This is a genomic window from Skermanella stibiiresistens SB22, assembly GCF_000576635.1.
Taxonomy (GTDB): domain Bacteria; phylum Pseudomonadota; class Alphaproteobacteria; order Azospirillales; family Azospirillaceae; genus Skermanella; species Skermanella stibiiresistens.
The window spans coordinates 115,344-173,014 of record NZ_AVFL01000004.1 but is presented as its reverse complement, the minus strand read 5'-3'; the positions used below and the strand labels follow the sequence as shown (position 1 = coordinate 173,014).

Genomic DNA, 57,671 nt, shown 5'->3' with positions numbered 1-57,671 from the left:
ACCGGGCGCCGCGGCGGGTTCGCCACCTATCACGGGACGCGCAACCTGATCTGGATGTTCGTCAAGAACATGCCCACTCCCTTGCTGGCGCTGCTGACGCCGGTACATCTGGCGCTCAACGCGGTGCTGCTGGCACGGGCCCTCGTCCTGGGACAGGCGGCCCCCGCTCTGCGCGGCTCGTGGGACGCCATCCGTCATATCGGGCCAGTGCTCGCCAGCCGGAAAGCCATCCAGGCGCGGCGGCGCCTGTCCACCATCGGCGTCGCCCGGGCGCTCGACTGGTCCATCGCCGGGATCATCCGCCGGCGGGCCCGGTCGCTGCCAATCCCGCGATCCCTGTCCTTTCCCCCGCCGCTCGGCGGTTCCGACCCGATCGCCTCCGACATGCCCAAGTGAACGCCGCCGGAATTATCCGGCTTTCAGCAACGCATTGGACGACAAGGTCATATTTGAATGAGCAAGGTCATTTACCTCGATTCGAAGCGCCGGCGGCAGCCTCCCGTGCCGGCGGATCCGCCCGGCGCCCCGCCCGAGATCGAAACGCCCAGTCCGGCACGGCCCAGCCGGCCCCTCGTCACCGTAGTCATGGTGAGCTACCATACCGGGCCGGTGCTGGAGGACGCGATCGCAGCCGTGCTCGCGCAGGACATCGCAATCGAACTGATCCTGGTCGACAACGGAAATCCCGCTCCGGTGACCGCTGGCTTGGTGGCTCGCTGCGCCGAGGATCCCCGGATCAAACTGGCGACCGGTCACGGCAACATCGGCTTCGCGGCCGCTTGCAATCTTGGCGCCAAGGACGCCCAGGGCGATTTCCTGTTGCTCCTGAATCCCGATTGCGTCCTCGATCATGGCGCCTTGGCCGATCTGATCCGGCTGATACCGAAGACGGCCCACCCGTGGGTCGCGGGGTGCAGGATCGTCAATCCGGACGGAACCGACCAGCGGGGCTCGCGGCGCGAGTTGCCGACCCCTTGGCTGACATTGGTGGAGGCGTTGCGGCTCGACCGGCTGGCGCCGAACCATCCCTATTTCCGGCGGCTGAACCAGCACGACCAGCCGATACCCGAGGCGGTGACCCAGGTTCCCGCCGTCAGCGGCGCCTGCATGCTGATGCCGGTGGACGATTACCGGATGCTTGGCGGCATGGACGAGGGCTATTTCCTGCATGTCGAGGATCTCGACCTGTGCTTCGCCATGACGAGGATGGGCGGCTCCGTCCTGTTCGTTCCGCAGGTCAGCCTGATCCATTATCGGAGCACGAGCGACGCGTCGATCGCCAAGGTCGAATGGTTCAAGGCCAAGGGCTTCACCCGCTATTTCCGGAAGAACTTCACCGGGCTGTACCCGAGCCTGTTTCTGACCGCCGTCAATTGCCTGGTCTGGCTTTACTTCCTAATGCGCCTGTCCAGCCTCGCCCGAACGGCGGTCACCGACCGGCTGAGCCGGATGTTCCGCCGCGCCAAGGGGGATCAGGCGGCGGACCCATCCGACGTCGAGGCTCGAAAACGAGGGCGGAAGGGCTGGGCGGCATAGCCCAGCAGCCGGACGGCGTCGCCACCGTCGAAGGCGAGATCCTGGTTCATCCGGGCGAACAGCGCCGGGCTGTAGGCGACGCCCGTGACCCGCCGCGCGAGGCCGATGCCCTGGGCCAGCAGTCCGGCGGGCAGCGGCAGGATCCGCACCGGCCGGTCGAGCGCCAGGAAGATGCGCCGCACCATCTCGCGGTAGGTCAGGGTCTCGCCACCGGGCAGATCGATCAGACGCCCGGACGCGAGCGGATTGTCCAGTGCCGCCACGATGGCCCCGGCGACATCGTCGGCGTGGATCGGCTGGCGCAGGCCGGAGGCCGGCATGCCCACGGGAAAGAAGCCGAACCGCTCGATGAAGCGGGCGATCGCCGTGACATTCGCGTCGCGGTGTCCGTCGTGGATCAGGGTCGGCCGCAGGATGGTCCAGGGGATCGAGGCTTCGGCGCAGAACGACGCGATCGCCGACTCGGCGTCGCCCAACCGCCGCGCGACCGCGCGTTCCTCCGGATCGGCGCTGTCGGACTTGGCCAGCACGCTGGTCGATCCGAGCGCCACGATGCCTGCGGCACCCCTAAGGCACGGCAGCAGCCTGGGCAGAAGCCAGAGGGGCAACAAAGACAGCACGGCGGCTCCCGGTTCGACCGTCCATCCACCCGGATCGGTGGCGTCGAGTTGGAGCCATCCGAAACCATCCTGGGCGCCGCTTGGTGGCGGGTTCCGTCCGGTGCGGATCCCGCGGCACCCCAAGCCGTTCAAGCGATCGACCAGGAAGGGGCCGACCAAACTACCGCCGCCAAGGACGACGACCGGTTTCGGTGATGTCCTGGGTGTTTCCATGGGCACGGTTCCTCAGCGCGGACGGCAGATGAAGGCGGCTTCGTTGTTCAATGCCAGTGGCAGATGGCGGAACGGGACGCCGAATCGTTCCTCAACCCTGAAGCGCCGCGCCAGTTCCTCCCCCAGCCGCCGATGATCGAAGCCGATATGGGAGTAGATGTAGCGCCCTTCCGGTGTTTCGCTGACCAACCGCGGCGGCGCGCGTCCGCGAAGCACCGATCGGATGGTTCGGGTCGAGACCGATTCGGACCCCGCCATCCAGCGGAAGAGACACTTGACCGCGCCGGCCAATCCCAGTTCGACCGGCACGGCGACGATGATCCGGGTGTCCGCGCCGGCCAGTTCGGTGATCCGGTCCAGCGCCACGGCCAAGTCGGCGTCGTCCAGGTGCTCCAGGACCTCCATGCAGAAGATGTGGGAGAACCGTCTTGGCGTCGTCCCATCGACGGCCAGCCGATCCAAGCCCTCGGTGTCGCCGATCAGGTTCGGCCGGTCCGGGCCGGTTTCGAACTGCGCCGCCATGGAGCCGAAAGGCTCGTATCCAATCAATCGATCCGGGGCGATGCCGAGGCTCTGGAGCAGGCGCAGGAAAAAGCCATCGCCACACCCATAATCGAGCACCGAAACGTCGGATCCGTCCGACACCAGCCGAAGCATCGCCTGATAGCGATGCCGCTGGACCAGCCGCTTCAAGCGGTTATGGGAATGATAGGTCAATTCGGCGTAAGTCATGAAATTCCACGTCAAGAGACCGGTGGCCGTTCGATTCCGTTCGAAAAATCATATTGAGTGTCAATCGTTCTGGATTTAGACCATCCGCCAATGCTTCATGCAAGCGCTTCTCTGTTTGTGACCGAGCCGTTAATTTCTTATTTGGATGCGACATACTCCGATATGAGAACACCGGGATATCTTTCACCAAAACCAGGATGGTACCCATACCCGGTCGCCGTGATGCTGGTAGCACTGTATGTCAACACGTTCGAGATCTGGGGTCTGCTGGTCGCCGCGACCGGCGCCCGGAACGCGGCGCTGGTCCCCTTCGCGGTACTGGGCGTGGCCGTGACCGTGGCGATCATGCTGGGATGGCGGATCAGGCGGAGCGGCACCGCAGGGATCGACCTCGGGGCCCTCGCGGGGGCGCTCGCCCTGATCGCGCTGGGCTTGCTGATCACCGACCCGGCGTACCCGGCCAAACGGATCCATGTGCCGCAGTACCTGCTGCTCTCGCTGGTGCTGCGGCGCGCCTTGTCAGATCACGTGGGCGGATGGGCCCTGACCGTCGCCACCGCCTTGCTGACCGCGCTGTTCGGCATCCATGACGAACTGCTCCAGGGACTTCATCCCCATCGGACCTATGGGCTCCGCGATATCCTGGTCAATGGCGTGTCGGCGGCGGCTGGCGCGGCGCTCGCCCGCGGCATCGGGCTGTGGCCCGGCCCAGACCGGCCGTTCGCCGTCGACGCCAAGCTCGTGACGGCGGGCGTGGCGCTGGCGCTGGCGGTGGCCTTTCCCATGGTGACCCTGGTGGCCTATCGCAACGCGATGCCGCCCCCGTGGCTGGGCGTCCCGGTCCTGGCAGTTTCCGTTCTCCTCCTGATCGGATGGGGAATCCCCCGTCCCGCCGATCCAGCGTCCCGACGCCTCGCCGCCGTCTTCGCCTGGACGGCCCTTCCCCTCGCCCTCTATCCGGTGATCCCCCATGTCACGCCGCTGGTTTTCAATTAGCCTCGTCCTGGCGCTCGGAGCGCTCGGCGCCGGAGGATACCTCACCTGGAGCCGGCTGGCGCGGCCGGAGCGGCTCAACGTCATCGTGCTGACGGTGGAAAGCTTCCGCGCGGACTTCATCCGACCCGACATCACGCCCAATCTGCTGGCCGCCGCCCGGTCGGGATCGCGTTTCACCAACCACCACACCCTCTCGGCCTGGACGGCGCCGGGCGTGATCTCCGTGCTGACCGGCACGGGACCATTCGAGCAAGGGGTCCAGGCCCAGCGCCAGACGGTGCCCCTGGACTGGAAAACGCCGCTGGAGACCCTGTCCGACGCCGGCTGGCGGGTCGCCGGCCTGCAAAGCTTCATGCAGATCGACACCTTCCGCGGCCTCGGCCTGACCGTCGAACCGGGAGAGGAGCCGGTTCCCTGGCTGGGGAGGCAGGTCGGCGCGACGTCGCCCTTCGTGCTGTGGCATCACTATCTCGGCACCCACCTGCCCTATCAGCCGTCGCCGGCCCACATGCCCGATCTCGACGCGCTGCTGCCGCCGGGCGACTCGGCGGCTCGGGAACGGATGGAGGCGGTGAGGACTCGGCCGACGGTCCGCCACGGCACCGTCGCCTTCCAGCCGACCGACGCCCCGGCGGTGGCCGCCCTCCACGCGGCGACCTATCGCGAGTTCGACGACTGGTTCGGCGCTTTTTGGGCCTTCTTCCGCGCCAGCGAACTGGATCGCGACACCATCCTGGTGGTGACGGCCGACCATGGCGACGAGCATTTGGAACGCGGCCATGTCGGCCACGCCTCCACCACCCATGCCGGACACCTGTACGAGGAACTGGTCCACATCCCCTTGTTCATCTGGACGCCCCCGCCGGACGGCAGGCGAAGGGACAGCGATCGGGGTGAAGACCGGGGGGAAGGCCGGGTGCTAGACGCGCGGACCGATCATCGGGACATCATGACCACGGTGATGCGGCGGCTGGGCGTGAAGCCGGAACTGCCGCTGGCCGGGCGCGACCTGCTGGCCGACCCGATCGGCCCGGGCCAACCCTGGATGGCGCTGACCAGCAAGGCGGGCTTCCAGGAGGAGGACCCGGAGGCCATCAGCGAGTACAGGACCGCGATCGCGGAGGGTCCCTGGAAACTGCACCTGGACCATCGTGACGGCGCCGTGGCCGCGCGCCGGCTGTTCGACCTCTCGGCGGATCCAGGCGAACTCCGCGATCTGGCGGCGCTCCATCCCGAAATCGTGGACCGCCTCTCGGCGCCGCTGGAGGCGGCCTTCGCCACCCGCCGCGTCATCGGCCCGGGGGCTCGAAGCGGTGGCGGCGACGGTGAGGCGCCGGTCTGGCGGACACCGGCTGGCAGCGCCACCGTTCCGTTCGAGGCGGTCGCACAGGGTTTCCGGATGGAATGGACCGGGGCGGAGGCCGGCGACCATGTCATCCAGTACGAGGCCGGCGAAGGGCTGCTGAGCCTGAAGGGCGAGTTGGACGTGCGGGGAACGGCGCGGGAATTCGGCCCGATCGATCAAGCCTATTGGAAGACCTTCATCCTGCCCTATGGCAAGGTCCGACTCCGCGTTGGACTGGCGGGGCGGAGCGACCGGTGGAGCGAGTGGGTGGTCATGACGCCGGTGCCCTAACCGGACGCCACGCCATCTCGTTCACGCCACGGGCACGGTCATGGCGACCGGGGGGACAACGTCGCGCGGAGGACGGGATCGGACAGGAAACGCGGCAATGCCTGGACCTGATCGGTGAAGCGCGCGGTCAGCGCCGGATCGCCGATCCGATCGAGAAGCCGCACCGCCGCGGCCGTGAGCCGCAGGCAGGGGTCGGCGAGAGCCTTGCCGATCAACGCCGCCAGCCAGTCGGGAGCGGTCACCTCCACGGGCTTTCCCGCCTCACTCTCCAGAATGGCGAGTTCCAGCGCGCCAACGCGGGCGGAACAGGCCGGGTGCGCCGCCAGAAGCTCGACACCGATCCTGGACGATTGGCCATCCACGGCCGGGTCGCCCAGGGCCAGCAAGCGGGCGTGAAGCCAGGGTTGGCCCACGGGTTGGCGCGCCGCGAGGTCGCTCGCCACGCCGTCCCTTATCGCCCGCCGGAAGCCAGCGTCCGACGTCAACGCCCGGCAACGGACGACCTGGAGGAGCGAGAAGCCGGTCGCGAAATCCCGGTCGGGCACAGCCCTGAGCAGCGCCGGCAGACGATCCGGCAGCCAACGCCCCAGGGAACGCCAGGCGGCCAACGCGACCTCGCCAGCGCCATGCATCGGAGCGGCGCGCTGGAGCAGGGATGCCGGATCATCCTCGCCATGCATCTCGTTCGCCAGCGTTTCCGGCGGGGGCGGAGGACAGGCGTAGTCGCTGGAGGCGTCGCGCCGGTAGGGGGCACCGCCGGCGGGTCCTTCGGGCCGATCGAGATCGACGGCGATGGACTCGCCAGCGCGGATGAAGCGGTCTTCCGGATCGGCGCCGAGCAGGAAACCCGGTCCCGGCAAGCCACGCGCGACATGGTCCTGTCCCCACCCATCGGCGCCAAGCGAGAAACGGTCGGAACCACCGCCATCGAGCAGGAAACCGATGCCGTTCGCGGTGCCCGCTCCCTGCGCCAGGTCGCCGGCCTCGTAAGCGTCGTCGCCGCCATCATCCACGAGCGCGCCCAAGCCCAAGTCGAGCCCCATGCCCTGTCCGACACCCTGCCGGGCGACATGGCCGTCGTTACCTCCCGCATCGGTCAGGAGCCCGATGGCGCCATGGACGCCGGCGCCCTGGACGTACCGGGTACCCTGGTATCGATCGTCGCCGGCACCGTCCAGCAGCACGCCGATGCCGTGGAAGTATCCCGCCCCCTGCCCGAACATCTCGACGGCATAGGTGTCGTCGCCCGAATCGTCGCGCAGGATCCCGATCCCGCCGCCATGGGTCGACCGCAAGCCTGCCGCCATTCCCTGAGCCAGACTGATGCCGCCGTCACGGCCGATGGTATCCTGAGGTCCCGACGCGACATAGCCGTCGGCGCCGGCGAGATCCCACAGCACCGCCAGCCCTCCGACCTGACCGAACCCCTGCCCCCGGTCGCCGATATCGTAAAGGTCGTCCCCGGTGCCGTCGATCAGGACGGCGACGCCCTCGGCGGCGGCCGCTTGGGCGAAGCGGGTGGCGAGATAGCGGTCGTGACCTGTCCGATCGATCAGCAGGGCAACCCCGCCCAAAGCGGCGGCCTGGGCTCCCACGCCCCCTTGGTGGATGTCGTCACCGTCGAGATCGATCACCGCCGTGAAGGACCGGACCGCCAGAGCCCCACCGGCATAGTGGTCGGCACCCGCGAGATCGATGATGGTCAATTGGCCGTTCACCACCGGCCCGGTGAATTCGTAGGTGTCGTCGCCACCGGGATCCAGGATCAGGATCACGTCCGGACCGATCCGGTGGTGGTCGTGACCCAATGTCCCAATGATCATCTTTCCCCCCGGAGCCTCCCAAATCCTGGCACCACCGAAATCGATGGCGGCCCGACCCCGGAGATCATCGATCAGGGTGATCGCCGTCCGGATCAGCGACGGAGCCAATGACCGCATGGCGTCCCCAGTGGCAGCACCACCGACCGCCTTCAAGGTCGCCGCGGTGGGGCCACCGGACGCGAGGTCGTCAAGCAGGGCTGAAATGTCGCGGGGGGACGGAGCGGCGGGAACCCCCGCCAGAAGGGCGCCGACCCCCGCGGCATAGGCTGTCAGCGTGGCATCCAGCGTGCGCTGCGCCGAATCGGAGGTTCTGGAGCGTCCCCACTCCCACATCTTGTCCGCGATTTCGTCAAGCCGGAGCCTCGCCGACACCCGGTCGACGAACGCAGCCCCGCTGGTGACGGTTTCGATCGGGTTTGCCAACCCCGCCGCGAGATCGGCCGTTATCTCCTCGGCCTCCTCGAAGGCCTCGGCCTTGAACAGGTTGTTCGGCACCGACAGCGCCTCGATGCCGAAAGCCTTGGCCGATGCCGCGCGTGTCAGGCGGACGCGCCAGTCCGGTTCGACCGCCCAAGCCGGAGTTGGGCTTCCAACGACTGCCAGGAAGATGGCGAGAACCAAGGCGGCGGACAGCGGGCGCGAGAGTGTCGAAGGTCTCAAGCAGAGATCCTTGCCAGGAGGAACGTGACCCTAGAAACGAGCAAGGACCCCATCCCGAAGGATGGAGCCCCTGTCCGGCTTGAATTCCGGTCCTCAACGCTCCAGCCGAAGCTGAAGCGGTCGAGATCAGAACTTGTAGCGGAGACGAACGTAGCCGACGTGACCGTCGCTGGAGTCCGTACCCTGGTAGTCGTAGTTGCCAGAGATCGAAAGCTTGTCGTTCGACAGGAAGGTCAAACCCAGACCAACGTTGTAGATGTTCTGGCTCGGCTTGGCCCCGGTGATGGTCGAGCTCAGCTCCGGCAGGTTGACGAGGCTGAACCCGGTGCTGGGAGCGTCGTCGTTGAATTCCCGCGTGAAGCCAACGCGCAGTTCCGGGATCAGGCGACCGCCGTCGATGGCCACCGGGTAAGCGATGCGCAGGCCGATGCCGCCCTGGACCGAGGTGGTGTCCGAGGAGTTCATCGCGGCACCGTTCGAACCGGTCTCCTTGTAGCTGTCCGTCTCGGAGTAGGCATACTGCAAGAACAAGCTCGGGGTCAGTTCGACACCGCTGAAGGTCTTGGTCATGCCACCGGTGATACGGGCGCGGTAGGAGGACGAGTCGTAGTCGGCCGTGAGGTTCTCGATCGAGCTGAAGCCGCTCGACGGCTGGGTGACACTGAACCGGCGGGTCTGGTCGTTGTTGCTGAAGCCGTAGCCCAGTTGGGCGTCCACGTAGAAGGGAGCCGGGTTGTAGCTGGCGTACAAGGTCGCCTGATAGCTGTCGACTTCCGACTTGTCGCCGACCGATTGGTTCTTGCCATCGATGTCGGTGGTGGCGTAGCCGAGGGCCAAACCGACACGGAGGTTGTCGGCGACCACCGTATCGGCGCCGACCGTCAAGCCGCGGGTGTCGGCCTTGTAGCCGGACACGCCGTCCTTCAGATCCTGCGTGAAGGTCGAGAGGTAGGGCAGCGCCCACATTTCGATGCCACGACCCACCATGTCACCGGCGGCCATACCCGTCTGGCTGTCCTGCGAGCGGAGGGAGGCCACGCGGTTGCTGACCGTCGTCGAGGACGACGCGCCGATGGCGTTGGAAACGCCAGCGCTGGTCGAGCTGATGCTGAAGTCGGGCGTCAATTCCGTGACGTACTGCGAGACGATGTCACTGACTTGGGCCGGGGTGAGCGTGACCGTCTGGCCGCCGATGACGACCGTGGGGTTCTGCAAGACCGACAGGATACTGCCCATCGGCGTGGTGGCGCCAACCCTGGTGATGCTGCCCTGAAGGCCAGTCGATGAATTCACGATCGTGGTCAGAGCGGTGGAGAGCGCCGCCGACGTCGCGGCAACCGAAGGACTGCCCACGGTCACGATGGTGCCGTTGGTGATGCCGTCCAGCGTCTTCTTGACCGTCGAGTCCGGAGCGAGACCCGATTCACGAACGAGTTTCAGCAGGTTGCCGCTCTGCGAGAGGGCGAACTTCTCAAGCGTGTTCGTGCCGTCCACGCTGGTGCTCGAGGCCACCGTGAGGGCGCCCGTCGATTCGAGGACCGTGAACGAGGCGCCCGGAGCGATCGAAAGCGTCCGCGACGCCTTGGTGTCCGGCGCGACCTTGCCAGCGACGTTGGCCGTGCCCGAGACGGACAAGGAACCCGACGCGGCGTCGGTGATCGTGAGCGCCAAGGTGCCGGTCTGAACGTAATTGCCGGTGATCGTCTGCTTCGACGCGCCGACGTTGAGGGTGCCGGCGTTGGTCACCGTCGCGGCGGCGATGGCGGCCTGCTGCTTGACCGTGGCGCCGGAGCTGATGTTGAAGGCGGTGGCACCGGTGACGGCCTGCGCCAGCGTCGTCGTGCCGGTCTTCGCGTTGAGCGTGCCGATGCCGGAGAACGTGCCGCCGGTGGTGAACGATCCGGTGCCCAGATCGAAATTGACCGTGTCCTTGCCGTCGCCGCTGACATTGCCGGTGATGCTGCCACCGGTGATGTTCAGGACGTCGGTGCCCGAGCCGAACAGGATCTGGCCGACGATCTTGCCGGAATTGTTGATCGTCAGGTTCGCCTTGCTGAGCGAGGCGTCGATCGCCTTGCCCGAGCCATCGCTGGCGCCGCCCTGGATCGTCCCGGAGTTGGTGATCCCATCGGTGATGGCGCCGTCCGCGCCCAGATAGATCGCCGTGCCGGTTTCGGAAATGATCGTTCCGCTGTTGGTGATGCTGCGCATCGCCCCATACACGGAGATCGCGTTGCCGCTGTCGCTGGAGATCGTGCCCGCGTTGGTGATCGTCGTGCCGGCCGTGTCGATGCCGGCCACGTTGGTCGCCACGATGATGCCGTCGGCGCCGCCGGTGCCCTTGATGACGCCCTTGGCGTTGTTGATGATCTCGGCCCGGCTGGCGACGTAGATCGCCGCGATGTCGCGCGCCGTGTTGCCGACGTTCCGGCTGGCCTCGATCGTGCCGTCGTTCTCGATCCGCGTACCCGCCGAGGCGACGCCGGTGACGACGATGGCCGAGGCGTTCACGCCGCGGATCGTGCCTTCGTTCTTGATCGAGCCGCCACTGACCAGCTCCAGCGCGACGGGAGCGTTGTCGGTGCCGACAATGGTCCTGTTCGCCGCGACGGTCGTCGCCGTGGTGACCGTCGCCACGGCCGTGACCTGTCTGACCTCCGCGTAAGCGCTGCTCACGCCGGAGAATACGGCGCTGAAGGCGAATACGGATGTGGTTGCAAGCAAGACCGCCTGCTGCCTATGACGTCGGTTAATCAACATTAATGAGCCCCCTGCGGCGAATGCGGCAACGTTCTACAAATTTCGAACTGCGTACCTAACCACTAAACAATCAGGAGGAAACTAGCAAGCTCTGATAATCGTGATGAGTGCATAGCTGCACAACTAACCGGATTTGTGTCATGCGAGCCACATCCCAAGGGTGATTATCGGAATATGATGAAAAGTTTGAAACACTAAGGATGCGCCAACCAAGGCTCGATGCCTAAAAACAGCGTTAATGTAAAGTTTAGTTCTCGTCACGATAGTAGCCAACGCGCCGCCCGATATAGAGGGCGTGTGCCGATTGGACGACCGGCGCAATCCGATCAGGCGGGTGCCGGGAAGGATGCCGCCCCGGAAGCCTCGGCTTGGCGGCGTCCGCGCCACCGCAATGTTGAGTGCCCCCGCGGGCCGCCGAGAGGATCACCTGGTGTCAGCGAGAACGCACATGCCGAAAAGCGCCCCACCGTCCCCAGACGAGGATCGCGCCCCGGGTGTCCCCCATGTTTCCGGGGTGGACGACGCCGTGCCTCAAACCCCGTGGAATTGGTTGTCCCCCGCGGCCGGCCTGATCGTGTCCCTGTCGTTCCTCATCTTCATCCCGGCGTTGAAGCCCTTCGCCTTCGGCGTCTGGTACCAGTCCGAACCCGTGGTCGCGGCACTGCTGGCCGCCGGGGCCGCCGCGACACTGTGCCTCGCCTTCATGGCAGCGACGGGCCACCGGGTCGCCGGTGCCGTGACCCATCCCCTGACGCTGGTCACCCTGGCGATATCGCTCTGGTCGATGATCGCGTCGCTCGCCACCCCCCTGCCGGCGCGATCGCTGATGGGTCCGCCCCAGACCGGCGAAGGAGCCTTGTGGTACGCGGCGCTCGCGGCTCTCACGGCGCTGGCGCTGGCGGTCTGGCCGATCCGCGCGATCAGGCGCGCGATCGTCGGCTCCGCCACCGTGACCGGGCTCATCCTGATGGGCCTCAACATCAGCGAACCGATCGGCTCCCCCTGGAGGCCGGTCGTCTGGCCGGAATTCGCGGCCGTCCTGGGCCTCTTCGTCATCGTCATCGTCGCGGGCGACTCCGGTATCCGGTGGCCGGCGCCGCTGAGGAAACGGCTGGCCGGCATCCCGATGGCCGGACCCACGCTGCTCCGGCTGACGCGCGACTCCGGCCCGCTGCGCGCGCTGGTGGCGGTGGGCCTGGGTGGCGCGATCGTCGCCACATCGCAGAACAAGACGGCGATGGGAATCGCCGTCGTCGCCATTCCCGCCCTGCTCGCGCTCTCGCCGCTGGTTCGGAACCGCCGTCATTGGCGCGCCCTGGCGATGCTGGCGGCGTTGGGTTCCACGATCGCCGTTCCCGCCGGCATGTACTGGCTCGGCACGCAAAAGGGTCTCGAATCACCCCTGTCGCGCACCGAGATGATCGAGGTCGCGTTCCGGGCGCTCCGCTCCGACCCCATGCTGCTGGCGCACGGAACCGGCTGGGGAGCCTTCAACGACGTGCTCTTCCGGTACCTGGACGAGGTGCGGGATGTCCGGGCCGTCACGGAGACATGGCAGCAGTCGCTCGAGAACACCGGCGGTGGAGCCTTCCATACCCACGACACCTATCTCGAGGCCTTGCTGTCGACGGGGCTGCCGGGTGCCCTTCTCGTGCTGGCGCTTCCCATCACGGCGATCCTGTGCGCGCGGCGGCGCTCGGATGGCCTCGTTTGCGCCGTCTGGGTCGCCATCGCCGGTTTGATGGCCGCTTGGTTCACCTTGCCCATCGCCGTCCCATTCCAGGCGGTCGCGTTCGCCGCGACGGCGGGCGGCGCGAGACGGCGGGACGGTCCGGTGCCGTGGCTCGCCACCCGCGTGGCGGGACGTTCCCTGATGACGGGCGCCGCCCTGGCGGTCGCCCTGGCGCTCGCCGCCGGATCGGCCTTGACGCTGCGCGTGGCGTTCGACTCCGAACGCCTGCTGGCGGTGCTCAGGGAGGGCCGCGGCCCGACGCCCGACCTGCCCCCCCATCTGATCTCCGATGGCGGACAGGGTGGCGCGCATCTCTGGTGGATAGCCCTGGATCTGACGCATGATCTGGCGGCCAAGGGCGAGCGCGGGCAACCCCTGACGGCCAACGAGGTCTTCTGGTTCGAGGCGCTGATGCGGGCGGTCGACCGGCACATCGCCGATCTTCCATCGAGCATGCGGCTGAAATCCTTGTCTTTGATCATGCGCGACGAACTCGCGACCAAGATGGGAGACCCCCAACTCGACCGGCTGCGCGAGTGGGAAATCCCCGCGTGGGGTCAGAAACTCCACGCCTTGCTGGACCAGATGCCGAACCGGGTCGATCTCTCCGTCCCCTTCCTCGACCTGCTGGTCAACTCCAACAACGGTCCGGTCGCGATCCGGGTCGGCAACGAACTCCTGGCGCGCAACCCGGACGATCCCGTGGCTTTGTGGTTCACCGGCGTCGCCATGGCGGCCACCCCCGAATGGGGCAATCTGGGACAGGCACGCCTGCTGCGCGCGGCGGACACCGGTATCGAGCGGGTGCTCCCCCTGTCACCCGAGCTGCGGGGCAAGCTCCGCCGCATGAACCGCACCATCCGCCATGATTGACTGGCTGGTTTCCCGCCGCGGCGCGGGTCGCGCGGCGATGCTCGCCGGGTGGCTCGCGGCGGCGGCCGTCCTGGAGGGCTGCACGGCCAATCCGGCCGAGCGCGCATCGGTGGCCGAGGGAATCGCGGCGGCGGGGCGCCTGGGCAGGACGTCCGTGCGCGCCGGCGGTTTCGTCCTCGCGGCGTGGTCACGGATCGAGGCGCCCGACCAGCCGGTGCGCGTCTATATCGAGGGCGACGGCTACGCGTGGTCGTCACCCAACGATCCCTCGGACGACCCAACGCCGCTCAACCCCCTGGCGCTGCGCCTGGCCGCGCGTGACGACGGCCCCAACGTCCTCTACCTGGCCCGACCGTGCCAGTTCCGCCCGGCCGGAACGCGAGACTCGTGCGAGCGGACCTTTTGGACGTCGCGCAGGCTGTCGGAGCCGGTGATCGCCGCGCTGGACATGGCGATCGATCGTCTGGCGCCGGCCTCGGCTCCCACGCGCCGGCTGGTGCTGATCGGATATTCCGGCGGCGGCGGCGCCGCCGTCCTGCTGGCGGCGCGACGAACCGACGTCGCCGGCGTGGTCAGCGTGGCGGGCAACGTCTCCATAACGGCGTGGACCGCCCATCATCGCCTGTCGCCCTTGACCGGATCGCTCGACCCGGCGGATTGGGCGGCGCGCCTGGGCTCGGTGCCACAGCTTCACCTGATCGGCGGCGACGATCGGATCGTTCCCCGGCTGGTCGCCGACGGCTTCGCCCGGCGTGCGGCGCCAACCGCCTGCCTCCGGATCGAGACGCTCGCCGGTGTCAGCCACGACAAGGGCTGGCTGGAGGCTTGGCCCGCGGCCCTCGAACGGATCCCGACCTGCGTCGCCACGCCGCGGCAGGCGCCGCTTTGACGACATGTGACACGTAATGACAGCTGGAAAGACCGTCATGAGGCATTCGATGATCCGGCCCCCCGGTTCCAAGCTCGCCATGGGCCTTCGCGCGGGAGTGGCGCTGGGGGTCACATTGGGAGTGGCCGTGGCGACGACTCCGGCCCACGCCGCCGAGAAGGCGCGTGCGGCCAAGCCGACGCAAGCCCCGGCGGCTTCGGCACCCACCGAGGAGTGGGCCGCCACCGCCGTCACCAAGGAGACCGGCGAATTCGATTACTGCGCGGTCGGCGCCCGGTTCGCCAACGACCACGCCCTCCTGATCGCCAGGAACCGCGCCGACGAGATCGTCGTCATCGTCGGACTGCCCGACTCGAAGTTGAACCCCAAGTCGCTGCTGCCGACCAAGCTGACGATCGATCAGCGGTTCTCGCGCCAGGGATCGGCGCTCGCCACCCGGCCAACGGCCATGGCGATCAGCCTCGGCAAGGACCCCGAGTTCCTGGATGCCGTGCGACGTGGCAACACCTTGGCGATCAGCAATTCGGCGACCAAGCTGACACTCAGCCTCCGCGGCAGCGCCGGCGCCTTGGGCGACCTGAACGACTGCGTCGCGACGGTGGGCAAGTCGGTCGCCAATCCCGTAACGGTGGCGTCCGCCCCGCCCCTGCCCAACACCATGGCGGCTCCGGCCGCGATGCCGGAAACGATGCCGGAGCCGGTTACACAAACGGTGCCTGAGGTGCCCGCCCAGGATCTGGGAGCCGCGCCAGCGCCAACCTCCAAAAGCCCCGCCGTCGAAAGCTCCGCCGCCGAAAGCCCGGCCACATCAAGCCCACCGGATCCAAGCCCGGCCGTGTCGGCAACCGCCGCCGAAAGCCCGGCTCAAGCGCCTCCCGCCGTGAGTGTCGCGGCGCTGCCACCCCGAGAGGTTCCGACGGCCAGTCCGGCGGTGGCCCCGCAAACCGTCTTGGGCGCTCCTCCGGGTCCCGCCTTGCCGGACCCGCTGGTCAACCTGCTGTCGGCGGCCGGAATGGCCGGCATCGTGCCGGTTTCGCTGGACCGGGTGCCGCCCGACCAAAGGCCGGCCAATTACGCCTGGAAATATGGGGCGGTGTTCGGCGGCATCCGCGAGGTCAGCATCATCGATAGCCGCGGCTTGGCCGAGTTGACGGACGCCTATGTCGAAATCCTGAAGAACAGCTGTGGCGGCCAGTTCACCTCTTCCATGGGCCCGATCGAGTCGCTGCGGGAGATCACCTTGCGTATTGGGGAAGCCAGCTGCGCGCTGCCCGAGCGGACCACCGAGTTCCGTCACGTCTATTACATCAACAAGGCGCGGATCTTCACGACCTTCATCCACGAGAGCGACAGCGCCAACAAGGCGATGGCGGTCAAGGCCCGCGACCAGCTGACCGGCGTCATCCGCCAACTGGCGACGGCCGGCGCCGTCAGTCACTGATGCCGGTAGCGCCCGCTACAGCGCCCGCTCCAAGGGCCATTCTATAGGAAGCGATCGTGCCTTCGGCGCAGGCCGCCCAAGTCAGGGCGGCCGACCGCCGCAGGCCCCGCCCGACCAGGAAGCGATTGCCATCCTCGTCCTCGACCAGCTCGCGCAATCGGATTCCGATCTCCGCCTCGTCGAGCGGATCGGCCAGCCGGGCACAGCCGGTGGTGACCTCCTCCATCGCGGTTCCCGCCGAGCACAACACGGGAACTCCGCTCGCCATCGCCTCCAACGGCGGCAGGCCGTATCCCTCGTAGAGGCTGACGGCGGCGAATCCCCGCGCGCCGGCGAAGACGAAGGGCAGATCGCCGGCCCCGACATAGCCAAGGTAGCGGACGGCGCCGCGCGCCACGAGAGCGTCCATGTCGGCGAGTTCCGCCGCGTTCCGCCAGCCGGAGGCGCCCACCACCACCAGCGGCGCCAAGCGTTGGACACTGGCGGGCAAGGCGCCATAGGCCGCCAGCAGCCGCCGCAGGTTCTTGCGCGGCTCGATGGTGCCGACCGTCAGCAGGTAGCGGCCGTGTTCCAACCCGTGCCGGGACAGCACCGGCTCCAGCTCCGCCGGGGAACGCGGATGATATTCGGGGCCGACGCCCAGCGGCACCACGTCGACCCGGTCACCGGGCACGCCCAGCACCGACATGACCTCCCGGCGGACGAAATCGGTCGTGGTGATGATTCGGGTCGACTGGGCCAGGGCGCGCGGAAGATGCCGCTCGATCCAGCGGAGCCGCTCGACCGGCAGCGCGTCGGGAAACCGATGCCACGCCAGATCCTGGAACGTGCTGACGCAGATCCCCCCATAGGGTCGGGGGATCATGTTGGGTTCGTGGTAGAGCGCGTCGCGCCGCGTCCGGACCCATCCCAGGGGATCGCCCGGGAAGGAACCGGGAGCCTTCAGCGCCAGCCGCAGACGGGCCCGGTAGACGGCGCTCCACGCCGCCATGGCCAATCCCGACTCGTGGGCCAGCCGGCGCAGGGGTGAGATCGGGCGATCCGCGATGGGAGTGGCGGCGGGAGTGGCGGCGTGGTCGGGCACGCTCTCCAGCCGCCGCAATCCCGCGAGCAGCACCAGCCGCCCGATCTCGGGCCGGAGCAGGAGTTCCCGGTGAAGGTTGAAGGTGTAGTTGCCGATGCCGGTGCGGGGCGGGAACAGCGACTCGGCGGTCAGCAGGAGGTCGAAGGAACCCGTCACCAGACCATCACCACCATCAACCGGCGCCACCACCAGCCGGTGCCAAATTCAGCCGGAGACAAGCGCGCGCCAGTATCCCAGCACGGAGGCCAGGGTGTAGTCGATATCCCGCTCCGGGCGCCACTCCAGCAGGGTGCGCGCCTTGCCGCTGTCACCCACCACCAGGGGGGTGTCGCTGGGCCGGAACCGCGCCGGATCGGGCACCACCTCGATCCGCGTGTCCGACAGGGCGAGCAGCGCGTCGAGCATGTCGCCGATCCGACGCGCCGTGCCGGAGGAGAGATTCATCACGCAGCCGACCGGCAGATCGTCCGCGCGCAGGACCGTGGCGACATAAGCCGCGACCACATCCTGGACATCCAGGAAATCGCGCATGCTATCGAGATGGCCGACCCGGATCACCGGTTCCTGGAGGCCGCGCTCGATGCGGGCGATCTGGGCGGCGAAGGACGGAATGGCGAAATGCTCGGTCTGTCCTGGCCCCGTGTGGTTGAAGGGCCGCAGCCTCGCGACCTTCAAACCTTGCAGCGCCATCTGCCCCAGCATCAGGTCCGCCGCCGCCTTGCTGCTGGCATAGGGATTGACCGGCTGGAGGGCCGCCGTCTCGTCGAGCGGCACGCCCGCCTTGAAGCTGGCGCCATAGACCTCGGCGCTGCTGCTGAACGCGATCCTGCATCCGGGACACTCGTCCGCCACCGCCAGGGCGACGTTGAGCGTGCCGCTCAGATTGACGTTCCAGGTATGGCGGGGGTCCCGGTTAGACGCCGTCACGGCGGCGATGGCGGCGAGATGGACCAGATGGGTCGGTTGCTCCGCCCGGATCACGCCACCGACCTGCCGGGCGTCGGTGATGTCCAACTCGACGACACGCACCGGCACCCGTCCGGCACCCCAGCCATCCGGCTTGGTCCCGTCGGCCGAGGATGAACCGGCGAGGATCTCGCTCCCCGGAGGGAGCGCCTGATCCAGCGCCGCGATCAGGTGACGACCGACGAAACCGCCGCCTCCCGTCACGAGCACCCGCGAAGGCATGTCGCTGAGGGCCACGGCCACGTCCTATTTCAGGGCCCGGCGGACGCGCTCGAGATCGACGTCGACCATCTCGTGGATCATGGCCTCCAGGCTGATCTCGGCTTCCCAGCCGAACTTGCGCCGCGCCTTGGTGGCGTCGCCCAGCAACAGGTCGACCTCGGCCGGCCGGAACAAGGTCGGGCAGATCACGATATGGTCGTCGGGGTTGAGCCCGACATACTCGAACGCCAGCTTGCACATGTCGCGCACCGTGGTGGTGCGCCCGGTTGCGATGACGTAGTCGTCCGCCACGTCCTGCTGGAGCATCAGCCACATCGCGCGGACATAGTCCTTGGAATGGCCCCAGTCGCGCTTGGCGTCGATGTTGCCCAGCCGCAGCTCCTTCTCGAGCCCCAGCTTGATGCGGGCGACGCCATCGGTGACCTTGCGCGTCACGAACTCGATCCCGCGCAGCGGCGACTCGTGGTTGAACAGAATGCCGCTACTGGCGTGGAGACCGAAGCTCTCGCGGTAGTTGACCGTCATCCAGTGGGCGTACAGCTTGGCCGCCGCGTAGGGTGAGCGCGGGTAGAACGGGGTCGCCTCGCTCTGGATCGGCTCCTGGATCAGGCCGTACATCTCGGACGACGAGGCCTGATAGAAACGGGCTTCCGGGCATTCCAGGCGAACCGCCTCGAGGACGTTGGCGGCTCCGAGACCCGTGACGTTGCCGGTCAGGAGCGGCTGCTGCCACGACGACTTGACGAAGGACTGGGCCGCGAGGTTGTAGACCTCATCCGGCTTGACTTCCCTCATGGTCCGGATCAGTCCGGAAAGGTCGGTCAGGTTGCCGTCGATGTAGTTGATGCGCTTCTCGATCCCCAGCCAGCGCAGGCGCCCGTCGACGACGTCGGCCGAGCTGCTGCGCCGCAGCATGCCATGGACCTCGTACCCTTTTTCGAGCAGCAGTTCGGACAGGTAGGCCCCGTCCTGCCCGGTGACGCCGGTAATCAATGCACGCTTCATCAGTCAGTACCTCGCTCGAAATGCGCCAAAAACCAGTATGCGCTCAGACAATCTCTATTTCCGGGAAGGGGAAGATCATCTTTCCACCCCGTGCGGTGAATTCCTGCTCGCGCGCCAAAATCCCGTCCTTGAAGTGCCAAGGCAGGACGAGGAAGTAATCCGGCTTCATCGCCCGTGCGTCGGCCTCGGAAATGATCGGGATACCGGTCCCCGGCGTGAACGATCCGAACTTGTCGGGGTTCACCTCCGCGATGGCCGGCATTTCCTTCTCGGTGATGCCGCAGAACTGCAGCAGCACATTTCCCTTGGTCGAAGCGCCATAACCCAGCACCTTCTTACCATCGGCAACCAAAGCTTGTAACAGACGGGTCAGATCATTACGATGACGGAAGACACGCTCCTCGAAATCCCGATATGGGCGGGGCGTGTTTAACCCCATTCTCTCTTCCTGTTCAAGCAGCCAATTGACGACCGCGTCGTTGGCGGTGATCGGGTTGCTCCGCTTGGCGGCGGTGACCGCGAAGCTGCCGCCATTGACCGCGTTCATCTGAACGTCGACGATCTTCATGTCGGCGGCGTCGAGAATGTACTTCACGACCCCGAGGGAGTAGTACTCCAAATGCTCGTGGCAGATCGTGTCATAAGAGCACATGCGGAGCATCGAGGGCATGTAGCTCTGCTCGAAATGCCAGACGCCGTCGTCGCTCAGCACCTCGGCGACCTCGCGGGCGAAGCCGATCGGGTTCTCCAGGTCGTAGAACATCGCGATCGATGTGACGACGTTCGCCTGCTCCTTCGAGGCCTTCCGGAAGTTGGCGGCCGAGAAGAAGTCGGTCACCAAGGCCACGTCCTCGGGATAGTACTGGCGGAACTTGGCGCCGGTCGGATCGATGCCGATCCGCTTCAGGCCGGGCACCGTGTAGGACTTCAGCGAGGTCGCGTCGTTGCTGCCGATGTCCAGCACCGTGTCGCCCGGCTTCAAGCCGGCGAGCTTCTCCAGATGCTGGATCTTGCGGGTCAGGTGGCGAACCATCGACTGGTTCAAGCCGGACCGGTACCCGTAGTTCTCTCCGTACATCTCGCCGGCGTCATAGGAATGGGCGAGCTGGAGCAGGCCGCTGTCCGGGCACCAGACCAGTTCCAGCGGTCCGGAGGTGACCTTCTCCCCCTTGGTCTTGGGGAAGACGCCGGTCAGTTCCTGGAAGCCCAGGTTCAGGACCGAGACGAGGTTCCGGCTGCCGCTGATCCGGCATTTCTCGACATGGCTATAGCCCGTTTCTTCCACAGCAGTTCACCTTGTTCCGTAAGGGTCAGAATTCGTTTGGCGCCGGCCGAAGCCCGCTGGCTTCGGGGGCGCGGTCTTGGGACAAGTCACGAGTCGACGGTTTCACGCACCTGTGCGATCAGCCCGAAGCTCTCGAACAGGACTTCCGGGGGCGGCTCGGACGACTGGTCGATCCGGCCCGCCTTCCAAGCCTCGCGGTACAGCTCCGCGAGCATCGGCACCTGCCGCTCCCGGAACTCGTCCAGGTGCTTGCAGCGCTCCAGCAGCCGCTCCATCGAGAAGTTCGCCCGTACCTCGTCACTGGCCGAGAAATAGATCTGGCGGGCGTGGTTGGCGGCGTTGGCGCAATGGCCCAGCCGGTAGACGTCGAGGTTGGGCGAGGTCACCCCCTGCCGCTCGGCGAGGTCGAACAGGTCGGGCATCCGCTCCAGGTGCCAGAGCAGGACGAACTCCTTCCACGAGACGTTCATGTTGACCACGACGCCCGGACGCCCGATCCAATAGCAAGGCTTGTCCATCAGCGCGTTGAGCGCGTAGACGGACGACGGCACGCAGGTCAGAAGCGACCCAAAGGGCTGGCCCTTGATATTCTGGCCATAACCCATGATCGCGTGATCGCGCCGGAAGACACAGGCGTAGATCGCGGTGAACAGGTTCTCGTTCAGCGCGGAGACTTCCCGCAGTTGCTTGGCGTATCGGTTCGGACCGCCCTCGGCGATGGTCGTCGCCGACCGGATCAGCTCGTCCACGTCGCGCAGGTCCGCCGGCTTGTCGAAATGGGTGTACGCGTAGTTCAGGTAGACCATGTGGATGTCGGGATGGTTGACGATCCCGTGCAGCACATCCTCGATGATCCCGTCGATCATCAGATCGTCGTCGCCGAACACCCAAACGAAGCGCCCCCGCGCGTGCCGCGCCGTGACGCCCAGATTGCCCAGCATCCCGACATTGACGGGGTTGCGGTAGGCCCGGAAGTTCTCCTCGCCCTCGAACTCGCGCACCACGTCGGGCGTGTGGTCGGTCGAGGTGTTGTCGCACACCACGATCTCGACCACGTCCCGATAGGCCCGCGTCATGTCCAGGATGCGCCGCAGACTGTGCCGCAGCCACTCCGCCCTGTTGTAGGTGGTGACGCAGATCGACAACAGGGGCGGTGCCAGTGACTCCACCGGCTCCGGCAGGTTGGCCGGCAAAGCCTCGATCGACCGGGTGGCGCGGGGCTGGACGGCGGCGAGGTCGCCCATGAACTCCAGCGCGTAGTCTTCCCACGTCTTGATCCGGCGGCGCGCGATCTCACGCTTCAGCCGCTCGATGGTTCCGCCGTCGAACGCCAAGCTCCGGATGCCGTCGGCGATGGCGGCGACATCGAGCATGTCCACCGTCAGGCAGCCGCCGCCCTCGGCGGTTTCCGCGATGGCGCCGTCGTTGTGGCACAGGCACGGCAGGCCGTTCCACAGGCTCTCGATGATCGGCAGGCCGAAACCTTCCTCGTAGGACGAGAAGATGGTGAAATCGGCCTGGGTCAGCAGCGTGTCCAGTTCGGCGTCGCCGACGTGGTCCAGGATGGTCACGTTGGGCAGCTGGCCGTTCAATTCCTGGATCCGCGCCTCCAGGTCCGGGAAGATTCCGCCCCGCCCGACGATGGTCAGCTGGATCTCGCCGCCCCCGCCGCCTCTCCGCTCGTCGGCGATCAGCTTGAAGGCCTCCAGCAGGCGGACGTAGTTCTTGCGCGGCTCACGCGTCCCGATCGCCACCACCCTCGGACCGGCGCCGGCGCCGGTGCCGGACCGCGCGGATGACCGGGTCGCGGCGGCGGCGGGATCCCGCTTCCCCATCTCGCTGAACTCGCCGGGTAGCGTGCAAGGCACGATGCGGCGGCTGACATTGTTCAGCTTGCCCAGGCGCGCCCGATAGAACTGGTCGAGATCGACCCCGGCGGCCTTGGAGATGCTGAGGATCAGGTCGGACTGGCTGAGCATTTCCCAATAATCATAGAAATGCCGCATCGCGCCGGGCGGATAGTTCTCCCGCATCTTGTGAGGGATCAGGTCGAAGAAGATCGAACCGACCTTGAGTCCCAGGTGGTGGGCATGGTCCATCAGGCTGCCATCGGCCGGCCGCAGCGGCACCGTCACCTCGGGCAGGATCAGCCAGTGCCCGGCGAAATCGCGGGCGAGCGGGCGGGCGCGCAAGCCATCCGGCCCGTTCCACTTGGCGAGATGGTCCAGGTCGGCTTGGCTCAGCGCCGCGAAATCGTGCCGGTCGTCGTCCCACTTGACCAGTTGCAGATCGATGCCGAGCTCGATGAACGCCGAGGCCAGTCCGCGGACCACCCGCTGGACGCCGGTGTTGAACGGCTGCTGCAGCGTCAGGTCCGTCCACAGGTAGACGCGCCGCAGGGGCGTGTGGCGCGCCAAGGCGCCCATCACGTCACCCGCGTAATCGTTCCAGGTCCGCAACGGACGGTCCAGGGCGTCGCGCGCCAGTTCCATCCGGTGATCGCGGTCGAGGATCAGCTTCTCCAGTCCACGCTCCAGCTCCTTCGGGGAGCGGGTGTCGACCGTCAGGCAGCCGCCATTCTCGGCGATCTCGCCCATCGAGCCGAACCCCGCGCACAGGACGGGCTTGCCGAACCACAGCGCCTCGATGATCGGCAGGCCATAGCCCTCCTCGACCGAGGGGAAGACCGCGAAGCGGCATTGCCGGTAGAGCTCCACCACTTGCTCATCCGGCAGGTAGGATAGCTGGCGGATCCGCGGGTTGGCGGACACCAGCTTGTCGACGGCGGCCGACACCTTGGGATGGGTGTGGCCGATCAGGTTGAGCGTGAGGTCCAGGTCGGGGTGCCGGCGGCAGATCGCGTTGAACGCCTCCAGCAGCATGACCTGGTTCTTGCGTGGTTCGACCGTGCCGACGCACATGATCGCGATCGGGCCCCCTTCCGGGTCCTCGACCGCCTCGGCGCGCGGCCGGTTGACGAAATCCTCGCCCAGCGGAACCGGATGGATCTGGGGGATCTCGTGCGCCGGCAGCCTCAGGTCGTTGACGTAGTAGGAGCGCAGGTCCTCGCCCGAATGGACCGAGATCGGAATGATCAGGTCGCCGAGCGCGATCTGCTCGACATATTGGCGGTGCGCGTCGCGGATGTCCTCGTAGCCCTTCAGCCGGATCGGGATCAGGTCGTAGAACACGAAGGCGATCTTGAGCCGGTAGTAATGCGCATAGGCGATCAGCGCCGGCGTGACCTCGCAGCCGTCGCGGCTGAAATGTGTCACTTCCGGAACGATCAGCCAGCCGTTGGTTTGGTCCCCGCCGTCATCGGTCGACTTGAGGTCGACGCCGTTCAAGTGCAGCGGCGTGTCGGCATGTTCCTGGGACACCGCCGCCGGTCCGTCGAACCGCGCCAGACGCTCCAACTCGGCGTCGCCGCAGCGGGCCAGCGCCTGGAATTCGTCGTTCCACTTGACGAAGACGACCTCCTCGCCGACCGCGCGCAACTCACGCGCCAGGCAACGGACCACCCGCTGCACACCGCTGTTGCCCTCGTAGGACGTGGTGTGATCAACCCAGTAATAGAGTTTCGAGGGCATTTACGGTTTCCGGCAGATGATTGCGTAATTGAAGTAGTTGGCACGCGCGACATCGACGCGATGCTCGGGCGGGATCGGTGCCGTGTAGAGGATCCGCTCGACGACGAAGCCCGACCACTCCATCAGGAACGCCACCATTTCGGGCGGCAGCGGTTTGACGTGTGTCTCGTCCATGTAAAAGCTGTTGAGGGCTATCGGCGACAGCGGGTTCAGCGTCTCTGCGATCAACACGCCGCCGGACGCCAGTTTCCCGGCCGCGGTCTCGAACAGGGTCCTGAGGTAGTCGGCCGACAGGTGCTCGATCACCTGGAACAGCGCCACGCCAGAATAGGTGTCCTTCGAACCCTTGAGGAATTCCAGCGCGTCACCCAGCACGACGTCGTGGCCGTCCTCGCGCAGCCGTTCCGCGTTCCGCGAGTTGATGTCGACGCCGAGCGTCGGAATGCCGGCCCCCTTGAGCAATCCCATGAACTCGCCCCGGCCGCACCCGAGATCGAGGAATTTCAGCGACCGGTCGACCGGCTCCAGGTAGGGAAGATACGCGCGCTGCTGATGGACCACGGCGGCGCTGCGGTAGAACAGCTTCTCGAAGGCGTAGTAGTAGGTGTCCCAGTCGGGTGCGTCGATCAGCGCCGGATCGGTCACCCGCAGCTCCTCCATATAGCGGGTGCCGGAGACCTCGTGGACGGCGGGGAACTCGGCTGGGACCTGGGCCGGCTCCGGCTCGGGAACAGGTTCCGGCGTCGGCTTGGTCAGTTCGACCACCTCGTCGAGCTTGGCGCGCATGGCCTCGATCTCGCCCTCCAGCCGGTCCAGGCGGGCCATCTGGGCCTTCAGGTAATGGAGTGCCCCGGCGTTCTCGCCCTGCTGGCGGGTCAGCCGGGTGACGGCCTGCTCCGACTTCAGCAGCGAGGACCGAAGCCGGCCGCGGCCATCGCCGATCAGCCGTTCCTGGATGTCGTGGTTGCGGGCGATCTCCTCGCGCAGCGTGCCTTCCAGCTTTTCCAGCATGGAGAGCTTCTCGCCCATGGCCGCGATCTGGGCATCCAGGATCTGGGTGCGCGCGTCGACATCCGGCAGGGTCTGGACCTCGCCGTGCAGCTGTTCGTGAGCTTCGCTCAACTGCTGCTGGCGATGGGACAGCTCGGCCAGATTGCGGTCGATGCCGCGCAGGCGGGCCATCACGAAGGCGGTCGTCCTTCCCATCTGCGCCAGGATGCGCGGCATGCCGACCAGCGCCGTGCCGCCCCGGAACAGATATCCCGCCGCCGGGACCTTGTAGCCGAGCTGGACCGCGAGCGGCAGCATCAGGCCGTCGATCCGGGTCCCGACCCGGCGGCCCTCGGGCGACATGCGGAGCCGGCCGACCAGTTCGACCTTGCTCATGCCGCCGCGCAACTCGTCCAACCGGCGCCGGAACTCGTTGGCGTAGGGCGCCCGCCGCAGCACCGCGTAGAAGGCGTTGACGACGAACTCGGCGTCGTGGAACGCCTGGAGGTCGTTGAGGTGGTATTCCGGGGAACCGATCTTGATGCCGGGCTCGGGCATCGCCTCACCGTCGACGATCACCGCCACCGCCTTGTGGGAAGCCCGCAGGGTCGAGGGCGGACGGGTCCGCGCCGGTGGGATCGCCGGCTGCGCCACGCCGTCGGCACCGGCGATCTGGCTCCTCTCGCGCATCATCGCCTGCTCGGGCAGCAGGGTCGGGGCCGGCTTGGGCACGGCGGCCCCCACCTGTCCGGCGCGGCCGCGCTCGATCCTGGAGCGCAAGTCGGACAAGTCGATCAGCGGCGTACGGGAATTCATGTTCATGGTCGGAACTCGGTGGCTCGCTTCATTCCCGCCGCACCGGGGAGAGGTTGGCTGGGGAGTTGGGGGACGCGTCCGTCATCGGGAATGGGCGTCACGCGTGGACTTCCGCCACGGCCGCTTCCTCGACATCCGCGCCGGGCGCCGCACCGGGAGAGTAGGAGATGCTGGTCCGCAGCGGCGTCAGGCCGGCGAAATCGGGGATGCTCTCCGGCATCACCTGGAACACGATCGCCTGATCGATCCAGTCCAGGTGGCTGCTGTGTAGCGCGTCGTCGACCACCGCCACCGTGACGTTGTAGGTGCCGCCCCCCAGCAGCAACTGCACGTCGAAGTCGACGTGGAACCGGCTGCCGACCTGGAACTCGTCGTCGATCACGATCTTCTTCAGGTTGGTGTTGGTGCCGTAGACGTGGTTGCCCAGCCGGTCGCGGATCAGGATGCCGACATTTGGACGCACGCTGGGGTCGTTGCAGATGATGGTCTGGCGGATGCGGGCGGTCTCGCCGGTCTTGAAGACGCGTCCCGGCCGCCCCTCCATGTCCAGCACCTCGATCGACGCGATCTGCATCCGCGCGTCGCCGCTGCGGGTGACCAGCACGCCATCGCCCTGGAACTGGCGGATCTCCTCGTCCTTCTTCCGGCGGTTGACCATCGCCTGATAATAGTCGAGCACCTCGTCGGGCCGACCGTCGCGGATCATCACGCCATCCTCAAGGATGACGGCGCGGTCGCACAGGCTCTTGATCGCGGTCGGGTCGTGCGACACCAGGAACAGGGTCGTCCCGGCCTCGCGGAAGCGGCGAATACGGGCCATCGACTTGTGCTGGAAATAGGCGTCGCCGACCGACAGGGCCTCGTCCACCACCAGGATCTCCGGCCGCACGACGGTGGAGGCGCTGAACGCCAAACGCATCGCCATGCCGGTCGAGTACGTCCGCATCGGCTCGTCGAAATACTCGTGCAGTTCGGAGAACGCCTTGATCTCCTCGACCAGCGGCGGGATCTCGGCGGGGTCCAGGCCCAGCAGCTGGCAGCTGATCACCGCGTTCTCACGGCCGGTGAACTCGGGGTGGAATCCCACGCCCAGTTCGAGCAGGCCCGCGACCCTGCCATTGATCGAGACGGTGCCGGTGTCCGGCGTCGAGACGCCCAGCACGATCTTGAGCAGGGTGCTCTTGCCGGCGCCGTTGTAGCCGATGATGCCGATCGACTCGCCCGCCTCGGCCTCGAGCGAGATCCCCTTGAGGATCCAGTGCTCCTGCCGGCGCTTGACCTTGCCGCTGGTGATCGCCTCGATGAAGCGGTCCCAGTCGCTGTTGAAGGTGTGGTATTTCTTGGTGATGTTCCGGATGCTGATCAGGGGCATCAGAGATAGTCCTGGACGGCGCTATACAGACGCTTGAAGCAGAGATAGGCGACCGCGCTCAGGACGATCGCGAGGACCGCGTGACCAGCGAAGTCGGCCAGGTTCGGCATGACGTTGTTGAGCGCGATGTCGTGATAGCCGATCATGATCCGGGTCATCGGGTTCCAGGTCGTGACGAAGGCCGCGACATTGGGTGACAGGATCGACATCGGGTAGACGATCGGGGTCAGCCAGAACCAGAAGGTCAGGATGATGCCGGCCGCCTGCCCGACATCCCGGAAGAAGACGTTGAGCGTGCCGAGCAGGACCCCCAGCGAGATCGCGATGGTCTGCTGGATGATCAGCAGCGGGATCATGCCCAGCAGCGACCAGCCGGGGATGCGCCCGGTGAAGATCAGCAGGGCCGCGAAGACGCCCAGCATGATCGCGAACTGCACGCCCTGTGACACGATCACGACGATCGGCAGGGTGATCTTGGGAAACCCAGCCTTCTTCAACAGCATCGCGTTCTCGCCGAAGATGTTCAGCGACCGCAGGATCGTGTTGGAGAAATATGTCCAGTTGATGATGCCGACGCACAGGTAGATCGCGTAGGACATGCTGTCGTCGGAGCCGGGCAGCTTGCTCTTCAGCACCTCGACGAACAGCGTCATGTACAGCAGGATCAGCGCCGCCGCGTTGAGGACCGGCCACAGCCATCCCAGCACCGAGTTCATCGACTGCAGCCGCATCTCGCGGGTCGCGGCGCTCCAGATGAAGGCTCGATACCGCCAGAGCGGCTCAGCAAAGGGAACTTTGGTGATAACCGCGTTCATGAGAGAGTCCGCATTGTAGTCAGTCCACTTCCGGCAAATCGCAGTCCCATCACGAATCCTGGCTCACCCGTTCCACTCATTTCCCAAATGCTTGAAATGCCGACATTATCTTGAAATTCAACCACCATTAACAACTTTTTATCCAATATTTACTCTAGTGTGGCGCCGCGAATAGGAGCGGAATGGTCTATCGATGTCAAGTGCGGCGCACCATCAGGGCGTCCGCTTAGACCTCTGCGCCACTCAGCAGCAGGGAACGCAGGGTCGTGGCGTAGCCCTGGATCGAACAATGGAGGCGTATCGCCTGGACCGCCGCTCGTCCCAGATCCGCCCGCAGCTGGACGTCGCCCGCCAGACGGCGCAGGTGCAGGGCGGCGTTCTCCACCGAGGGCTCGGCCCAGACCTGGTCGGCATAGTCGTAGCCACCTTGCGGATCGCGCGCCGGGATCAGGCAGTAGGACACCGGGCAGGAGTTCCCGAAGTTCATGAAGTCGGTGTTGCCCGACCAGTTGGTCGCGACCACCGGCAATCCACGCCCCATCGCCTCGGCCAGCGGCAGGCCGAAGCCTTCCGACCGGTGCAGCAGCATCAACGCGTCACAGCGGCCGATCAGCGCGTCCAGCTCGGCCCGGCCAAGCGTGCCGTCGATCATGCTGACGCGCGGATCGCCATCGATCGCGGCGGCCAACTGGTCGCGGCCGGCGGGATAGGCCGAGACATGGTGCGTCTTGAGGATCAGGCGCGCGTCGGCCGTGCCGCCCGGCGCCTGTCCGAAGGCCAGCTTGAACGCCTCCACCGCCGCCATCGGGTTCTTCCGCGTGAAGCCGGACGCCATGTTGAAAGGAGTGAGGATCGTGAAGGGCTCACCGCCATCCACGCCTCGCGGCGGAAGACCCGGCGCGGCGACCGGATGCGCCACGACGTGGATCGGCCGGTCGGTGTGGCGCCGGAACGCCTCCGCCGTGAAACGGCTGGGCACCCAGATCTCGTGGACGTGTTCCAGCGCCGCGATCCAATCCGCCGGCAGGTCCGGGAGTTCCCAGGCGAAGTAGCCGATGATCCGCTTACCCTTCGCGAGCCCGCGCCCCAGCATCAGCAAGGCCAGCGGCGCCAGCGGCGCGTTGACGTGCAGGATGACGGTGCCGGGTCCCGGCTGGATCGGCAGTCCGAGGTCGATCGGCTCGGCCGGATCGCCGCCGAGCATGACCGGGCTGACATCGAAGCCGCGGACATCGAGCCCCTGGGCCCGCAACGCCCTCATGCACAGGCGCGCGCCCTCGCCGAGCCCGGTGGCACTGGCGATCGGACCGACCACGACCATCGGTTCGGCGGCGGGAGGTCCCGGCGTCCGCGCGGCGGGGGCCGCCAGCCGGGTGGTCTTGAACAGCAGCGAACGACGCAGTCCGGAAGGCACTGTCCGCCAGAGCGTGCGCGCGGTGTCGCGGGGCGAGATGGTCATGACGTTGGCGCCGCCATCGGACGGGAAATGGTCACCGCGCCTGCCGGCGCAGGGGCAATGCGCGCTCCGCCCCGGACATCGACGCGGCGCTGTAGCGCGGCGACGCCACCGGCGCCACGGTCCCGTCGCCGAGCAGGAATCCGGAGATGCGGTCGCCGGCCTCGGCCCAGCGGTCCTCGGCGTTGTGGGCGATGCCTTCGACGCAGCGGCGGTACAAGGCCGGATCATCCAGCAGCTTGGCGATCGATGCCGCCAGCGCCTCGCCACTGACCCCGGCGGCGATCAAGCCGTTGACGCCGGGCACGATCTGCTCGACCAGGGCGCCGGTCGGCGTGCCGACCACCGGCAGTCCGGCGGCCTCGGCGAGCACAAGGACGCCCGACTGGCTGGCCTCGCGGTAGGGCAGCACCACCAGATCGGCGTTCTCCAGGATGCCGGGCAGATCCTCCTCGGCGATGTAGCGGTTCTCGACCTTGACGTCGGGCAACCTGTCCAATGCCGCCTTGTACGGCGACAAGTCGCCGGCGCCATGGATGGCGAGGCTGAGATCGGGATAGCGTACCTTCAACCGCGCATAGGCGTCCAGCAACAGGTCGAGGCCCTTGTAGGCGATGATCCGGCCGAAGAACAGGAGCCGGCGGGGCGGTCTGGCGTCGCAGGCCTTCCCGCCGGCACGCCTCGTGTCGGCGAACTGGCTGAAGGGTCCGCTGGGCGCCACCGTCATGCGGTCGGCCGGGGTATGATGGCGGGCGCGCAACACGCTCCCGACATGATCGCTGAGCACGACGTAGCCATCGGCCCGGCGGATCTCCCAATCCAGCCACCATTGATAGGGCATGAAGCACTCGCCCGGGTGGAGCGCCGCGTCATGGATGGTCACGACATAGCGGGCGCCGACCTTGCGGATCGCCGGCAGCATGAACGGATTCCACAGGTGCTGCATGGTGCAGAGCACCAGATCGATGCCGTTCGCCTCCAGATAGTCCTGGAACCGCCGCCTGATCCGCGGCACCCGCCACAGGGCCAGGGCGGCGCTTCCAACATCGTGGTAGGTGTCGACGTCGAATCCAGGCAGGCCCAGCGCCTTCAACTCGGGGTATAGGTCGCAATCGCGGGAGACCGACAGATGGAGGTTGAACTCGTCCCGCTTTGACAGTTCGCGGGCGACTTCCAAGCAATAATGGGCTCCCCCGCCCCGCCTGCCCCAATACCAGAGCAGAAGGTTGCGCTTCCGGCCATGGGAGATTTTTCGCTTGTCAGTGCCGACCACTCAATCAAGCCCTCTTCTCGTCGATCGTGGGGCTGGCCACGCACAGGAGACCTGCTGAACGTTCACTCGTGCCGAGCGAACCTGTCTCGTAAACAAAGTAGCCGAGCAGTTGGCATCAATCCCATAGCTAACCAGCACCACCAACCCCGTCAATTATCAAAGGGGCTTAATCTACCTGCCCTGACCGTCCATCCGTCTAAAAACAAAGGAAATATATCTTTTCGTCTAACCTCTAAAATTAAATGAATTAGAGTGTATTGATTACCACTTTTGATCACAGGAATTTGGAGTGGCCGGTTTTGTGCACCGGGATGACCCATCGCCGTGATGTCATCCGGCCACGGCCACTTGCGGCGGCATCGGCGGTTCGGTTCGCGACGCGGGCGTTCGATCCAGCCAACGCCGCCGCCACGCCTGGAACATCAACACACCCCAGAGCTTGTCCTGATGGTCGCGGCGGCCCTCGACATGCTCGGCCCAGCGCCGGCGGATCGGAGCCGGATCGAGCACGCCGCCCTCCTCCAGGCTCCGCTCGTCCAGCAAATCCTCCGCCCAGTCGCGCAAGGGGCCGCGCAGCCAGCCGTCGAGAGGAACGCTGAAGCCCATCTTGGGGCGCTCGACCAGCTCACGCGGGACGTGGCGGTACAGCACCTGGCGCAATAGCCACTTGCCCTGCCCGTCCCTGATCTTGAGATCGGCCGGCAGCCCCGCCGCGAACTCGACGACGCGGTGGTCCAGCAGGGGAACCCGAGCCTCCAATCCGACCGCCATGCTGGCTCGGTCGACCTTCGCCAGGATGTCGTCCGGTAGATACGTCATGGTGTCGACGAACTGCATGCGCCGGACGAAGTCGGGGATCTCGCCGGCGATGGACCGGTCCCACGGCAGCCCGCGTGGCTCGCTGGCTCCCCTGACGATGTCCTCCGGCGGGTCCCAGTGCGACAACAAGCCGCGATAGACCTCGTCCGGTCCCGACGCCGCCAGCAATTCGGCCAGCTTGAGCATCCGCCCACCCGCCCGTTCCGGCCGGACGCCCGCCGGAACCAGACCGAACACGCGGTCCCAGGCGCCCTCCGACAGGGAGGATAGGCCGCCCGCCGCCAAGTCCCGCAGCGCCCGCGGCATCCGCTCCAGCCGACGGCGGGCGGCGTCGGCCCAGAAATAGCGGTGATACCCCGCGAACAGCTCGTCGCCGCCATCGCCCGACAGCGCCACCGTGACGTGCCGCCGGGTCATCTCCGACACCAGGAAGGTGGGGATCTGGGAACTGTCGGCGAACGGCTCGTCGAACAGGTCCGGCAGCGTGGGAATCACGTTCTGGATGTGCTCCCGGCCGACATAAAGCTCGGTGTGGTCGGTTCCGAGATGCGCCGCCACGGCCTTGGCGTGGGTCGCCTCGTCATACCCAGCCACGTCGAACCCGATCGAGAAGGTCCGGACCGGGCGCCCGCTCCGGGCCCGCATCAAGGCGACGACGGTCGAGCTGTCGATGCCGCCGGACAGGAATGCGCCCAGCGGCACGTCGGCGACCATCTGACGGCCGATGGCGTCGCCGAGCAGTTCCTCAAGTTCGGCCACGGCCTCGGCCGGATCGCGCTCCCGTGGCGCCGTCCGGGCGATGGCGCGCATGTCCCAGTAGCGCGAGATCGCCGGTTCGCCGCCGGGCTCCCAGGTCAGGATCGATCCGGGCGGCAGCTTGGAGACGCCGCGGTAGATGGTGTGCGGCTCCGGCACGTAGTTGAACCGGAAATACGCCGCCAGCGCGCCGCGGTCCAGCTCCGGCGACCAGCCCGGATGCGCGCGCAGCGCCTTCAGCTCGGACGCGAACATCAGGCCACCAGAGGCGCCCGGACCGCCGATCCGCCCCCAGTACAGCGGCTTGACGCCGAGCTGGTCGCGCACCAGGATCAGCCGGCGGACCGCCTTGTCCCACAGCGCCAGGGCGAAGATGCCGATCAGCCGCCGCGCCGTCCGCTCGACGCCCCACAGGGCGCAGGCCTCGACCAGCACCTCGGTGTCGGACTGCCCACGGAAGCGGTGGCCGGCGGCTTCGAGTTCGGCCCGCAGCTCACGGTGATTGTAGATCTCGCCGTTGTAGGTCAGCACCAGCCGGCCGTCGGAGGACTCCATCGGCTGCCGTCCCAGGGGGGACAAATCGACGATCGCCAAGCGGCGGTGCCCGAACGCCACGCCCGTCGCGTCGTCGGTCCAGACGCCATCGCCATCGGGTCCGCGATGCGCGAGAGTGTCGGACATGGCCCGGACCAGCCCGGAGAGTTGCCGGCGACCGGTAGGTTCGACGAAACCGCAGATGCCACACACCCGAAACGCACTCCCCGCCGAATCCGTCACCATGACGGCCCATATCCATGACCGACAGCCAGTGGAATCACATAGAAAGCCCGGTGCCGGACTGGCAAGCGCAATCATCGGTTAGCGGGACCACCTTACGGATGACGATGGAAAAGGCGCCCAGCCGCATTGACTTCCCCCTTCGCGCGACAGCATTCTCCGCCGCGTGAGCTTCCGGCGGCGACGAAGGTTTTGGTTTTTTCGGTGGCACTTCGGCTTCCCTCCCTCTTGACGCGAAATTCCGCGTTCACGCGGCTCGTCCGGGGCGGTGGCGGGGTCATGGCGTTGAACGTCGCCGGCATGGCGCAGGCCCTCCTGCTCCAGGTCGTGCTGGCGCGCCTGCTTGGCCACGAGGGCTATGGGCATTTCGCCTACGTGATGGCCTGGATCAACATCCTGGTCTATGTCGCGGTGATGGGTCACGACACGCTGATGATGCGGGGCGTCGCCGCCCATCAAGCCCGGCAGGAATGGGGCCTGCTGGCGGGCGTCCTGCGCCATGCCGCGATCCTGGTCGGGACGCTCAGCATCGCGATCTCGCTGCTCGGCGCGTTCGTGATCACGCTCGACGACGGCGTCCACTCCACCCTGGCGGCGACTTTCCTGGCGGGGTTCGTGGTGCTGCCGCTGCTCGCCATGCTCCGGCTCAACGCCGCCGTCCTCTATGGCCAAGGCCGTGTCGTGCTGGGCACGGCGCCGGAGCGACTCGGACGGGATGCCGTGGTGCTGGCGCTGGTCGGTGTCGCGACCGCGTTCGCCGCGCATCTGACGCCGCCGGTGGTGATGGGTTTCGTGGCCTCGGGCGGCGCCAGCGCCCTGGCCCTGATCCTGTTCCTGCGACGGCGCTTGGCGGCATTTCCTGGCGACGCGCCTCCCGCCCAATATCGGCGGCGGGAATGGATGGTCTCGGCTTTCGTGCTGGGATTGACCGGCGGCAGCCAGTTGCTGCTCCAGCGCAGCGACGTGCTGATGATCGGCTGGCTGATGACCGCCGCCGACGCGGGCGTCTATGTCGTCGCCTGCAATGTCGCCGAACTGGTGCTGTTCCCCTATCTGGCGGTGGGCGCCATCGTCGGTCCCACCTTCGCGGCGCACCACGCTCGGAACGAGCGGGCCGAACTGGCGGCGTTCATGCGGACGACGACGCTGATGACACTGGCCGGCTCGCTGCTGATCGGCGTTCCGCTGATGGTGCTGGCGCCCTGGATACTGGGGTTGTTCGGGCCGGAATTCGTGGAGGGCGCCGGGGCCGCGCGCATTCTGATGCTGGGGATATGCCTTCGCACCGTGATTGGCCCCAGCCACCTGATGCTGACGATGACGGGGCATGAACGGCAGGCGATGTGGGCGCTGGGCTGCGCCGCCGCCGCCAACATCACGCTGAACCTCGTCATGATCCCGGCTTTCGGGATCGAGGGCGCCGCCGCCATGACCACCCTGTCGCTGCTCGGGAGCCAGATCGCCATGGCGGTGATGGCGTGGCAGCGGATCGGCATTCCGCCGCCACTGCTGCCGCGCCGGCTGGCCCCGATCCTGGCGCCCCGCGCGGTGGGGCGCCCGGGGGAGCGACGATTTGAATCGGAAGGGCTATGACGCAGTTGCGCTGGCACTGCCGGATCGTCTGGTCCATATAGCCGCCGTACGGAATTCCACCGAGGTCCTGGATGACGATCTTTCTAACCGGCGCCGCCGGCTTCATCGGCTCCCATGTCGCCGAAGCGTTGCTGTCTCGCGGTGAGCGGGTGGTCGGCATCGACAACCTGAACGACTACTACAGCGTCGACCTGAAGCGCGCCCGCCTGGCCCGGCTGAGCGGCCGGACCGGCTTCGACTTCATCGAAGGCGACGTGGCGGACCGCGCCGCGGTCGACGCGGCCCTGAAGCGGGCGGCTTCGCTGGGCGGTCCGGTCACCGGCATCGTCCATCTGGCGGCGCAGGCCGGCGTCCGCTACTCGCTCGAGAATCCGTACGTGTACGCCGACGCCAACCTGATGGGTCAGGTGGTGATGCTGGAGGCGACGCGCGGGCTCGACGCGCTGACGCATTTCGTCTACGCCAGTTCGTCGTCGGTCTATGGCGCCAACACCAAGCTGCCGTTCTCGACCGACGATCCGGTCGACCATCCGGTGTCGCTCTACGCCGCGACCAAGCGGTCGGGCGAGCTGATCGCCCACAGCTTCAGCCACATCCACAAGGTCCCGACGACCGGCCTCCGGTTCTTCACGGTCTATGGGCCGTGGGGCCGGCCGGACATGGCGGCCTATCTGTTCTGCGACGCGATCATGGCCGGGCGGCCGATCCGGGTCTTCAACGAAGGCCGGATGGAGCGCGACTTCACCTATATCGACGATATCGTGGCGGGCGTCCTGGCGGCGCTGGACCATCCGGCGGCGCCGGACGCCCGAGGCGTCCCGACCAAGCTGTACAATCTCGGCAACCACAAGTCGGAGAGCCTGCTGCGCTTCATCGAGGTGATCGAGCGGGCGCTGGGGCGAACCGCCCTGAAGAGCCTGGAGCCGATGCAGGCGGGCGACGTGCCGGCGACCTACGCCGACATCGAGGCCACCCGGCGCGATCTCGGCTTCGACCCCGCCACCCCGATAGAAGTGGGTATCCCGAAGTTCGTCGCGTGGTACAAGGACTATCACGGTATCGCCTGATCGCCTTGACCATCTCTGGACGTTCGCTTGAAAACACGCGGCGTCGCGCCCGGATACCCTGATGCCGAATGACTTGATGCCGAATACCCCGATGTTCGACACGATCGGTCTGTTCGAGATCGCGCTCTTCTTCGGCGTCACCGTCCTGTCCCACATGGCGACGGGGGTGGCGCTCCATTATCTTCGACGGAACGCGATCCTCGACCATCCGAACGAACGCAGCAGCCACAAGATACCGACGCCGCGCGGCGGTGGCTGGGGCATCATGGCGACCCTGCTGCCAGCGCTGGTCCTGATCGGCTGGATCATCGGCTCCTTCGAGCGGATCGCCCCTGTGCTGGCGGGCGCCGTCATCCTGATCGCCGTGTCCTGGATGGACGATCGGAGGAGCCGGTCGGCGCTGTTCCGGCTGGCGGCGCAGGTCTGCGCGGTGGCGCTCGGTCTGGCCGCCCTGCCGGGTCATGACATGATATTCCAGGGATGGCTGCCGCCGTGGCTGGACCGGCTGGCGGCGGCGGTCTGCTGGCTGTGGTTCGTCAACCTGTTCAACTTCATGGATGGGATCGACGGACTGGCGGGCAGCGAGGCGGTTTCCATCGGCGCCGGACTGGCGGTGGTCGCGGTCATGGCGGGGCTTGGCGTGGTGCCGCTCTGGCTCGCCCTCGCCTGCGCCGGGGCCGCCTTGGGGTTCCTCGGCTGGAACTGGCATCCGGCGCGGGTCTTCATGGGCGATGTCGGCAGCGTGCCGCTGGGATACCTCCTGGGCTGGCTCCTGCTGGCGACCGCCGGCGCCGGACAATGGACCGCTGCGGTCCTGATCCCGCTGTATTTCCTGGCCGACGCCACGCTGACGCTGCTGCGCCGATTGATCGCGGGCAAGAAGATCTGGCAACCCCACCGCGAGCACGCCTATCAGCGCGCCGTGCAGGCCGGCCGCCGCCATTCCGAGGTGGTGCTATGGGTGATCGCGGCCAACGCCTGCCTGATCGCGCTGGCCGCCTTGTCCGTCCCGGTCGGCTGGCTGGCCTTGCCGCCGGGAGTCTTGATCGTGCTGGCCCTGCTGGTCCTGCTGTCCCGCCCGGTCCGGGTGCCGGTGGGAGGCGCGTGATGCGGATCCTGGTCACGGGAGCGACCGGCTTCGTCGCCTCGGCGCTGATCCCGATCCTGCGGGGACGAGGTCACGCGGTCCGCGCCGCCGTCCGGCGCGCGGGTGCGCGGCCGGTGGCGGATACCGTCGTGGTCGGCGACATCGGTCCCGAGACCGATTGGCGCGAGGCTCTGGCCGGGATGGACGCGGTCGTCCATCTGGCCGCCCGCGTCCATCAGGCGGAGGAACCCGCCGACGACGCCGAGGCGCTGGCGCTCCACCGCCTCGTCAATGTCGAGGGCACCCGGCGTTTGGCTGAATCGGCGGCGGCCGCGGGTGTCCGCCGGATGGTGCTGGTCAGCACGATCAAGGCGGTGACGGAGAACGGCGCGGAACGGCCGGTGACCGACGCGACGGTGGAGGCCCCGACCTCCCCCTATGGCGTCTCCAAGCTGGAAGCCGAGCGGGCCTTGATGGAGGTCGCGGCCCGGACCGGGCTGGAGGCCGTCGTGGTGCGGCCGCCGCTGGTCTATGGCGCGGGGGTCGGCGCCAATTTCCTCCGCTTGCTGGAACTGTGCCGGCGCGCCCCGCCGCTGCCATTCGGCGCCATCCGCAACAGGCGCAGCCTGATCCATGTGGAGAACCTGGCGGGCGCCATCCTGTCCTGCGTCGAACATCCGGCGGCACCGGGGCACCGGTTCCTGGTCCATGACGGCACGGCGCTGTCGACTCCCGACCTGATCCGGACGCTGGCCCGCGCCCTTGGCCGGCCGGCGCGGCTGTTCGCGGTGCCGCCGGCACTGCTCGGCGCCGCGTTGAGGCTGATCGGGCGGGGCGACGCCTTCGACCGGCTGGCGGCCTCGCTCGAACTGGACGACCGCGCCATTCGCGACACCTTGGGCTGGCAACCGTTTTGGTCGCAGGAAGACGCCTTGCGCGTCACCGCCGAATGGTTCAATGCTTCCGCCGATTCAAAAAAGAACGGCGCCAGTTGACCTGATGAAATTCGATCGAGCCGGGCTCGCGTATCTGCACGACATCCTGATGACGGGCATCGCCTTCGTCGCGGCGTTCTATCTGCGCGTCGGCGGCGACCTGCTTGGATATCACTTCGAGGGCCTGGTCCAAGGCCTGCCGGTGGTCATGCTGACCGGCGCCATCACCTACCGCCTGTTCGGCCTGTACAGGGGGATCTGGCGCTACGCGTCGGCGCCCGACCTGATCCAGGTGACAAAGGCCGCCACCATCGTCTCGGTCGTCTCGGTCCTGCTGCTGTTCCTGCTGACCCGGCTGGACACCATTCCCCGCTCCATCCCGGTCATCCAGTGGTTCGTGCTACTGTTCCTGCTGGGAGCACCCCGCTTCGGCTATCGGCTGTTCAAGGACCGCCATCTGGCATTGTCGGAGTTCTCGCGGGGGGAATACCGGGTGCCGGTGCTGCTGGTCGGCGCCGGCGATGGCGCGGACCAGCTGATCCGGGCACTGTCGCAAGCGCCCCAGGCGGCCTACCGCGTCGTCGGCGTCCTGGACGACAAGGGCGGCAGGATCGGCAGGTCGATCCGCGGCGTTCCCGTGCTCGGCGGGATCGACGACCTGATGGGCGTGGTCGAGTCCCTGCACCGCCGCGGCGTCAAGCCGCAAAGGCTGATCGTCACCAAGCCGGAGAACGAACACGACGGCGACCTGATCCGCCGGCTGCTCGACATCGCCGAACCGCTCGGATTGCCACTCAGCCGGCTGCCCAACCTGACCGAATTCAAGGACGCGCTGGGCGCCGGCAAGATCGAGCTGCGGCCGATCGCGGTCGAGGATCTGCTGGGCCGGCCCCAGACCGTGCTGAACCGCGACGCCATCAGTGGCCTGATCGCGGGCCGTCGCGTGCTGGTGACGGGAGCCGGCGGCACCATCGGCAGCGAGCTGACGCGCCAGATCGCGGCGCTTGGCCCGGCCGAACTGACCTTGGTCGACGCCGGGGAGTTCAACCTCTACACGATCGACGGCGAGATCCGGGGCCACTACCGCGACCTCGCCTGCCACAGCGTCATCGCCGATGTCCGCGACCGCGCCCGGGTGCTCCGCCTGTTCCAGGACATGACGCCCGAACTGGTGTTCCACGCGGCCGCCCTGAAGCATGTCCCGCTGGTCGAGGCCAACCCCGAGGAGGGCGTGCTGACCAACGCGATCGGCACCCGCAACGTCGCCGACGCGGCCCGCGCGGTCGGCACGCGGGCGATGGTGCTGATCTCCACCGACAAGGCGATCAACCCCAGCAGCGTGATGGGCGCCACCAAACGCGCCGCCGAATCCTATTGCCAGTCGCTCGACTTGGCGCCCATCACCGCACCTGTCCTCGATGGTCTCGATCAGGCCGCCGATCGCGGCGCCTGCATGGGTGGAACACGGTTCATGACCGTCCGGTTCGGCAATGTGCTGGGGTCCAGCGGCTCGGTCGTCCCGCTATTCCAGCGCCAACTGGCGGCGGGCGGGCCCCTGACCGTGACCCACCCGGACATGCGCCGCTATTTCATGACGGTGCGCGAGGCGGTGGAACTGGTGCTGCAGGCCTCGGCATATGGGTCCGCCCATCCGCAGGGGCGCGGCAGGATCTTCGTGCTCGACATGGGAGAGCCGGTCAAGATCGTCGATCTGGCGCGCAACATGATCCGGCTGGTCGGCCTGCGGCCCGACCAGGACATCAAGATCGAGTTCACCGGCCTGCGTCCCGGCGAGAAGCTATTCGAGGAACTGTTGTCCGAGGGCGAGGCGCCGACCCGGACCACCGCCGACGGCGTCTTCCAGGCCTCGCCGCGGGTGATCGACCACGGCGTCATCAAACGGCTCCTCAACGAGTTGGAACTCGCGGCGCGGGCGAACGACCGGATGAGGACGCTGGCCACCCTCCGCACCCTGGTTCCCGACTTCGCCCCGGAGCGCGACCTGGACTCCACGCCGATCAACCAGCCACGCCAGGAACTGGGCTCCCCCTGACATGCCCCCCCCTGACAAGATGGGCCAGCCATGCTGAGGCCCGCCGTTCCGGCGCGCTTCGCGACCGTGTTCCTGATCACGCTGCTGCTGGCGCCGCTGATCTCCGTCACCGTGCCGCGCGGGTTGGCTCCGCTGACGATCGCCGGCTCCATCATCGGCACGGTGATCTTCCGCGTCGAGACGGGGCGCTGGCCGGTGCCGCCGACGCGCTGGATGATCATCGTCGGCGCGTTCCTGATTTATGGCGCCCTGACCGCGCTGTGGAGCATCCGCCCCGGCCAGAGCCTGCGCCAAGTCTGGGATCTGTCCTACGCGCTGGTGCCGGCATTGCTGCTGGGCACGGCGGTCACCGGCACCAGCCCGCTGGACGACCGGCGCGCCGGCTGGTTCCTGCTGGCCTACGCGGCGGCGGTGATCCTGCTCATGCTCGATCTGCTCCACGGCTTGCCGATCTACCAGCTGATGCGGGGCTGGCCGCGGCACGACCTCGACCTGGAGGGAGCGCTGATCAACCGGAACATGGTGGCGATGGCCGCCCTGTGCTGGCCAGCCTGCCAAGTCTTCTGGCTGCGCCGCCATTGGGCCGCGACCGCCCTGCTGCCGGTCGCGATGATCGTTCTGGTGATGGGCGGGCAGAGCGAATCGGCGATGGTCGGGCTGCTGATCGGCCTGATCACGCTGGCGGTCGCCCTGGTGGCGCCCACGCTGACCCGGCATCTGTTGGGCGTCGGGTTCGTCATCACCTTCTTCGCGACCATTCCGGCCATGGAATGGCTTTACGGCCTGAACCTGATCGACCGCGGCACCCTGCCCTTCTCGTTCCTGCACCGGATCGAAATCTGGCACTTCGCGTCGAACCTCGTGTTCGAGCGCCCGCTGCTGGGCTGGGGGCTCGACGCGTCGCGCTCGCTGGCCGAGAACGTCAACCTGGACCGAGGCGGCTATAGTTTTCCGCTGCTGCCGATCCATCCGCACAACGCCATCCTCCAGATCTGGCTGGAGATGGGCTTCATCGGCGTCTGCATCGCCATCGCCGCAGGACTGACCGTGCTGCGCGACATCGGACGCCTGCCGCGCGAGAGCCAGCCGGTGGCGCTCGCCGCCTTCGCCGGCGCGCTCGCCATGATCTCGGTCGCCTATGGCATCTGGCAGCTCTGGTGGCTGGGCGCGCTGTTCCTGTCGATGCTGGCGATCCACGCGCTTGCGCGTCAGCATCGAGTTGGATAGCTTCGGCCCAGCGCCCCGCCGCTCCGGGATCCGCGGTTCAAGTCATTTCATCCAGTGAATTCGTCAGGTGGCAGATGGTGTCGAACAAGACAAACCCGCTCGCACGGTGGGGCACCCTGCTCTGTCTGATGCTGCTGCCCGCCTGCGGCTACCAGCCGCTCCATGGCGCCAGCGCGCCCGCCGCCCACGAATTGACGCTGGTTCAGGTCAACAACATCCCGAACCGGCTGGGGCAGCAGCTGCGCAACAGCCTGATAGACCGGTTCTACCGTGATGGCAGACCGGCGGCGCCGGAATACACGCTCGACATCGGCCTGAGCCCGTCGATCGCCAAGCTGGGCATCGCGCTGGACGACAGCGCCACCCGCGCCGAGCTGACCGTGCTGGCGAACTATACCTTGAGGAACGCGCAGGGTGCCGCCGTGCTGTCGGGCACGACCACCTCGGTCAGCAACTTCAACATCCTGCTGAGCCAGTACGCGACACTGATCGGCGAACAAGACGCCTACGACCGCAGCGTCAGCCAGATCTCCGAGGACATCACCCGCCGTTTGTCGCTGTACTTCAACCGCGATCCCGTCAAGCCGAGCTGAGCCAGGGGCGGGGCGGACTGGAGTTCCTGGATGCCAGTCCTGAGGTATTCGACGCGCTATCGGGCATCACCCGCGCCTGTCGTGGTGTAACGGGACTTGATCCGATAGGCGCCGACCTAGGTGTGCCGTTCACGCCCTACGGGTTTCATCCGCTCTTTTTCGGCATGACCGGACTTGATCCGGTCATCTCCAAGCATCCGATGATGCGGTGACTTCAATCTTGAGTTCCGATTTCATCCGCGAATCTTCCGAGGACAGATAATCGGATCAAGTCCGGGTATGACGAGATGAGGAGTGGTGGACCTTAGGTCAGCACTCGCGGATTGAAGTCGAAACCTCTTTCCCGCGCCGTCCCCGCTCTCCCGATCACTGGGTCGACGCGGTGGAGGAACTGCTGAGGATCGGCGCTTCGACTTCGCCCAGGTTACGGAACACCAGACGGAAGTAGATCGAGTCGCCGCCTTCCTCGCCGGAGCGCACGGTGTTGTCGCGCGAGCCGATGATCTGGAAGGTGAAGCACTCGTCGCTATAGGTCAGCGAGGCGCTGGTGCTGCGCAGCTGGTTCTCCTCCGCCTGGAGGTCGCGGCTCTGGGCGACGGCGGCGGACCAATGCTGGGAGAAGGACGAGCTGAGCGAGGTGGTCAGGTATTCGCGCCGCGTCGCGGTCTGGCCGCTGGTCGGCCGGTCGCGATAGTAATAGTTGGCGCTGGCCCGCAGGATGGGCGCGCCGGCGCTGATCCGGAACTGCTGAACCTGGGCCTCCAGGTCATTCTCCGCGAGCTGGAAGTTGTACTGAAGGTCCAGATAGGGGCCGGGCTGGATCCGGATGCTGCCGACGATGTCCGACGAGTTCTCGCCAAGGCCGGATGCCGCCAGCGTCTCGTTGTTCTCGGAGAACTGATAGCTCTGCCCCAGGAAGAATTCGGATGAGCCGCCGCCGAAGCCATAGAAGCCGGTGTTGACGCCATAGGTGACGCGGGTGCCCGAGTCGAGCCGGTCGACTCCGGGAAAGCGGTTGGCGCGGAACAGGTTGTAGGGGGTCAGCTCGATGTCCTGGCTGTCCTCGTTCGGTATGTCGTCCTGGTCGTCGAGGGCCGGCGACGTGGTGAACGACACGATCGGCTCGATCACGTGCTGGACCGATCCGATCTGGCGCGCGATCGGATAGCGCATCGAGATCTGTCCCTGCGGGAACAGCCGGAAATCGGTGGAGCTATCCTCCCGCCCGCTCGGATCGTCGGCGCGCACATAATCGGTCGCGTAATAGGCGTCGCCGCGCAAGGTGCCGCTGACCGTGGTGATCAGACCGGCGTCGGCGACGAACTCGCGCTGCCAGCCCGCCTCGATCGAGGTCCGCTGGGTGTCGCGGCCCTCCGGACGCTGCAAGCCGACGAGTCCCAGGTCCAGCGACCACCGTCCGCCCAGTGCCGCGCCGGGCTCGCCCAGGAACTGCGCCTCGGCCAGCGGGATGACATAGGGCTCGTTCTCGTAGATGTCGCGCAGGTCGTCGAACCGATAGGCGTTGGCGACGGCGTAGTTGCGTCCCTGGAACCCCTCCACGAAGGCGCGACTGGTCAGGATGTCCTCGGAGCTGATCCGGTAGCGGCGCAGGTAGGACCGGTCGGAGGTCTGCTGGACGTCGAATCCCGCCCGCCACGTCTCGTCCAGATTGAACAAGCCGTTGCCGAACAGATGGCCGCGCCAGCGGTCCTCCTTGACCTCGCCGGAGTTGGTCGTCCGGTCGGCGTTGACGAGGCTGCCATCCAGGAACAGGCGGCCGTTCTCGAACCGCTGGCGCCATTCGCCGCGGACCTGGAGCCCGTCCTCCGTGCTGAACAGCGGCGTGATCGTCGCGTCCATGTCCGGGGCGATCGACCAGTAATAGGGCACTGACGCGAAGGTCCCGAGCCGGCCGCCATAGCCGAACACCGGGCTCAGGAAGCCGCTCTTGCGGTCGACCGACGGATCCGGGTGTGAGAAATACGGGGTGTAGAGCACCGGGACCCCGAACATCTCCAACCGGGCGTCACGGTAGATGACCTCCTTCGCCTCGCGGTCGTGGACCACGCGGTTGGCGCGCAGCTGCCACAGGGGCGCCCGGGTCGGGTCGTCGGCGCACAAGTCGCAGGGCGAGTAGACGGCCCGGTTGATCCGCATGTAGCGCCCGCCGTCGGTCCGCTCGGCCTCCGTGCCCGCCACCCGCGAGTTGTCGCTCAGCAAGCTGCGGACCTGACGCACGAATCCTTGCGCCATGTCATCGGTCAGTTCGGCGTATTCGGCGAAGACGACATCGCCGCTCGGCTCCAGCATGCGGATATTGCCGGTGGCGGTGACCACGCGCGTCTTCTCGTTGAACGAGACGCGATCGGCCAGCAGCAGGCGGTCGCCCTGGGCCAGTTCCACGTCGCCGGAGGCGGTGACGAGGCCGAGGGTTTCGTCATAGGTCAGCTCGTCGGCGTTCAGCAGCACCGGCTGGTCGTTCTTGCCGGCCTGGGCCCCGCCGGTCTGGGCCAGCGCCGCGGAGGAACCGGCCGCCACGGCGATCCCCAGCGCCAGCAGGCCGCCCCGCAAACCGGCACGGGCCCCGCCGCGCGGTGCCTTGCGCCGCCCCCGCTTGGAACGCTTCGAACCCTGATCCGGCAAGGAGAAATCTCGCACAAAAATACCCTTCGAAGCGGCCCCGGGGGAGCGCTCCACAGTGGAGGCGGATGGCTGGCGATGGGACTTGGTCCGCGGCCCTGTACCGTTCCCCTGATTAATCGAAGGCCACGCGGGAGGCAAGCCGGATTGGACCGGCCAACGGTACAAAGGTCACAGGTGCGGTGTTCCGGCAACCCTTTGCGGATCCCATCGCTTGCAATGGGGGTTTAACGCCGCGGCGGACAATCCTCCATTCCGCTTCACCGGTTGGCTGGGCATACTCCGCCGCGTCGCGCCTCGAGGGTATTTGGGAGTTCGGTTGGTGGAGTATTTGGCGATCCTGGCGCGCGGCATCCTGATCGGCGTGGCCGTGGCGGCGCCGGTCGGCCCCATCGGGCTGCTGTGCATCCGCCGCACGCTGCAAGGCGGCGTCCGGATGGGTTTCGTCACGGGACTGGGCGCCGCGGTGGCCGACGGGATGTTCGGCGCCGTGGCGGCCTTCGGCGTCCAGTTCGTGACAGAGTGGCTGACGGGGCACCAGACGACCTTCAAGCTGGTGGGCGGCGCCGTCATGCTGGCGATCGCCATCAGGGATTTCACATCCCCGCCGCATCCGCGCGAGATCAACCGAGACATCCGGACGGTGCTGGGCGGGTTCGCGGTCGGCCTGGGGCTGACCCTGACCAACCCCATCACCATCTTCGGCTTCGTCGCGATCTTCGCCGGCCTGGGCCTGGGCGGCGACCTGACCAGCGACTACGAGGCGGGCGTCCTGGTGCTGGGCGTCTTCCTGGGGTCGGTCCTCTGGTTCCTGACGCTCTGCGCCGGCGTCGCACTGCTGCGGCACAAGATCTCGGACAGGATCTTCAAGCGGATCAACCAGGGGGCCGCGGTATTGCTGGCCGGCTTCGGCGTCTACGCCGTGGCCAGCGCCTTCGGGTGACCGGGTGGCTGTGCTGGTGGCTGGACTTGGGAGCGGATACGAAAAAGGCGCCGGCCGCCGATGCGGTCCAACGCCTTTTTCGGAACGTCCCGGCCGGGCCGGAGACGCGCGGCCGATCAGGCCAGCGCGTTCTCGCCGTCGATGACGGCCGCGACCGCGTGGATCACCGAGGCGATCCGGATCACGTCCTGCACGGACTCCTTGGAGACGCCCTTCTTGACGACCTCGTGCTCGTGGCTCTCGATGCACATGCCGCAGCCGTTGACGGCCGACACGGCGAGCGACCACAATTCGAAATCGATCTTGTCCACGCCCGGATTGCCGATGATGTTCATGCGCAGCCGCGCCGGCATCTGGGCATAGTCCTTGGTCGCGGACAGGTGGACGAATCGGTAGTAGATGTTGTTCATGCCCATGATCGCCGCGGCGGCCTTGGCACCGTTCAACGCGGCCGGCTCCAGGTGCTGTCCGGCATCGGCGACGATGGCGCGGATCACATCGGGCTGGCGCGACGCGAGGGCGGACGCGACGGCGGTACCCCAGGCCTGCTGCGGTGTCAGGTTGGGCGTGTTGAACACGCCGGACAGGTTCAGCTTCAGGTCCTTGGCGTAATCGGGCAGCTTGCCCTTCAACGCTTCAATAGACATGGCAGGCGATTCCTAAGGTGCGGACAGTGACGTGTGGTTTTGGGAGTCGTGTTTTCCGATCGGCTCCCACCGGCCAAGGCCGACGGGCGCCCTGGGGACGCCCGCCGATCGGACCTCGTATCGGATGGGGATCAGGCCGCCTGAAGCGTGTCCTGGCCCTTCTGCCAGTTGCAGGGGCACAGCTCGTCGGTCTGCAGGGCGTCCAGAACGCGCAGGACTTCCTGCGGGTTGCGGCCGACCGACAGGTCGTTGACCGAAGCGAAGCGGATGATGCCCTCGGGGTCGACGATGAAGGTGGCGCGCAGGGCCACGCCTTCGGTCTTGTCCAGGACGCCCAGCTCGGTGGTCAGCTCGCGCTTGATGTCGGCCAGCATCGGGAACGGCAGGTCGCGCAGGTCGTCGTGGTGGACGCGCCAGGCGTGGTGGACGAACTCGCTATCGGTCGAGGCGCCGAGAACCTGGGTGTCGCGATCGGCGAACTCGCCGTTCAGCTTGCCGAAAGCGGCGATCTCGGTCGGGCACACGAAGGTGAAGTCCTTCGGCCAGAAGAACACGACCAGCCACTTGCCGCCGAACGACTTGTCGGTCAGCTGCGCGAAGGCGTCCTTCATATCGGTGGAAACGACGGCCTTGAGGTCGAAAGCGGGGAATTTATCGCCGACAGTAAGCATGAAACTCGCTCCGATTGTTGCGGTGCACTAGGATTATTGCGGTGCACTAAATTCGAACAGTTCCAAAACTGGCGGCAGGCCCATGATAAATCCAATCACTTTTTCTGACCACTGTGATAGGACGGGCCAATGAGTCACGCCATCACGCTAAAGCAGCTGCGCTATCTGGTGGCCGTCGCCGACACCCTCCATTTCGGCAAGGCGGCCGATGCCGCGAACATCAGCCAGCCCAGTCTGTCCGCCCAGATTCAGCAATTGGAAGAAGCACTTGGCACCCAGTTGGTGGAGCGCACCAAGCGCCGCGTGATGCTCACCGCGATCGGCTCGGAGGTAGCGGAACGGGCCCGCCGCATCCTCGCCGAGGTGCGCGACCTGACCGACAGCGCGCAGGGGGTCTCCCCCCCGCTGGCGGGAGACCTGCGACTAGGTGTCATACCCACGGTCGGCCCTTATCTGCTTCCCAGGGTGCTTCCATCGCTGCGCCGCACATATCCGGAGCTTCGACTCTACCTGCGGGAGGACCAGACCGAGCGACTCGTGGAGCGGCTGAAAAGCGGCGATCTGGACACGCTGCTGCTCGCCATGCCGGTGTCCGAACCGTCGTTCGAGTCGGAACCCCTGTTCGATGAGAACTTCGTGGTGGCGGTTCCCGCCGGACACCGTCTGGCCGCCCGCAACCAAGTCAGCGAATCGGACCTGCGCGACGAGCAGGTGCTGCTGCTGGAGGAGGGCCATTGCTTCCGCGATCAGGCGCTGGCGGTGTGCGGCCACCGCCGCGCGCGCGACCGCGATAGTTTCGCCGCGACATCGCTGGATACCCTGCGTGAAATGGTCGCGAGCCGGATCGGCGTCACCCTGCTGCCGGCCCTGTCGGTGACCGGCGTCAGCCTGCCCGGCGGAGCGGTCGAGATCCGGCCCTTCGCTCCCCCCAGCCCGTCGCGCCGCGTGGCGCTGGTCTGGCGCCGGGAAGCCGCGCGCGGCCGCGAGTTCAGGGTGCTGGCGGAGTTCCTGCGCGACAACCTGCCGGTGGGAGCCGAGGCGGTCCGCTGAACCGGTCGCACTCGCGGCGCACGAACTGCCGACATCCTTCAGCATTCAGGCGGACACAGAACAGTCCAGCCAAAGACTCCACTTGACTGAAATCTCTATTACTTTATGTTTGAAGAGGTATTAAGTACAGCATAAGCATATCATCGTATTCGTTTCCGATGAAGTCGATCAATGTTCACTTCATTTCAAACCTATTAGTCACGATCCCTCCTATTTCTCCCTTTTGATTCTTTCCAAGTTTCGGCGCCCGCGCGCCGGAGCCGCCAGGATCACCCATGAAGCCGCATCTGATCATCAGGCTCGTTCCCCAGGCGGCGTCGGCGACGGCGACGGCGCCCGCTTGGAGCGACGCGGTGCGCGACAAGAGCGGCGTCGGCTCCCGGCTGCATCCCGAGATCGACCGCGTGTTCGACCGCCATCGCGTCGGCGTCTTGGTGACGGCGGAATACCGTCCGCGCGACCGTTCCGGCACATGGTCGGCGCAGGAACTGGAAAGTGGCTTGAACAGGGTCTACCGCGTCGTGCTCAACGACGACAGGCGGCCGCCGCCGGACCTCCTGAGGGACTTGGCGGCGCTGCCCGTCGTCGAGTCGGTCCGCCCCGGCCTTGTGGCGCGGGCGGAGTTGCCGCGGGCCTCGGCCCTGTCGGGCGGTGACCGGACCGGCGAGGCGGCCAGGACCGCGATCGGGCTCGACGAGACGCGCGACTACTCGCGCGGCGATCCCCGGATCCTGGTAGCGGTGCTCGACACCGGGATCGCCCTCGACCATCCGGAATTGGCCGGAGCGTTGCGGCCGGGCCGCGACTTCGTCGATATCCTCGATGGGGCCGGCCAGTTCGTCGGCGACTATCTCGGCGCCGATGACGTCCCCGACGACGAGGTCGGGCACGGGACCCATGTCGCCGGCATCATCGCGGGCCGCGGCATCAGGATGCCGGCCGGCGTCGCGCCGCGCTGCTCTGTCCTGCCCGTGCGCGTGCTGGGCGCCATGGAGAAGGCTGGCAAGCGGTTCGGGGCCGGCTTGCTGGACAACATCAACAGCGCCGTCAAATGGGCGGTGGACCAGGGCGCCGACGTCATCAACATGAGCCTTGGCGTGCGCCACGAGGGCGGTGGGCTGCCCCATCGCGAGGTGGTCGACTACGCCCGCCGCCATGGCGTCACCATCGTGGCGGCGTCGGGCAACGATGGCCAGCGCCAGCTCTACTATCCCGGCGCCCTGCCCCACGTGATCGCCGTCGGCGCCGCCGACGACAAGGGCCGGGTCGCCTCGTTCTCGACCTTCGGCGACCAGGTCAGCCTGATAGCGCCGGGCGTGGACATCTACAGCACGTATCTGGAGCATGGCTATGCCTTCTCCACCGGCACCTCCCACGCGGCGCCGTTCGTCGCGGGCGCCGCCGCGCTGCTGAAATGCCATGCCCGCTCGCTCGGGCGCCGGTTGACCGACGGTCAAGTCAAGCACGTGCTCAAACACACCGCCGACAAGGTGGGCCGGGAGTTCAAGGACCCCAAGGCCGGCTTCGGCATGCTCAACCTCCGGGACGCGCTCCGCCTCCTGGATCATCGACTGGGTGCCTGATGGCCCGAGGGAAACCGGCGCCCCATCCCGCCAGACACGAGGAGACGTGAAGGTGATCGCCGCCATATTGGACAACACCTCCGTGCTGGCCGACAGCCGGACCCGCCTGATCGCGATCGAGCCGAGGCTGCGCCTGCCCGATCCCCTGGCGCTCAAGGCCCAGGCGGCACTCCGCGACGCCTACGCCGCCCAAAGCGTCAAATCCAGCCCGCTGCCCGACATGACACGGCTCAAGGCCGCGCTGACCAAGGCGAAGGAACGGATCAAGGTCGCCACCGCGGCGCTCGGCAAGCTCCCCGCGTCCAGCCCCGGCATCTCCCCGGAAGCCAAGTTCCCGGATCCGTCCAACGACGTCCCGGTCGGTTCCGACGACCAGCGCCGGAAGCTGACCCTGGAACTGGAGGACGCCAAGGCCGAAGCCCTGAAAGCCGAGGATGCACTGTTCCAGGCCGACAGCCAGGACAGCAACGCGGAGAAGCTGTTCGACCACGTCCGACAGGCCGGCATCTATCCCAGTATCCTCAAGCTGACCGCGGCGCTCAACGGCTCCAACCTGCCGGCGGCGACCCGGCTGATCCTGTCGACCCCCGGAGTCTACGAGTACCTGCTGCTCAAGCTGCTGACGGAGGACAACGCCGACCCGCACGACACCGAGGGATTGCGCCAAGCCATCCTGATCGGCGCCTCGCAGGAGCCGTCGGCCAAGTTCTTCGCCGCCCTGGTCGGCTTTTACTCCAAGGAGGCGCGCCTCTCGCTCGACCAGAGGACGCTGGACCTCCTGGCGCTCAACGCCGCCAACATGAACATCCCGCTGGGCCCCGCCGGCAAGATCAAGACGGTGCTGAACGGCCTGCTGGAGCAGATCAACGACATCGGCCTGCTGCCGTCATACGTCGCCCGCTACGCCAGCCGGGGCGAGATCTCGCCGACCCGGTTCACGCCGGACATCCGCGACCGGATGGTCGCGATCCTGGGCGATTTCGACCTCCAGCTGACCGCCACCGCATTCGACGCCGGCAAGTTCGACGAGTATTTCGCGCTGGCCTACCGCGAGGCGCTGCAGTCGTCGCGACGCGGCGAGGACCCGATCGACCTCAAGATGGGCAAGGGTCAGCTCGGCGCCTGGGATTTCCAGGTCGACACCTTCGAGAACGCGCAGGAGCAAGGCGTCGTCAAGGACAACATCCTGGCCGCCAGCGTCCTCTACTATGTCTACGTGCTGGGCGACGTGCTGGGCGTCTTCCAGTTCGCCGACGCGCTCCTGCTGCGCCGGGCCAAAGGGCGGCTGGATCTCAGCCGCGCCGCCGGCACCAAGCTGCACGCCTACAAGCTTCGCCGCAACGACCGCATGTCGGTCGACGAACGCGCCCATTTCTACCGCCGCGCGCTGAACATGGGCGAGGGACAGGTGCTCGACGGCACCATCGTCAACGAGGATTTCCCCCAGCTCTGGCACGGGCTGATGAAGGAGGTCGCGGACAACATCCGCAAGAACGAGGAGAACAGCGCGGCCGAGGAGAAGGCGTCGCGCGCCTCGATCGAGGAGGCGATCCGGCTGCTGCAATACAACCTGTCGACCCACATGGGCGACATGGAACTGGATGTCCAGGAACTCTACAGCCAGTTCGACGAGGCCAAGGACCTGCTGTCCGATCCCGAGGTCATCGCCTCGGTCGGCGGTGGCCGCCGCCAGAACATGTGGACCCTGATGGAACGCATCGCGGCGGAGGACTTCGACAGCCAGATCAACGTCGCGGCGCTCCGCACGCTGGGCGTCGAGGGCTGGCGCATCCTCCAGTTCGTGGCCTCGTTCGATGGACCGGCCCCGGACGAGGAATTCGGTTCGTTCCGAAAGTCCTGCGAGTCGTGGATCATCGCGCAGGCCGCCGTCGGCGACATGGCGGGACCCGGCTCCGGCGATGGGGACGAGGAAGACGAGGATGATTTCGGCGATCCGGCGTCGGATGGCGGGGAGGATGAGGACTGGTAGGACGTTGGCACCTACCCCCTGCCCGTTAACCCCTCTCCGCAGTCCAGGAGTTCCACCGGATGACCGATCACGAACAGCTCAAGGAAGAGGCTCGGTGCGACGTGCGCCGGACCCTGGCGGCGAGCGTCCAGTTCGCCCAGATGCCGCGCGCCGACCAGTACGACACCTACCGCCGCATGGTGGAGGGCCGCTATGGCGAGCTGCTGTCCCAAGGCGCCTCCCGCTCCACCGCGATGGCGCAAGCCAAGCCGCCCAAGGCCAGCGACCTGATCGACGACAAGCGGCACGAGAACAAGCGCATCGAACAGGCTGGCGACATCGCGGGCGACTTCGTCGAGGCGGTAGATTTCCCGAAATTCGTCAAGGATCTGCTGAAGGGTGTATTCGACGCCAACATCCAGGTCATGCTGGCCCAGACCGAGAACTACATCAGCCTGATGAAGGCCGCCTCCAAGTCGGTCACCGAGTTCGTCAAGGCGATCGACGACACCGCCGCCTTCGGCTATCTGGCGGAAAACAACGGCGATAGTTTCAGCCTGGACTTCGATGACGAGGAGAAGGACGAGAACGGCCAACAGAAGGTCGTGCTGACCGACAAGGAGGGCCAGAAGGTCGATCTCGGCGACAACGAGATCAAGGCCAAGATCATGGACGCCAAGATCGCCATGGCCAAGGAGCAGCGGGCGATGCTGCGCGAGACGATCCTGATGGGCGTCACCCGGCTGGTGGTCGAGAAGGGCAACATCAAGGCCTCCGTCCTGTTCGACTTCAAGACCACGGAAAAGATCGAGAAGCGCGACAAGGCGGCGATGCAGCAGGTCAAGTCGACCAGCAGTTCGGTCAAGGCGGGCGGCGGGCTCCTGGGCTCGATCTTCGGCGGACCGTCCGGCGGCCACACCAGCAGCACCCGCGATACCCGGCTCAGCGTCTCCTCGGCCAAGAGCAACTCGTCCACCGACCTGTCGGCCAAGCTGGCCGGCTCGGTCGACATCACGTTCAAGACGGATTACTTCAAGCTGGACAACTTCGCCCAGCTCTACAACCAGCCGGTCGAGCAACCGGCCCAGCAATCCGCGCAACCCGCCAGCCTGCCGCCGCGTCCCGCGACGCCGGCGCGTTGACCCCGGACGGGCGGGTGACCGGCGATGGCCTTGGCATGCATCCGTTTCGTGGACAGCGGGCGAGGCGTCGCCCGCTTCAAGGTCGATGTCGGCCGGAACCGCTGGTACGCCTACGCCATCGGCGAGGGCGGCACCCAGCGGCGGAACGGGCTGACCATGCTCGACGCCCGCTCCCACACCTCGGAGTTGCTGGGGCCGCTGGACCCTTCGGAGGATGGCCGCACCGAGCTGGAGGTGCCAACCCGCCTGTTTTCCGGCCGCGACCGGTCGATCCAGCTCATGAGCTTCCGCACGCCCGGCCGCGATGGTCCGGCGCTGTCGGAGATCGTCGTGGTCCCGCCGAACCTGGACCTGTCGGGTGATGGCTTGGCCGACCTACCGGAGATCAGCATGACCAGATCCAGGACGCTCGCGGCTCCCCCGCGCCAAGCCGCCGCCATCCCGACGGTGCGGCGCGCCCTGGCGCCGGCCCGGCCGCTCAGCACGGCGCAGTTCCTGGATGGGTTGCTGGCGCTGCTGCCCCAGATCCTGCCCGCCGCCGGATCGATCCTGGGCGGCCTGCTCGACGGCGGCGGAGCCAAGGGGCCTTCCGGTCCGCCCGCGGGGGGCGGCGATCTCCAGCAACTGGTGGCCCAAATCCTCAAGGCCCTGGCCCCCGCCGGTGCGGCGGCGCCAGCTCCCGCGAAGGCCGACGCCAAGTCGCTGGCCCTGGGGATGAGCCGGGGGATGGACCGGGGAGCGAAGAAGCGCGGACGCTACAGCGAGGCGGCCGTGGCTCCAGCCCTGCTGGCGGCCTTGCCGGCGCTGATGCCGGTGCTTCAGCAAGTGCTGTCGCCCGAGACCATCAAGGGCCTGTTCAACATGGTCGATCCCAAGAACGTGCTGGGCGCCGTGACCGACGCGGTCACCTCGGTCGGCAAGCTGGGCTTGGACGCGGAGAAGCAGGAGCTGGAGCATCTCAGGGCCCTGAACCCCGGCGTCGACGATCCGGCGCTCAACCAGCTGCTGCTGAGCATGAGCGCCCATCTCGAAGAGCCGCGCGCCCATCCACGCTATCGCCGCGTCCCGACCGTTCGCCTGACCTTCACCGATCTGGTCGAGACCACCGTGGACGGACGGACGGTGACGGCCTTCCTGCTCGGGCGCGCCCTGTTGTTCCCCCTGATGGTCCAGACGCCCCGCCCGCTGCCCGAGGCGCGGCTGGTGCTGATCCTGAAGGACGCCACCACGCTGGAACCGCTCGCCCGCACCCGCGTGGCGGTCCCGGCCGGCACCGCCGGACCGCTTCCCGAGGCGCCGGGCTTTCCGGTCGAGGACCTGCAACGGCTGGTGGCCGGCCGCGACTATCTGGTCTGCGCCCACCTGATCTGGCGTAACAAGCGGGGCGACAAGGTCGGGGCGGCGATGAGCCATTCCATCCACATGGTCGGCGAGCACAGTCCCGGCGCGGTGGACGCGACCGGGCCGGCCGTGCCGCTCGACGATGTCGGCCGCCACCGCGATTTCTGGCACAAGGTCTGGGAGGACGAGCTTGACGACGACCATCGCCGGATTGAGCTGGAGGCCCGCTACGTCACCCTGATGGAGCCGGACCGCACCACGAACGCCCGTGTCGAGACGGTCGTCAGGACCGAACCCGTCGGGGTCCGGAAGCTGGAGGGCCGCCTGAAATCCGGTCTGGTGCTCTGCCCCAACGCGCTGAACGAGTTGCTGCCCGACATCGCGGGCGCGCCGATGCTGGCCCCGACGGAACTGGCGGCCCTGATGACGCCGGGCTTCGTCCGCCGGTTCGGCCTGAGCGCGCGTAGCAGCGTCAAGTTCGCCGGACGCGGCGGCGCCACGGTGGCGCTTTGGGTCTTCCCCGAGGTCAAGGTGGCGACCATAGCGCTCCAGCGGGCGGCGGATGTCGCCCCGTCCGGACAGGTGCTGCGGTTCGAGCCCCGGCACGTCAGCTTTCCCTTGCCGTGCAAGGTCCATTTCGTCGGAACGAGCAGCGCGCCATGACCGTCTCCCGCACCCGGTTTCCCACACGACCTCGCGCTGCCGCCTCCGGCTTTTCGGCCGGACTGGCGGCCCCGGTCAGCCTCGGCGAGGTCCTGCTGAACGGCATGACCGTCGTGTTCGACCAAACTGCGGCCCTTACCCCCGTCGATCTCACAGCGGAGCCTGGCGATGTCCCCCAACCCCGCACCGGACGCGACACCGGATCCGGAGCCGCCCGCCGCCGCCCCGATGGAGGAAGTGGCGGCCGAGGAAGATGGAACCAAACAGGCCGGGGCTGGGGAAAGTGACGGAGCGCTGGCGTCGTTCGGCGATCTCGCGGCCGACTTGGCGGTGTTCGCCGAGACGCTGGAGGACGAGGAGGCCGGTGTCGCCATGTCGATCGACCGCATGACCATCGACCTGCCGGTCGAGCTGGAGGTGCGGGTGGGCGAGGATGGCCGGGTCGCCCTGGGGAGCGAGCCGCCGACCCAGTACACCGACACCTCCGTGATGCCAGTGTTCCACCGGCTGCGGATCACCTTGGGAGGCCCCGACTGACGTGGCCCAGAACCTGCCGTGGCGTCTCGAGTCGTTCCTGGATTCCCTGATCGTCGAACTCGACCGGGCGCAGGACACGCTCGCGATCAAGGGAGTCAACCGGCCGCTCACCTACACGGTCAAGGATGTCGCCCTGGAGTTGCAGCTCTTCCCGCAGGTGCAGGGCGACACGATCCTGTTCTCGACCGCCAGGCCGGGAGAGAGCGGTGCCAGCAAGGTGTCGATCCAACTCGGCTCGATCACCGACCGGCAGATCAAGGAAGTGACGAAACAGCCGATCAGCGGCGATGACGTGGCGATCGACCTGATCGACGACATCGACGAGGAGACCCGGACCAGCCTGCGCCGGATCGGGGTCACGTCCGAAGGGGACATCCAGCGCATGCGCGACAGGAACATCGACATCAAGAAGGTCAGCAACAACAAGGTCGACTACCAGAAGCTGGCCGACCTGATCGGACAATCGAAGCGGCGAAGCGCCGCTCCCGCCGTCAGCAAGGTCAGCGTCCAGAAATCGGAGGGACGGACCGTGTTGCGGCTGGCCGGCGCCAATCTCGCGGCGGCGGCGCAGGCTCCCGGTTTCCCCGCCGCCCAGCTGAACCGCTCCGCCGTCGAGGTGGTGTCGGTCAGCGACCGCGAACTGGCGCTGGCCGTGCCCGACGGCGTGCTGCGGCCCGGCAGCAACCAGCTCGCCGTGGCGCTGGACCAGTTTTCCATCATCCGCATGGACCTCAAGCACTGACATCGATCCAGGGACGACGCATCATGGCGGCAAGCACCAAACCAGCAAGCACCAAGCCGGCAAGCACCGGGGCCGGCCCCAAGGGTCAACTCTACCTGATCGAACGGACTCTCCGCCGCCGCGACGCGAAGCCGGGCGTCAAACCCGGAGCGAAGGAGCCGCCATCGGTCAAGCGCCAGCGCGCCGATGGCGACGCGCCAATCGACCTGCGCTATCCGGCCCACCCGGCGGACGAGATCCTGCCGCCGCCCGCGAATGGACGAGGCCAGACGTCCGGTCCGGCGCCGCTGGGCTTCGGCTACGGATTTGGCGAGCCGGCGGGTGCCACCGCCTTCGACCTGGTCGCGATGTCGCTGGAGGATGGGGCGGCCAATGGCGCCACCGCCTTCCAGGTCGAGGAGTTCGACACCTCCTCGGCCAAGCCGCGCCACGACTGCGGCTGCAAGGCCCGCTCGCTGTCCGACGATGAGGATGGGGATGGGGACCGGGTGGAAGCCGCGGTGGAGTTCCCGCCCGAACCGGAGGAGGGCCGCCGCGACGATCCGCCCGCCGAATATGTCTTCCCCGAAGCGGCATCGCTCGACCTGGGGGATGACGCCGAGACGCGCCGGTTCAACGAGGATCTGAAGGCGATCCTCAGCGGCCAGAAGTCGCATCCCTCGGTGGAGCGCAATCCGCCGCCGCGACCTCCGGACTGGGACGACGACGCGCCCTCGCCCCCCTCCCCCGCGGCGCCTTCAACCGCGTTTGGCCACGAGATCTTCGACCGGCTGGGCGCCAGCATGTCCAGGGCCACCACCTTCGACCTGGGAAGCATGGCGATCGAACAGTCGATGGACGAATTCGACCGCCGGATGGCTTACGAGGAACGCCCCACCGGCGGTCCGAAAAACGGGAAGCCAACCGCGACGGCGCCAGCGGCGCTCGCCCTGAGCGACCTGGATTTCGCCGAGGACCTCTCGCTGATCATGGCCTCGTCCAATCCGGCCGAAGCTCAACCGACACCCGCTCAGGCGATCTTGGCCGCGGCGACACCAGCATCAGGGGAAACACCATCATGAGCCTGTTCCAGCTCCAGAAAGACGTGTCGCGGGCGCGGAAGCGGATCGTCAAGCGACCCGAACCCAGCCGGACCAAACCGTCGACGGCCCAGGCGTCGCGGACGCGCGCTTTCGCGACGCCGGTGAACTACAGGGTTCCGGGAACGGTTCCGATCGTCCGGCAGAACAGCCAGAATGTCTGCTGGGCGGCATCGACCACCATGCTGATGTCCTGGCTGCTGAACGAAGGCATGACGGTCGAGCAGGCCATCGGACGCGTCGGTCCAGTCTGGCTAGGCAAGGTCCGCAACGACCAACCACTGGGAGGAGACGAGAAGGACAATTTTCTGAACGTGGCGGGAATGGTCGCCAAGGGACCAGCCAACTTCTCCCTGGAGGACTGGCTGGCCATGCTGCAGGCCTATGGACCCCTGTGGGTGACGACCAGCGAACTCCCGGCCTTTCCATTCTCCGTCCATGCCCGAATCCTGGTCGGCATCTCGGGGGATGGAACGGCGCGGGGCACCCTGTTCCATTTCAACGATCCCGGCAAGGCGGTCGAGCAATCCGAAACCTTCGAGGCCTTCATGACCAAATACGAGCGCCCGGTCAAGAAGGCCAACGAGGTCAAACCGCCACCGCTCGTCCCGCCTCTGGTCGTCCACTGGGCGCCCAACGCCAAAGCGACGGTCCAGCAGCAGTCGATCCAACAGTCGATGTACCGCGACGGACGCGCTGGCGCCTTCGCCGGTGCCGCGCTCGCCGAGGCCGTCGCGGCGGTCGGCGGCACCTTGTTCGCCGCCTACAACAGCAAGTCCGCCGGCGACATCAAGTACAGCTTCGACAAGATGGACGACCTGCGATGCCCCAAGAAGGCGACGGCGCAGGAGAAGGCGATCACCCGCGCGCCGGCCACGGCGACCGTGGAGGAGGCCTCGACCTGCTTCGCCCTGAAGGTCGGCGCCGGCGTCAGGATCTACTGGGAGTACAACGGCGTCTGCCTGGGCCCGA

At 67.1% G+C, this 57,671-nt stretch carries 42 protein-coding genes (2 of these 42 cut by a window edge); 24 read left to right on the top strand and 18 right to left on the bottom strand.

Features of this window, described 5'->3' with window-relative positions; translation table 11 throughout:
* Together N825_RS07450 and N825_RS07445 are read left to right on the top strand one after the other, a co-directional pair.
* Positions 1-396: the 3' end of a glycosyltransferase family 2 protein gene (locus N825_RS07450; RefSeq protein WP_198038218.1), read on the top strand. 672 nt of this gene lie to the left of the window's left edge; only the last 396 of its 1,068 coding nucleotides appear in the window; its start codon lies off the left edge, out of view; the stop codon is at positions 394-396.
* A 57-nt stretch (positions 397-453) separates the two neighbouring features.
* Complete coding sequence (locus N825_RS07445; RefSeq protein WP_051511692.1) at positions 454-1,536, top strand: glycosyltransferase family 2 protein; 1,083 nt, start codon at positions 454-456, stop codon at positions 1,534-1,536.
* On the opposite strand, the gene N825_RS07440 is transcribed toward N825_RS07445, so the two are convergent.
* Both N825_RS07440 and N825_RS07435 read right to left on the bottom strand, forming a co-directional pair.
* The gene (locus N825_RS07440; RefSeq protein ID WP_037449111.1) at positions 1,473-2,369 is read right to left on the bottom strand and encodes an NAD-dependent epimerase/dehydratase family protein; all 897 of its coding nucleotides are present in this window, start codon (positions 2,367-2,369) and stop codon (positions 1,473-1,475) included. The two genes, N825_RS07445 and N825_RS07440, sit on opposite strands and share 64 nt — an antisense overlap.
* A gap of 12 nt (positions 2,370-2,381) precedes the next feature.
* Positions 2,382-3,101, bottom strand: coding sequence for a class I SAM-dependent methyltransferase (locus N825_RS07435; RefSeq protein WP_157619043.1), 720 nt, complete (start codon positions 3,099-3,101; stop codon positions 2,382-2,384).
* A 222-nt stretch (positions 3,102-3,323) separates the two neighbouring features.
* On the opposite strand from N825_RS07435, the gene N825_RS07430 reads away from it, so the two are divergent.
* Both N825_RS07430 and N825_RS07425 read left to right on the top strand, forming a co-directional pair.
* A complete protein-coding gene (locus tag N825_RS07430; protein WP_157619042.1) occupies positions 3,324-4,097 on the top strand; it encodes a VanZ family protein in 774 nt (257 codons plus the stop codon).
* Positions 4,072-5,733: a sulfatase-like hydrolase/transferase gene (locus N825_RS07425; protein WP_037449103.1), complete on the top strand. Its 1,662-nt coding sequence runs from the start codon at positions 4,072-4,074 to the stop codon at positions 5,731-5,733. Before N825_RS07430 ends, N825_RS07425 begins: the two co-directional genes overlap by 26 nt.
* A gap of 38 nt (positions 5,734-5,771) precedes the next feature.
* On the opposite strand, the gene N825_RS07420 is transcribed toward N825_RS07425, so the two are convergent.
* Both N825_RS07420 and N825_RS07415 read right to left on the bottom strand, forming a co-directional pair.
* Positions 5,772-8,216 (bottom strand): hypothetical protein, encoded by a 2,445-nt coding sequence (locus tag N825_RS07420; RefSeq protein WP_157619041.1) that lies wholly within the window; start codon positions 8,214-8,216, stop codon positions 5,772-5,774.
* A 126-nt stretch (positions 8,217-8,342) separates the two neighbouring features.
* On the bottom strand, positions 8,343-10,892 hold the full coding sequence (locus N825_RS07415) for an autotransporter family protein (RefSeq protein ID WP_037449099.1): 2,550 nt from the start codon (positions 10,890-10,892) through the stop codon (positions 8,343-8,345).
* Positions 10,893-11,526: 634 nt separating this feature from the next.
* Here N825_RS07415 and N825_RS07410 point away from each other — a divergent pair.
* From N825_RS07410 to N825_RS07400, 3 genes are read left to right on the top strand one after another with little or no spacing between them, the layout of a single operon-like run.
* Positions 11,527-13,581, top strand: a complete 2,055-nt coding sequence (locus tag N825_RS07410; RefSeq protein ID WP_157619040.1) for an O-antigen ligase family protein — start codon at positions 11,527-11,529, stop codon at positions 13,579-13,581.
* Positions 13,574-14,470 carry an alpha/beta hydrolase gene (locus N825_RS07405; protein WP_051511690.1) on the top strand — a complete coding sequence of 299 codons (897 nt, stop codon included), beginning with the start codon at positions 13,574-13,576 and terminating at the stop codon, positions 14,468-14,470. Before N825_RS07410 ends, N825_RS07405 begins: the two co-directional genes overlap by 8 nt.
* A gap of 37 nt (positions 14,471-14,507) precedes the next feature.
* Positions 14,508-15,911 carry a hypothetical protein gene (locus tag N825_RS07400; protein WP_157619039.1) on the top strand — a complete coding sequence of 468 codons (1,404 nt, stop codon included), beginning with the start codon at positions 14,508-14,510 and terminating at the stop codon, positions 15,909-15,911.
* On the opposite strand, the gene N825_RS07395 is transcribed toward N825_RS07400, so the two are convergent.
* The 11 genes from N825_RS07395 to asnB form a co-directional block, all read right to left on the bottom strand.
* Positions 15,901-17,151 (bottom strand): glycosyltransferase family 4 protein, encoded by a 1,251-nt coding sequence (locus N825_RS07395; RefSeq protein WP_245613039.1) that lies wholly within the window; start codon positions 17,149-17,151, stop codon positions 15,901-15,903. The two genes, N825_RS07400 and N825_RS07395, sit on opposite strands and share 11 nt — an antisense overlap.
* 48 nt (positions 17,152-17,199) lie before the next feature.
* A complete protein-coding gene (locus N825_RS07390; protein WP_245613038.1) occupies positions 17,200-18,198 on the bottom strand; it encodes a GDP-mannose 4,6-dehydratase in 999 nt (332 codons plus the stop codon).
* A gap of 9 nt (positions 18,199-18,207) precedes the next feature.
* Positions 18,208-19,188: a GDP-mannose 4,6-dehydratase gene (gmd, locus tag N825_RS07385; protein ID WP_037449092.1), complete on the bottom strand. Its 981-nt coding sequence runs from the start codon at positions 19,186-19,188 to the stop codon at positions 18,208-18,210.
* Between the two features lie 43 nt (positions 19,189-19,231).
* Entirely contained in the window at positions 19,232-20,473 is a 1,242-nt protein-coding gene (locus N825_RS07380; RefSeq protein WP_037449089.1) for a class I SAM-dependent methyltransferase, read from the bottom strand.
* An 86-nt stretch (positions 20,474-20,559) separates the two neighbouring features.
* The gene (locus N825_RS07375; protein ID WP_037449086.1) at positions 20,560-24,063 is read right to left on the bottom strand and encodes a glycosyltransferase; all 3,504 of its coding nucleotides are present in this window, start codon (positions 24,061-24,063) and stop codon (positions 20,560-20,562) included.
* Positions 24,064-25,875, bottom strand: a complete 1,812-nt coding sequence (locus tag N825_RS36285; protein ID WP_051511688.1) for a class I SAM-dependent methyltransferase — start codon at positions 25,873-25,875, stop codon at positions 24,064-24,066.
* 91 nt (positions 25,876-25,966) lie between these two features.
* A complete protein-coding gene (locus N825_RS07365; protein WP_051511687.1) occupies positions 25,967-27,241 on the bottom strand; it encodes an ABC transporter ATP-binding protein in 1,275 nt (424 codons plus the stop codon).
* Positions 27,241-28,056, bottom strand: coding sequence for an ABC transporter permease (locus tag N825_RS07360; RefSeq protein WP_063833663.1), 816 nt, complete (start codon positions 28,054-28,056; stop codon positions 27,241-27,243). Before N825_RS07360 ends, N825_RS07365 begins: the two co-directional genes overlap by 1 nt.
* Positions 28,057-28,282: 226 nt before the next feature.
* The gene (locus N825_RS36280) at positions 28,283-29,515 is read right to left on the bottom strand and encodes a glycosyltransferase family 4 protein (RefSeq protein ID WP_051511685.1); all 1,233 of its coding nucleotides are present in this window, start codon (positions 29,513-29,515) and stop codon (positions 28,283-28,285) included.
* 31 nt (positions 29,516-29,546) lie between these two features.
* Entirely contained in the window at positions 29,547-30,785 is a 1,239-nt protein-coding gene (locus N825_RS07350) for a glycosyltransferase family 4 protein (RefSeq protein WP_051511684.1), read from the bottom strand.
* A gap of 330 nt (positions 30,786-31,115) precedes the next feature.
* Positions 31,116-33,107, bottom strand: coding sequence for an asparagine synthase (glutamine-hydrolyzing) (asnB, locus tag N825_RS07345; RefSeq protein ID WP_051511683.1), 1,992 nt, complete (start codon positions 33,105-33,107; stop codon positions 31,116-31,118).
* A gap of 309 nt (positions 33,108-33,416) precedes the next feature.
* Here asnB and N825_RS07340 point away from each other — a divergent pair, with 309 nt between their 5' ends.
* The 7 genes from N825_RS07340 (at position 33,417) to lptE (ending at position 41,692) form a co-directional block, all read left to right on the top strand.
* Positions 33,417-34,730 carry a flippase gene (locus tag N825_RS07340; protein ID WP_037449083.1) on the top strand — a complete coding sequence of 438 codons (1,314 nt, stop codon included), beginning with the start codon at positions 33,417-33,419 and terminating at the stop codon, positions 34,728-34,730.
* 71 nt (positions 34,731-34,801) lie between these two features.
* The gene (locus N825_RS07335; RefSeq protein ID WP_037449080.1) at positions 34,802-35,797 is read left to right on the top strand and encodes an SDR family NAD(P)-dependent oxidoreductase; all 996 of its coding nucleotides are present in this window, start codon (positions 34,802-34,804) and stop codon (positions 35,795-35,797) included.
* Positions 35,798-35,858: 61 nt separating this feature from the next.
* Positions 35,859-36,905, top strand: a complete 1,047-nt coding sequence (locus N825_RS07330) for an MraY family glycosyltransferase (RefSeq protein ID WP_157619037.1) — start codon at positions 35,859-35,861, stop codon at positions 36,903-36,905.
* Complete coding sequence (locus tag N825_RS07325; protein ID WP_037449077.1) at positions 36,905-37,879, top strand: NAD-dependent epimerase/dehydratase family protein; 975 nt, start codon at positions 36,905-36,907, stop codon at positions 37,877-37,879. Before N825_RS07330 ends, N825_RS07325 begins: the two co-directional genes overlap by 1 nt.
* Positions 37,880-37,883: 4 nt before the next feature.
* Positions 37,884-39,872 (top strand): polysaccharide biosynthesis protein, encoded by a 1,989-nt coding sequence (locus tag N825_RS07320; RefSeq protein WP_037449074.1) that lies wholly within the window; start codon positions 37,884-37,886, stop codon positions 39,870-39,872.
* A 30-nt stretch (positions 39,873-39,902) separates the two neighbouring features.
* Positions 39,903-41,099 (top strand): O-antigen ligase family protein, encoded by a 1,197-nt coding sequence (locus N825_RS07315; RefSeq protein ID WP_037449072.1) that lies wholly within the window; start codon positions 39,903-39,905, stop codon positions 41,097-41,099.
* Positions 41,100-41,176: 77 nt separating this feature from the next.
* Positions 41,177-41,692, top strand: a complete 516-nt coding sequence (lptE, locus tag N825_RS07310) for an LPS assembly lipoprotein LptE (protein WP_198038216.1) — start codon at positions 41,177-41,179, stop codon at positions 41,690-41,692.
* A gap of 366 nt (positions 41,693-42,058) precedes the next feature.
* Here the strand turns inward: lptE and N825_RS07305 are convergent, their stop codons facing one another.
* A complete protein-coding gene (locus N825_RS07305) occupies positions 42,059-44,335 on the bottom strand; it encodes an LPS-assembly protein LptD (protein WP_051511681.1) in 2,277 nt (758 codons plus the stop codon).
* A gap of 319 nt (positions 44,336-44,654) precedes the next feature.
* On the opposite strand from N825_RS07305, the gene N825_RS07300 reads away from it, so the two are divergent.
* Positions 44,655-45,275 carry a LysE family translocator gene (locus tag N825_RS07300; RefSeq protein WP_051511718.1) on the top strand — a complete coding sequence of 207 codons (621 nt, stop codon included), beginning with the start codon at positions 44,655-44,657 and terminating at the stop codon, positions 45,273-45,275.
* Positions 45,276-45,391: 116 nt separating this feature from the next.
* Here N825_RS07300 and ahpD read toward each other — a convergent pair whose 3' ends face one another.
* Both ahpD and N825_RS07290 read right to left on the bottom strand, forming a co-directional pair.
* The gene (gene ahpD / locus N825_RS07295) at positions 45,392-45,922 is read right to left on the bottom strand and encodes an alkylhydroperoxidase, AhpD family (RefSeq protein WP_037449069.1); all 531 of its coding nucleotides are present in this window, start codon (positions 45,920-45,922) and stop codon (positions 45,392-45,394) included.
* Between the two features lie 131 nt (positions 45,923-46,053).
* Entirely contained in the window at positions 46,054-46,593 is a 540-nt protein-coding gene (locus tag N825_RS07290; RefSeq protein WP_037449066.1) for a peroxiredoxin, read from the bottom strand.
* A gap of 129 nt (positions 46,594-46,722) precedes the next feature.
* On the opposite strand from N825_RS07290, the gene N825_RS07285 reads away from it, so the two are divergent.
* From N825_RS07285 to N825_RS07245, 9 genes are all read left to right on the top strand, one after another.
* Entirely contained in the window at positions 46,723-47,643 is a 921-nt protein-coding gene (locus N825_RS07285; RefSeq protein WP_037449063.1) for a LysR substrate-binding domain-containing protein, read from the top strand.
* A 275-nt stretch (positions 47,644-47,918) separates the two neighbouring features.
* A complete protein-coding gene (locus N825_RS07280) occupies positions 47,919-49,226 on the top strand; it encodes a S8 family serine peptidase (RefSeq protein ID WP_037449060.1) in 1,308 nt (435 codons plus the stop codon).
* 52 nt (positions 49,227-49,278) lie between these two features.
* A complete protein-coding gene (locus N825_RS07275) occupies positions 49,279-51,216 on the top strand; it encodes a hypothetical protein (RefSeq protein WP_157619036.1) in 1,938 nt (645 codons plus the stop codon).
* Between the two features lie 59 nt (positions 51,217-51,275).
* Positions 51,276-52,337 (top strand): hypothetical protein, encoded by a 1,062-nt coding sequence (locus N825_RS07270; protein ID WP_037449055.1) that lies wholly within the window; start codon positions 51,276-51,278, stop codon positions 52,335-52,337.
* Positions 52,338-52,367: 30 nt separating this feature from the next.
* Positions 52,368-54,341: a hypothetical protein gene (locus tag N825_RS07265; RefSeq protein WP_157619035.1), complete on the top strand. Its 1,974-nt coding sequence runs from the start codon at positions 52,368-52,370 to the stop codon at positions 54,339-54,341.
* A 168-nt stretch (positions 54,342-54,509) separates the two neighbouring features.
* The gene (locus tag N825_RS07260) at positions 54,510-54,878 is read left to right on the top strand and encodes a hypothetical protein (RefSeq protein WP_157619034.1); all 369 of its coding nucleotides are present in this window, start codon (positions 54,510-54,512) and stop codon (positions 54,876-54,878) included.
* A 1-nt stretch (position 54,879) separates the two neighbouring features.
* Positions 54,880-55,620 (top strand): hypothetical protein, encoded by a 741-nt coding sequence (locus N825_RS07255; protein WP_037449045.1) that lies wholly within the window; start codon positions 54,880-54,882, stop codon positions 55,618-55,620.
* Positions 55,621-55,643: 23 nt separating this feature from the next.
* Positions 55,644-56,681 carry a hypothetical protein gene (locus tag N825_RS07250; RefSeq protein WP_037449042.1) on the top strand — a complete coding sequence of 346 codons (1,038 nt, stop codon included), beginning with the start codon at positions 55,644-55,646 and terminating at the stop codon, positions 56,679-56,681.
* Positions 56,678-57,671: the 5' portion of a papain-like cysteine protease family protein gene (locus N825_RS07245; protein ID WP_037449039.1), read on the top strand. The gene runs 239 nt beyond the window's last position; the window shows 994 of its 1,233 coding nt (coding positions 1-994); it begins with the start codon at positions 56,678-56,680; its stop codon lies beyond the right edge, outside the window. The genes N825_RS07250 and N825_RS07245 overlap by 4 nt, the downstream gene beginning before the upstream one ends.

Coding starts and splice junctions, on each gene's coding strand:
- N825_RS07445 (WP_051511692.1), top strand. CDS start 454: ATGAGCAAGGTCATTTACCTCGATTCGAAGCGCCGGCGGCAGCCTCCC.
- N825_RS07440 (WP_037449111.1), bottom strand. CDS start 2,369: ATGGAAACACCCAGGACATCACCGAAACCGGTCGTCGTCCTTGGCGGC.
- N825_RS07435 (WP_157619043.1), bottom strand. CDS start 3,101: ATGACTTACGCCGAATTGACCTATCATTCCCATAACCGCTTGAAGCGG.
- N825_RS07430 (WP_157619042.1), top strand. CDS start 3,324: ATGCTGGTAGCACTGTATGTCAACACGTTCGAGATCTGGGGTCTGCTG.
- N825_RS07425 (WP_037449103.1), top strand. CDS start 4,072: ATGTCACGCCGCTGGTTTTCAATTAGCCTCGTCCTGGCGCTCGGAGCG.
- N825_RS07405 (WP_051511690.1), top strand. CDS start 13,574: ATGATTGACTGGCTGGTTTCCCGCCGCGGCGCGGGTCGCGCGGCGATG.
- N825_RS07400 (WP_157619039.1), top strand. CDS start 14,508: ATGAGGCATTCGATGATCCGGCCCCCCGGTTCCAAGCTCGCCATGGGC.
- gmd (WP_037449092.1), bottom strand. CDS start 19,188: ATGAAGCGTGCATTGATTACCGGCGTCACCGGGCAGGACGGGGCCTAC.
- N825_RS07375 (WP_037449086.1), bottom strand. CDS start 24,063: ATGCCCTCGAAACTCTATTACTGGGTTGATCACACCACGTCCTACGAG.
- N825_RS36285 (WP_051511688.1), bottom strand. CDS start 25,875: ATGAACATGAATTCCCGTACGCCGCTGATCGACTTGTCCGACTTGCGC.
- N825_RS07365 (WP_051511687.1), bottom strand. CDS start 27,241: ATGCCCCTGATCAGCATCCGGAACATCACCAAGAAATACCACACCTTC.
- N825_RS07360 (WP_063833663.1), bottom strand. CDS start 28,056: ATGAACGCGGTTATCACCAAAGTTCCCTTTGCTGAGCCGCTCTGGCGG.
- N825_RS36280 (WP_051511685.1), bottom strand. CDS start 29,515: ATGACCATCTCGCCCCGCGACACCGCGCGCACGCTCTGGCGGACAGTG.
- N825_RS07340 (WP_037449083.1), top strand. CDS start 33,417: ATGGCGTTGAACGTCGCCGGCATGGCGCAGGCCCTCCTGCTCCAGGTC.
- N825_RS07335 (WP_037449080.1), top strand. CDS start 34,802: ATGACGATCTTTCTAACCGGCGCCGCCGGCTTCATCGGCTCCCATGTC.
- N825_RS07330 (WP_157619037.1), top strand. CDS start 35,859: ATGCCGAATGACTTGATGCCGAATACCCCGATGTTCGACACGATCGGT.
- N825_RS07325 (WP_037449077.1), top strand. CDS start 36,905: ATGCGGATCCTGGTCACGGGAGCGACCGGCTTCGTCGCCTCGGCGCTG.
- N825_RS07320 (WP_037449074.1), top strand. CDS start 37,884: ATGAAATTCGATCGAGCCGGGCTCGCGTATCTGCACGACATCCTGATG.
- N825_RS07315 (WP_037449072.1), top strand. CDS start 39,903: ATGCTGAGGCCCGCCGTTCCGGCGCGCTTCGCGACCGTGTTCCTGATC.
- ahpD (WP_037449069.1), bottom strand. CDS start 45,922: ATGTCTATTGAAGCGTTGAAGGGCAAGCTGCCCGATTACGCCAAGGAC.
- N825_RS07290 (WP_037449066.1), bottom strand. CDS start 46,593: ATGCTTACTGTCGGCGATAAATTCCCCGCTTTCGACCTCAAGGCCGTC.
- N825_RS07285 (WP_037449063.1), top strand. CDS start 46,723: ATGAGTCACGCCATCACGCTAAAGCAGCTGCGCTATCTGGTGGCCGTC.
- N825_RS07280 (WP_037449060.1), top strand. CDS start 47,919: ATGAAGCCGCATCTGATCATCAGGCTCGTTCCCCAGGCGGCGTCGGCG.
- N825_RS07270 (WP_037449055.1), top strand. CDS start 51,276: ATGACCGATCACGAACAGCTCAAGGAAGAGGCTCGGTGCGACGTGCGC.
- N825_RS07260 (WP_157619034.1), top strand. CDS start 54,510: ATGTCCCCCAACCCCGCACCGGACGCGACACCGGATCCGGAGCCGCCC.
- N825_RS07250 (WP_037449042.1), top strand. CDS start 55,644: ATGGCGGCAAGCACCAAACCAGCAAGCACCAAGCCGGCAAGCACCGGG.